We start from the raw sequence: 55,626 nt of genomic DNA on the forward strand, positions 1-55,626 counted from the left end.
CCGGACTGAAGCGCGCCCTGAACCCGATGCCGGACGACATCCGCATCGCCCTGACCGAAAAAGGACTGACAGCGGCCTACGAGGCGCGGCCGGACTACCAGAAGAACGATTATCTCGGCTGGGTCGCCCGCGCCAAACGCAGCGACACCAGGCAGAAGCGGCTCGACCAGATGCTGGACGAATTGCGGCGCGGTGGGCTCTACATGAAGATGGTCTGGCACGGCTGAAAGTAAGCCGACGCTGTTCGCTTCGACCGCCTGGTCGCGCCAGGCCGTTCGGAAGCTTCCCTGGCTGAATGATGATCCGGCTTGGCCCTTGTCCGGGCGCGCTGGTTTGCTAAGCGCTGACCGTCAACGGAGGCAGAGTTTCATGGGCAGTCCAAAAACAGCCGGCGTCCCGGTTCTCGAAACGGAACGGACCATCATGCGGGCGCACCGGATCGAAGATTTCGACGACTATGCCGTCATGTGGGCCGACCCCGTCACCACCCGTTTCATCGGCGGCAAGCCGCGGACGCGGGAGGAAAGCTGGATGCGGTTCCTGCGGCATGCCGGCCTGTGGTCGCTGCTCGGCTACGGCTTCTGGGCGGTCGAGGACAAGGCCAGCGGTCGCTTCATCGGCGAGGCCGGATTCCACGATCTGAAGCGGGACATCGAGCCGTCGCTCGAGGGCATTCCGGAAGCCGGCTGGGCGCTGGCGCCGCAAGCGCATGGCAAGGGTCTTGCCAGCGAAGTCGTCAGAAGGGCCCTGGCCTGGGGCGACGACACCTTTGCCGGCGCGAGAACCGTCTGCATCATCGATCCGGAAAACACCGGTTCGTTGAACGTTGCGGCAAAGTGCGGCTACACCAAGGTCCTGGAAACCACCTATCACGACGGGCTGACGATCCTGCTCGAACGGCGGGTGTGAAGCGCTTCATCGACGCAATTTCCACGTTCTGCCAGGGTTGGCTATTCTAATCTAGCTACGCAATTCCTGTGGGAAAACCGCTCACACTTTTCCTGGAATTGCTCTTTGGGGGAGCCGACCATGCGTGCGATCAATGCGATATTTCTGAAGCTTTTCTGGGCGGGGCTGCTGCTGCTGGCGGCCGTGCAACTGGCGGGCGCCGATGCGACGGTGCCGACCGCCGACATCGAGGGCGGTGCCGACAATCATCTGGCCAAGCGCTACGAGGGGTCGTTCATCGTCTCCTACGAAAAATTCGCCTATACCGATTTTACAGTGCCGCTGTCGCCGCTGAAGCCGAGCGCCGATCCGGAGGCCCGTGACACGATGAACAACCGTGTGTTCGCGCCGGACAAGAAGGCTGAGGTCGAAGGCGCGCTGACCCGCATCGCCTATGTGCTGCCGGCCGAGCGCTCCCCGCTCGAAGTGCTGCGCAACTACCAGGATGTGATCGCGGCCGCCGGCGGCGAAGTCCTGTTCGAATGCAAGAAGGAAGAGTGCGGCGGCGCCGCCGACCGGTCGTCGAGCGGTGGCGGCGGCGACATGAGCCTGATGATGTATTTCTTCCATGAAAGCGACGTCAAGGACGCGGCCTTTTCCAATGGCGCCTGTGCGGTAACCACCGGTGTCAACGACCAGCGCTTCTTCGCTGCCAAGGTGCCGCAGGATGGCGGCGACGCCTATGTCACTGTTCAGGCCTATTCGCTGACCGACGACCTCTACTGCAAGGAACTCAACGGCCGCACCATCGCCGTCGTTCAGGTGCTGGACCCCAAGGCGCGCGACAAGAAGATGGTGGTGGTCGAAGCGGCCAAGATGGCGGATTCGCTGTCGGCCACCGGCTCCATCTCGCTCTACGGCATCTTCTTCGACACCGACAAGGCCGACATCAACCCGGAATCGGAACCGACGCTGAAGGAGATCTCGACGCTTCTGACCAACGAGCCCGGCATGGCGGTGATCGTCGTCGGTCATACCGACAACCAGGGCGCGTTCGACTACAATATCGATCTGTCGTCGCGGCGGGCGCAATCGGTGAAGGCGGCGCTGGTCTCGAAATACGGCATCGATGCCGGCCGGCTGACCGCCGCCGGCGCCGGCATGATGGCGCCCGTCGCCAGCAATGACGGCGAAACCGGCCGCACCAAGAACCGCCGTGTGGTGCTGGTCAAGGCGAACTGAGGCCGATCACGGTTTCAGCGCCGGCTAGGCGCGCTGCCTGCTCCAGCATCGAGGCATCCTCGCCGAAGGCGCGGGTGGCGCGAGCGGCGGCCTCCAGCAGGTCCGGTGTCATGCGGCGCAGGAACGCCGTATCGACGCGTGTCGACGGGCCGGCCAGCGTCAAGGCGCCGAGCAGAACGCGGCCCGGTCCGAACACCGGCACCGAGACGCCCGCCGTCTCAGGGTCGCGGTCGCCGATCGACAGATAGTGGCAGGCCTTGCGGATGGTCTCGTATGGTTCGCCCGGCTGGCCCGAAAACGCTGCCAGCACGCGGCCGCCAGAGCCGGCGAGCAACGGCAGCAGGTCGCCTTCCCGGATCGTGTAGCGGATAGGATGCTTGGATTCGACGCGGTAGAGACAGGTGCGGGCGTCGCCCGAGCGGACATAGAACGCCACGCTTTCCCAACTGCGTTCGGCAAGATTACGCATGATCGGCAGCAGGATGTCGACCGCCACGACCGAGCGCTGGTAAAGCGCGCCAAGCCGAAAGGTGGCGGGTCCGATGCGGTAGCGGCCATCGTCGAGCCGCTCCAGCAACTGCCCGCGCAGCAATGAGTTCGCCAGCCTCAAAATGGTGCTTTTGTAGAGCCCGGTGCGCGCCGCGATCTCGGCCAGGCTGAGCGAGCGGTCGGCGGTCGCGAACGCGTCGAGAATGGCGATCGCGCGGTCGAGCGCGGCAACACCATCGGCCGGCAACGGCTGGGATCGCGCTTCGGTCATCTCACGAACAGTTTCATTCCAGTTTACCTGCTCGGACAAAGGCCGGCCGAAGCGATTGTGCCGCACATCCATGGTTCTGTCTAGTAGAACAGCGTTCCTGTTGACAGAACGTACCGAAATCGGCATGAATTTTTGCCGAGCGGGTCTGTTTTCAGGCTACGTTTCTGGCAGGCACCGGAGGAGGTGTCGTGATTTGGAGGAATCCCATGCTGAACAGACGCAGATTTTTGATGAGCACCGCGGCCGCAGGCGCTGCCGGATTCGTTGCAACGCATTTGACGCCCGCCCTCGGTCAGGATGCACCGCAGATCCAGATCTTCGTGCCGGCCGCGCCCGGCGGCGGCTGGGACCAGACGGGGCGCACCATCGACCAGGTGCTGCGCAGTGAAAAACTGATCTCCGGCTCGCAGATCACCAATGTCGGCGGCGCCGGCGGTACTGTCGGCCTGCCGCAGTTCATCAGCCAGTGGAAGGGCAAGGGCAATTCGCTGATGGTGGCCGGCATGGTCATGGTCGGCGCCATCATCGCCAACAAATCGGCCAACAACCTCTCCGAAGTGACGCCCATCGCTCGCCTCACCGGCGAGTTCGAGGCGCTGGTGGTGCCGGCGGATTCGCCGTTCAAGACGGCCGGCGATTTCGTCGCCGCGCTCAAAGCGGATCCGACCAAGGTTCCGGTGGCCGGCGGCTCGGCCGGTGGCTCCGACCACATCCTGTTCGGGCTGATCGCCAAGACGGTCGGCGTTCCGGCAACCAACCTCTCCTATGTGCCTTTCGCCGGCGGCGGCGAGGCGCTGTCGGCGCTGCTCGGCAACCAGGTGGCGGCCGGCATTTCCGGCTTCGGCGAGTTCTCCGAGCAGGTCAAGGCGGGCGCGCTTCGGCTGTTGGCGATCTCCGCCGACAAGCGCCAGGACGGCATCGACGCACCGACGATGAAGGAAGCCGGCATCGACGTCGAACTGTTCAACTGGCGCGGCGTATTCGCACCGCCAGGCGTCTCCGACGCCGACAAGGCGGCGATGGTCACGATGATCGAGACCATGGCCAAGAGCGATGCCTGGGCAGCCGAATGCAAGAACCGCAACTGGACCCCCATCCTTCTGACCGGCGACGATTATGCGAAATTCCTCGTCGACGACACCGCCCGCATCACCGCGATCCTCAAGGATCTCGGCCTCGCCTGATGTCTTCAGGGGCGGCCACGGCCGCCCCTTCCGACATTAGCCTGCGGCATGGACATATCATGCGCTGGGAGTGAAACTGCGGATGCGGCCGGCGGGAGGATGCCGGCCATCTCGGGAGGACATCGATGAGCACCAGCGACCAGCAGCCGGCGCCCCCGCGCCTTGCCATGCCCGAATTGTTGATCGGCATCGGGCTTCTCGCCTGTGCCGCGGCCGTGGCGTGGCAGACCCTGGCGATCCCGGTTTCGCCGCTCTATTCCAAGGTCGGGCCGACCATCTTCCCCTACATCACCATGACAGGCATGATCGTGCTTTCGCTGCTGCTCATCGTCGCCGCGCTGCGCGGCGGCTGGCAGCCGCAGGAGGAAAAGGAAACGCCGACCGACTGGAAGGCCATGGGCATCGTCGTTGCCGGCCTGGTCGCCAATCTGGTGCTGATCCAGCCGCTCGGCTTCACCGCCGCCTCGGTCATCATGTTCGTGCTCGTCTGTTATGGCTTCGGCAGCAAGCACACGCTGCGCGATGCGCTGACCGGCCTGATCCTGGCGCTTGCCGCCTATTTCGGCTTTGCCAGGGCGCTCGGCGTCAACATTGGCGCCGGCTTCATCGAAAACCAGCTGAACACGGTGATCGACGCGATCATCGCCACTGCGAGGGGCTGACGCCATGGAGACGCTCGGCCATCTCGCCCACGGATTTTCCGTCGCTTTCTCGCCGATGAACCTGCTGTGGTGCCTGGTCGGCACCACGCTCGGCACGGCCATCGGCGTGCTGCCCGGCCTCGGGCCGGCGCTGACCATCGCGCTGCTGCTGCCGATCACCTACCAGGTGGCGCCGGAGGCGTCCTTCATCCTGTTTGCTGGCATCTATTACGGCGCCATGTATGGCGGCTCGACGACCTCGATCCTGCTCAACACGCCGGGCGAAAGCGCCACCATCGTCACCGCGCTGGAAGGCAACAGGATGGCCCGCTCGGGTCGCGGCGGCGCGGCACTGGCGACCTCGGCGATCGGCTCCTTCGTCGCCGGCACCATCGGCACGATGGGCGTCGCCTTCCTGGCCCCGGTGGTGGTGAAGTTCGCGCTCGCCTTCGGGCCGGCCGAATATTTCTCGCTGATGGTGCTTGCCTTCATCACGGTGTCGGCGGTGCTCGGCTCGTCCTCCGTGCGCGGCCTCACCAGCCTGTTCATCGGTTTCGTCATCGGCATGATTGGCGTCGACCTGCAGACGGGACAGCCGCGCTTCACCTTCGGCATGAACGAACTGCTCGATGGCGTCGATGTCATCATTGCCGCGGTCGGCCTGTTTGCCGTCGGCGAGACGCTCTACATGGCCTCGCGCCGCTATGCCGGCAAGGACGAGATCGTGCCGCTCAAGGGCTCGCTCTACATGACCGCGGCCGAATGGGGGCGCTCGTGGAAGCCATGGCTGCGCGGCGCTTTCATCGGCTTCCCGATCGGCGCCATGCCTGCCGGAGGCGCCGAGATCCCGACCTTCCTGTCCTACGCCATCGAAAAGAAGCTGTCGAAGCACAAGGAGGAGTTCGGCACGGTCGGCGCCATCGAGGGCGTTGCCGGACCGGAAGCCGCCAACAATGCGTCTGCCGCCGGCGTGCTGGTGCCGATGCTCACCCTTGGCCTGCCGACCTCGGCGACCGCCGCAATCATGCTGTCGGCCTTCCAGAGCTACGGCATCAATCCGGGACCGCTGCTGTTGACGACGCAGGCCGATCTGGTCTGGGGCCTGATCGCCAGCCTGTTCATCGCCAACGTCATCCTGGTCGTTCTCAACCTGCCGCTGATCGGGCTGTGGGTACGGCTGTTGAAAATCCCGGCGCCGCAGCTCTATGCTGGCATCCTGGTGTTCGCCACCGTCGGCACCTACGGCATCTCGCAATCGCCGATCGACCTCGTCATCCTCTATCTCCTGGGGGCCGCCGGCTTCCTGATGCGGCGCTTCGATTTCCCGACCGCGCCGGTCATCATCGGCATGATCCTGGGGCCGCTCGCCGAAACGCAGTTCCGCCGGGCGATGACGATCTCGAACGGCGACTGGTCGGTGTTCTACACCCACAAGCTGTCGCTGGTGCTGCTGATCCTCGCCTTCATCGGTCTAGCCGGGCCGCATATCTGGGCCTTCATCGAGCATCGGCGCCGGCGCGGGCCGGAGCATGTGCCGGGCGATGCCTGAGCAACCTGGAGCATCATGACCGATCTGCTTGCCGGCATCCGCATCCTCGACCTGACCAATGTGCTGGCGGGCCCTTATTGTGCCTACCAGCTGGCGCTGCTCGGCGCCGATGTCATCAAGGTCGAGACGCCGCAAGGCGGCGATCTGGCGCGCCAGCTCGGCGCCTCGCCGGCGCTCAACAATGCGGGCATGGGCGCGTCGTTCCTGGCGCAGAATGCCGGCAAGCGATCGGTGGTGCTGGATCTCAAGAGCGAAGCCGACCGCGAACGCTTCCTCGATCTCGTCGCCTCGGCCGACGCGCTGGTCGAGAATTTTCGACCGGGCGTGATGGGGCGGCTGGGTCTCGGCTATGAGGTGCTGAAAGCGGTCCGCCCCGGTCTCGTCTATTGCGCCATATCCGGTTTCGGCCAGAGCGGGCCGATGCGCGACAATCCGGCCTACGACCAGATCATCCAGGGGCTGTCCGGTATCATGAGCATCACCGGCACGCCGGAGACAGCACCCTTGCGGGTCGGCTATCCCGTCGCCGACACGCTGGGCGGGCTGGTCGGGGCCTTCGCCATCGCCGCGGCACTGGTCAAGCAGAAGACCTCGGGCGAGGGCGCGTTTCTCGATGTCTCGATGCTGGAATGCACGCTGTCGGCGCTGGGCTGGCCGGTGTCCAACTATCTGACCGCCGGTGTCGAGCCGCAGCCGATGGGCAATGAGAACATGACGGCTGCGCCCTCCGGCGCGTTTCGCACCGGCGACGGCCTGCTCAACATCGCCGCCAACAAGCAGGAGCAGTTCGTCACGCTTTGCCGGCTGATCGGCCAGCCGGAACTGGCCGACGACCCGCGCTTTGCCGAGCGCGAGACGCGCAAGCAGAACCGCGCTGTGCTGAAGGTGCTGATCGAGACGGCCTTGGCGAGCGCCTCGGCCGCAGCCTGGGAGGAAAAATTCAACCGCGCCGGCGTGCCGGCGGGCCGGGTGCTGACGATCCCCCAAGTGCTTGGCGAGCGCCAGGTCGTCGAGCGCGACATGACTACGCGTTTCCAGGGTCTGCCCGGCATGGCGCAGCCGCTGACCGTGGTGCGCGGCGGCTTCATGGTCGATGGCGCGGCACCCTTGCCGGTCCTGCCGCCACCGGTGCTGGGTGAGCATATGGACGAGGTTTTTTCCACCCTGCCGCCGCGCGCCAGGAGAAGCGCGTGAGCGAGAGAAAAACCGGCCGCGAGCGCGGCGAGGAGTGGTGGCAGACCGGCATCATCGAGATGAGCCCCGGCATCATCCGGCTGCGCGGCTATGAAATCCAGGAGCTGATCGGCCGCGTCAGCTTCCCGGCAACGATCTGGCTGATGCTGCGCGGCGAATTGCCGAGCAAGGAGCAGGCGGCGCTGCTCGGCATTGCGCTGGGGGCGGCCGTCGACCACGGGCCGCAGGCGCCGTCGATCGCCATTGCACGCATGGCCATCACCTGCGGCGTCGGCATCAACAGCGCCATGGCGTCCGCCGTCAACGTGCTGGGTGACGTGCATGGCGGCGCCGGCGAACAGGCGCTGTCCTTCTATGGCGACATTGCCGTGGCACTTGACCAGGGTGTTGCGCTGGACCAAGCCGTAGCCGCACGGCTCGACCGTTTCTTCGCCGAGGAGAAAGGCTATGTGCCGGGATTTGGCCATCGCTTCCACCCGGTCGATCCGCGCGCGCCGCGCCTGATCGCAGTGACGCGCGAGTTTGCCGCGCGCGGCGTCGTCAGCGGACGCTTTGCCGACATCGCCGAGGCCGTCGAATCAGAGGTGGCACGGCGCAAGGGGAAGAAAATACCGCTCAACATCGACGGCGCCACCGCCGTCATCTATGGCGAGCTCGGCTTTCCGCCGCCGTTGACGCGCGGCCTGTTCGTGCTCTCGCGCTCGGTCGGCATCCTGGCGCATGCATGGGAACAGTCGCAGCAAAGCGAGCGCAACAAAGGGCCGCTGCCGCGCGAATGGCTGTGGGCCTATACGGGCACGCCGCTGCGGCCATTTCCCGCTGAGGGGGATGAGGGTCCCGCTGAAGGGGACGAGGGCAAGTGAGGTTGGTCAGGCCGGGTCCGGCACTGCCGGCTGAGGCGGCGCCAGGTTGGCCATCAGCGTCGAGAGATCCGGCTCATCGATGAGCAACGCCGCGTCCTGCGGCTTGAGCCATGCCCGCTGGCGGCTCTTGGCCTCCTGCCAGTTGGCCAGTTCCTCGGACACCTCCAACAGATAGACGACGACGTCGACGCGCACGAAATTGTGCTCCAGCCGTTTCCAATAGGAATAGCTGCCGGCCGGCGCCTTGCGGGTCTTGCCGAGCACGCCGGCTTCTTCGCGCGCCTCGATGGTGGCGGCCTTGCGCCCGCTCTTGCCTTTCATGGGCCAGCCCTTGGGCACGATGAACCGCTTCGTCGCTCGCGACGTCACCAGCATCACTTCGAAATTGCCTGAAACGTCCAGGCGAAAGGGAATGGCGGCGACCTGGCGAATGCGTTCGCCTCGCCTTGCCTTGCGTACCGCCTTTTTCTTGGTCGTCGCCATGTGCTGAAAATCCGGTCGGCGGGCGCACCGCCGCACGCCGCCTGCAAACCCCTGATATGCCCGCGAGGCAATGAGGCATTTTTAGTAAATAAGTCGACTAAGTAAATCGCAAGCGACCGATATCAACGGCAAACACGCACAATCTGGTTGTTGACGATCTGAATCGGACAAGCTTGCCGGACGACGGGCACTTCGGGGCGCGGCTGCGGCACGATCCGACGGTCCTGGTCGCGATATTGCTGCTGCTGTTGCTGGAACTGCTGCCGCTGCAGGCTGTTGCGCAATTGCTGCAGCTGGTTCTGCTGGATCAGCCGGTTGGCGCTGGGATTGACGGACTGAGCCGCAGCAGATTGCATGATGCCGGCGAGCGTTGCCGCCGCCAGCATTGCCGACATGAGAACTGTCGATAGGCGAAGCGTCGACATCAGTTCATTCCCGTACAGATATAACCTCCTCTCTATATAGGGCGTTCGTCTCGATCTGCCATGGGCCGGTCTGCCATGGGCCGATCTGCCACGGGTTGGCGAAATCCCTGAGGAAGCGGCCCGGCCGCACTTGACAGAAAAGATCGATTGACCGCTCTATCGGGCGCGGATCTCGGCCTCAATCGCGGCTGACTCGAGGCACAATCGGGAGCATATTGATGAAAAGCAGGCAAGTATATTTCGCGGCGCTACTGGGCAGCATCTGTATTCTTGGCCCGGTGGCAGTCGCGGCGCAAACCAAGACCGACAAGGCGGCGCCTGCCGCCGCAGCGCCCGCCCCTGCTGCCGGCCCGATATTGCCTGGCGGCGCCTCGGCGCTGTCCGAGACACATGGCGACTGGACGGTCAATTGCCAGGTAACCGGCACGGCCAAGGTTTGCAGCCTGTCGCATCAGCAGTTCAACAAGCAGTCCAACCAGCGCCTGCTGGCGATCGAGCTGTCGAGCAAGAGCGGCGAGGATGCCGCCGGAACGCTGGCGCTGCCGTTCGGCCTGGCGCTCGCCAAAGGCGTCAGCCTGACCATCGACGACCAGAAGCTGGAAGGCAGCCTGCCGTTCAACACCTGCCAGGCCGTCGGCTGCCTGGTGCCGGTGGCGTTCGATGCCAGCGTCACGCCGCTGCTCAAGGCAGCCACCACGCTGAAGATCGACGCCTTCGCGGCCGACACCGGTCAAGCGGTGAGTTTCACCATCCCGCTCAACGGTTTTGGCGGCGCGTTGGCGCGAACGGCGGAACTCTCGGCGGACTGAGCAGCGAGCGCGCGGTTACTCAACCTCGCGCAGCCGGTATCCCACCCCGGTTTCGGTGGTGATGTAGCGCGGCTGGTCGGGCGACTTTTCGATCTTCTGCCGGAGCTGGCGGACATAGACCCTCAGATACTGCACGTCGGTCGAATCGCCCCACACCTGCTTCAGAATGAAATGGTGGGTCAGCACCTTGCCGGCATGCTGCACCATAATGCGCAATATGTCGTACTCCTTGGGGGAGAGCTTTATCTCCTTGCCTTCGACCTTGACGATGCGCTTGACCAGGTCGACGCTGAGATCGCCGGTGTGGAACACCGGCTTTTCGCCCTGCTGCTGGAATTTGTGGCGCAGCGCGACGCGGATGCGGGCGACCAGCTCGTTCATGCCGAACGGCTTGGTGATGTAGTCGTCAGCGCCGAGTTCGAGCGCCGCGACGATGCCGGCTTCGTCGGTGCGGCTGGACAGGATGACCACGGGCACGTCGAGGCCGTCGCCGCGCCATTTGCGCAGGAGGTCGAGGCCGCCCATGCCGGGCAGGCCGAGATCGAGCAGGATCAGATCCGGCTTTTGCGCGTCGACGAGTTCGATCGCAGCGTTGGCGTTGGGCGCTTCGCTGACCGCATAACCCTGGCTGCCGAGGCCGACGCGCAGCAGTTTGCGGATAGGCGGCTCGTCATCGACGACCAGTATGCTGACGTTGGAATTTGTCATGCCGGATCACCAGATGCTTGCTCGTCCACACCTGATACGTCCGTATCGGACGATTGTACCAACCTCGGCATGCGGATTGTGAAGACTGCGCCCGGGCGATCGCTGCGGTTCGCCGCCATGATCGTGCCGCCCATCGACTCGATGAAGCCCCGGCAGATCGACAGGCCGAGCCCGGTGCCGGCCTGGACCTGATCGCGCTTGCGCACCCGGTAGAAGCTGTCGAAGACGCGCTCCAGGTCGGCGGACGGAATGCCCGGTCCCTCATCCATGATCTGCAGCGCGACGGAGCCATTGTCGGCCCAGCCCTGCAGCCGGATTGTCGATCCCTGTGGCGCGTATTTCGCGGCATTGTCGAGCAGATTGAACAGCATTTGTTCGAACAGCACGGGATCAAGCTTCAGCATCGGCAGGTCGGCCGGAATATCAACCTCGGTCTTGTGCCCGGCAGTGATCTTGCGCGCCCGTTGCAAGGCCGAGCCGACGACATCGCCGACATAGTGGAGAGCAAAATTCGGCTCCATGGCGCCGGATTCAATCTTGGTCATGTCGAGCAGATTGGCAATGAAGCGGTTCAGCCGTTCGGACTCGTCGAGCACGGTGGTCAGCAGCTCGGCCCGATCGTTCTCGGGCAGTGCCGGCGCAAATTCCCTGAGCGTGCCGGCCGCGCCCATGATGGCCGCCAGCGGCGTCTTCAGATCATGCGAGATCGACGTCAGCAGTGCCGAGCGCAAGCGGTCGGCCTCGGCCGCCAGCCTGGCGCGATCGACATCGGCGACCAGCTGGATGCGCTCGATGGCAACCGCCGCCTGGTCGGCCAGCGCGTCGAGCAGGCGCTGTTGCTCGGGCGTCAAGAGCGGCCCCTGCTTGTCATTGTCGAGGCCGACGACGCCGATGGCGGTACGGCCGGTCCGCAAGGGCAGGTAGAGCCGTTTTGCCCCGGGCAGGGTATCGGCGCCACGGCCGGCAGCCCGGTTGTGTTCCCAAGCCCAGCGTGCAGCCGCGATGTCGGCCTCGGCCAGCGTGTCGTCGGGGGGATAACCGGCCTTGACGGTGATCGTGCCTTCTTCCGGCAAAAGCAGCACCACGCGCAGCTTCAGCATCGAGGCGATCTGGAACGCGGTGGCCCACAAAACGTCGTCGAGCGTGCCCGCGCCGGCGAGTTTCTTGGAAAAGAGGTAGATGTCCTCGGTCGCCCGGGCGCGTGAACGGGCGGCGGCTGCCTGACGCTGCACACGCGCCGTCAGATTGCTGGCGATGACGGCAACGACGAGGAAGACGGCGAAGGCAACGATGCTCTCCGGATCGCGGATCGTCATCGTGTAGCGCGGCTCGAGAAAGAAGAAGTTGAAGGCAATGGCGCTGAGGAAACAGGCGTACAGCGCCGGCCACAGGCCAAAGGTCACTGCCGATGTCAGCACCGCCAGCAGCAGCACGCTGGCAAGGTTGCGAACGTCGAGGAACTGATCGAGGACGGCGCTGACGGCAAGCGCGCCGGCGACATAGACGGTCGAGAAAAGATAAGGCCAGATTTGAAATGGCGTCTGCTCGGCCGCCGCCTTGACCCTCGACGTGGCCTCGTTGTCGCGCTCCGTTCCTGAAATGACATGGACGCTGATATCGCCGGCATTGCGGATCAGATCGTAGGTGAGCGAACCCTCGATCAGTTCGCGCCAGCGCGAGCGGGTCGGCCTGCCGACGACGATATGGGTGAAGTTGTTGGCCGTGGCGTGGCGGACGATGTCCTGGGCGACGTTCTGGCCCGGAATGGTCGTCACCTCGGCGCCGAGCTGCTCGGCCAGGCGCAAGAGCGTGGCCAGCTGGTCCTTGTCTTCCTCCGACATGGCGGCCGAACGCGGCGTGTCGACATGCAGCGCCGTCCACGGTGCGCGCAGCCGGTCGGCCAGCCGGCGCGCATAGCGGACACGAGACGCTCCGCCCGGACGCGCATCGACGCAGACGAGCACCCTTTCGCCCGCCGCCCAGGGGCCGGGAATCGCGTGCGACTGCATGTGGTTGAGCAACTGCTCGTCGACGCGCTGGGCGGTGCGGCGCAGCGCCAATTCCCGAAGCGCGGTCAGATTGCCCGGCGAGAAATAGTTTTCGACTGCGCGCTGGGCAGTGTTGGGGAAATAGACCTTTCCCTCTTTCAGCCGCTTGATCAGGTCGTCGGGCGTGAGGTCGATGATCTCGATGTCGTCGGCCTGGTCGATGATGGAGTCCGGGACCGTTTCGCGCACCCTGACGCGGGTGATCTGCGCCACGACGTCATTCAGGCTCTCGACATGCTGGATATTGAGCGTGGTGTAGACGTCGATGCCGCGCGCAAGGATTTCCTGGACGTCGAGATAGCGCTTGGGGTGGCGGCTGCCGGGTGCGTTGGTGTGGGCGAGCTCATCGACGAGCACCAGCGCGGGGCGGCGGGCGAGAATGGCATCGATGTCCATCTCATTCAGCACGCGGTCCTTGTAGTCGACCTTCTGGCGCGGGATGACCTCGTAGCCTTCGACCAGCGCCAGGGTTTCCTTGCGGCCGTGGGTTTCGACGATGCCGATGACCACGTCGATGCCGTCGGCAAGCATGGCGCGGCCGGCCATCAGCATTTCGTAGGTCTTGCCGACACCGGGTGCAGCACCCAGAAATATCCGCAGGCGGCCGCGCTCTTCCCGTTCCGCATGCTCGAGCAGCGCGTCCGGAGAGGGTCTGGTATCGTTGCTTCTGGCGTCCGGCATCAGGCTCGATCATGAACGGCGCCGAGGATCGTGTCGATCCCCGGCCCTGGCTTCAGAGATTGTCTCTCACTGCTTGGTATCGTCCAGTGCCAGGTTGAGCGCCAGCACATTGACGACCGGCTCGCCGAGGAAGCCGAGTTCGCGGCCTTCGACATGGCTGTCGACAACCGCCTTGACCTTGGCTTCGTCGAAGCCCCTGGCCTTGGCCACCCGAGCGACCTGGAAATAGGCGGCGTCCGGGCTGATAGCGGGGTCGAGGCCGCTGCCGGACGTCGTCACCAGATCCATCGGCACCCGCTGGTTCGGGTTCTCCGCCTTCAGCTTTGCAACATCGCCCTTGATGCGGTCGATCAGCTTGGGGTTGGTTGGACCGAGATTGGAGCCGCTGGACGCTGCGGCGTTGTATCCGTCGCCGGCAGCCGAGGGGCGGCCATGGAAATACTTGTCGTCGGCAAAGCCCTGGCCGATCAGTTCGGAGCCGATGACCGTGCCGTTTTTCTCGATCAAGCTGCCATTGGCCTGGTGCGGAAACAGCGCCTGGGCGATGCCGGTCATGCCCAGGGGATAGATCAGGCCGGTCAAAACGGTGAAAAAGACGATCATGATAACAGCGGGTCTTATCTGAGTGAGCATGGACGTATTTCCTTAAGCGAGGCCGAGGCCGGTGACGATCATGTCGATCGCCTTGATGCCGGCGAACGGAACGATGATGCCGCCGAGGCCGTAGACCAGGAGGTTGCGGCTGAGCAGCGCGCCGGCGCCGATGGCGCGGTATTTGACGCCTTTCAGCGACAGCGGGATCAGAGCGATGATGATCAGCGCGTTGAAGATGATGGCCGACAGGATGGCGCTCTGCGGCGTCGCCAGATGCATGATGTTGAGCGCTTGCAGGGGGCCGATTGTATGTCCCGGCGCAACGTAGAAGACGGCAAACATGGCCGGGATGATGGCGAAGTATTTGGCGACGTCGTTGGCGATCGAGAAGGTCGTTAGCGAGCCGCGCGTCATCAGCAGCGCCTTGCCGATCTCGACGATCTCGATCAGCTTGGTCGGGTCACTATCGAGGTCGATCATGTTGCCGGCCTCGCGGGCGGCAACCGTGCCGGTGTTCATGGCGACGCCGACATCGGCCTGCGCCAAGGCCGGCGCGTCGTTGGTGCCGTCACCGCACATGGCGACCAGCTTGCCCTTGGCCTGTTCGTCGCGGATCAGCTTCAGCTTATCCTCGGGCGTGGCCTGGGCGAGGAAATCGTCGACGCCGGCTTCGGCTGCGATCGCCGCCGCAGTCATCGGATTGTCGCCGGTGATCATCACGGTGCGGATGCCCATTTTGCGCAGTTCGGCAAAGCGCTCGCGGATACCACCCTTGACGATGTCCTTGAGGTGGACGACGCCGAGCAGGCGGCCGTCACGCTCGACGGCCAGCGGCGTGCCGCCCGACTTGGCGATCTCGTCGGCGATCGCCTGGAGATCCTTGACGGTGTCGCTGCCAGGGCGCGTGCCGTGAGTGGCCGATGTCGACTGGCTGACATAGGCGAGAACCGAATCGACGGCGCCCTTGCGCACCGACGAGCCATCGATGTCGACGCCGCTCATCCGGGTCTGCGCGGTGAAGGGCACGAAGCTGGCATGCAAGGTTGCCATGTCACGGGCGCGGATGGCGTATTTCTCCTTGGCCAGCACGACGATCGAGCGTCCCTCAGGCGTCTCGTCGGCGAGCGAGGCGAGCTGCGCGGCATCGGCCAGTTCCTGTTCGGTGACGCCCTTGACCGGGCGGAATTCGGTGGCCTGGCGGTTGCCGAGCGTGATGGTGCCGGTCTTGTCGAGCAAAAGCGTATCGACGTCGCCCGCCGCTTCGACGGCACGGCCGGACATGGCCAGCACGTTGAAGCGCACCAGGCGGTCCATGCCGGCAATGCCGATGGCCGACAGCAGGGCGCCGATGGTGGTCGGGATCAAGGTGACGAACAGCGCGACCAGCACCGTCACCGGGATATAGCCGCCGGAATAGGAGGCAAAGCTCGGGATCGTGGCGGTGGCCAGCACGAAGATCAGCGTCATGCCGACGAGCAGGATGTTGAGCGCGATCTCGTTGGGCGTCTTCTGGCGCGAGGCACCCTCGACCAGCGAGATCATGCGGTCGAGGAAGGTGTGGCCGGAGGCGGCTGATATGCGCACGCGAATCCAGTCGGACAGAACCTGCGTGCCGCCGGTGACCGCGGAACGGTCGCCGCCGGATTCGCGAATGACGGGTGCGGACTCGCCGGTGATTGCCGCCTCGTTGACCGAGGCCACGCCTTCGACCACTTCACCGTCGGACGGGATAATGTCGCCGGCTTCGACCAGCACGATGTCGCCAACCTTCAGGCTGGTGCCGGGCACCAGCTTGAACCTGGAGCGGTCTTCGCCGGCAAGCAGCTTGGCCTGGGTTTCGGTGCGCGCCTTGCGCAGCGAATCGGCCTGCGCCTTGCCGCGGCCTTCGGCGACGGCCTCGGCGAAGTTGGCGAACAGCACGGTGAACCACAGCCAGATGATGATCTGCAGCGTAAAGCCGAAATCGCCGCCGCCGGTGGCGAGATCCTTGACGAACAGGACCGTGGTAAGAAGCGAGACGATGGCGACGACGAACATCACCGGGTTCCTGACCAGCGTGCGGGGGTCGAGTTTCCTGAAGGCGCCGCCGATGGCCGGCCACAGGATGCGGGCATCCATGATGCTCGCGGATTTGGACTGGCTCATTTGGTGGCTCCAGTATCTGAACTGTTGGCCGGCACCGACCGATCGGATGCCGAAAAGAGGGGCGGCGGACCATAGGCCAGCAGCCAGATCACGATCATGACTGCCGCGAGGCCGAGGAAGGTAGATACGCTGGGGAAGGGAGGGGGCGTTTCCTCCCCCTCGTTGCCGGCTCGTGGGCCGGCTCGCGGCCGGGCCTTCATGCGTTTTGGGTAGAACCAGGACATGACAAGCCTCAGAATGTCTGGCCGTTGATGGCAGCCAGGTGCTCGACGATCGGTCCGATCGCCAGTGCCGGGAAGAAGGTCAGGCCGACGACGATCAGGATGACGCCGACGAGCAGGCCGACGAACAGCGGGCCGTCGGTCGGGAAGGTGCCGGCGGAAGCCGGAACCGTCTTCTTCGTCGCTAGCGAGCCGGCAATGGCAAGCGCTGGAATGATGACGAAGAAGCGACCCACCCACATGGAGATGCCGAGCGTGATGTTGTACCAGGGCGTGTTGCCGGAAAGGCCGCCAAAGGCCGAGCCGTTGTTGGCCGCCGCCGAAGTGTAGGCATAAAGAACCTCGGAGAAGCCATGCGGACCGCCATTGGCCATCGAGGCGACGGCGCTTGGCAGCACGACCGCTATTGCCGTGAAGACCAGCATGACCAACGGCAGAGCGAGGATGGCGAGCATTGCCATCTTGACCTCCTTGGCCTCGATCTTCTTGCCGAGATATTCGGGCGTGCGGCCAACCATCAGGCCGGCGACGAACACGGTGATGACGATGAACATGACGATGCCGTAGAAGCCGGCGCCGACGCCGCCGACGATGACTTCGCCGAGCTGCATGTTGAGCATCGGGACCAGGCCGCCAAGTGCTGTGAACGAGTCATGCATGGCGTTCACCGCACCGCAGCTCGCAGCCGTGGTGATGACGGCGAATAGTGCCGAAGCGGCAATGCCGAAGCGGCTCTCCTTGCCTTCCATGTTGGCGCCGTCGACGCCCAACGCATGGACCAGCGGATTGCCCGCGGCTTCCGCCCAGTAGCAGATAACGACGCCAGCGATGAACAGCACACCCATCGTGGCCAGGATCGCCCAGCCCTGGCGCTGGTTGCCGACCATGCGGCCGAAGACGTTGGTGAGTGCAGCACCCAGCGCGAAGATCGTCACCATCTGGATCATGTTGGAGATGGCGTCGGGGTTTTCGAAAGGATGCGCGGCATTGGCGTTGAAGAAGCCGCCGCCATTGGTGCCGAGCATCTTGATGGCGACCTGCGAGGCGACCGGCCCAAGGGCGAGCGTCTGCTTGGCGCCCTCCAGCGTGGTGGCGTCGACATAAGGCCCGAGCGTCTGCGGCATGCCGAGCCAGACATAGACAAGGGTGAGCACGATGCTGAGCGGCAGCAGGATGTAGAGCGTGCAGCGGGTCATATCGACCCAGAAATTGCCGATCGATTTGGCCGAGGCGCGGGCGAAGCCGCGGATCAGCGCCACCGCAATGGCAATGCCGACGGCGGCGGACATGAAGTTCTGAACAGTCAGGCCGGCCATCTGCACGAGGTAGGACAACGTGCTTTCGCCGCCGTAATTCTGCCAGTTGGTGTTGGTGACGAAGCTGACGGCAGTGTTGAAGGCGAGATTGGGTTCGACCGATGCCATCCCGGCCGGATTGTAAGGCAGGACGCCCTGCAGGCGTTGCAGAAAGTACAGCACCAGGAAGCTGGCAAGGCTGAAGAAGATGATTCCTGCCGCGTAGGTCGTCCAGTGCTGCTCCTCGCGCTCGCTGGTTCCCGAAATGCGGTAGAGGCCGCGCTCAACGGGCCCGAGTATGGGCGAGAGAAAGGTGCGATCGCCATTGAAGACGCGGTACATGTAGCCGCCGAGCGGCTTCACCAGCAAAACGACGATCCCGCAATAAACCAGGATCTGTATCCATCCGTTGAGTGTCATGGGTTTCCGTGCCTTGCTTCAGAAGCGTTCTGGGCGAACGAGGGCGTATGTCAGGTAGACGAGCAGGAACAAGGTCACGCCGCCACCGAGGATGTAATCGACAAGCATGGTGCGATCCTTCCGCTTAAAGAGCGTCGCAAGCTTTGATGTAGGCGAGGGAAAGACCGAAGAACAAAACCTCGATCCCGATGACGACGATGTCCATTTGTGTTGGTCCTTGCTTCTGCTTGTATTTGGCGCCAGCGACTGGCGAGCCAGAAATTCCATGAGAACGGCCCGCCGTAACTCTGGGGTCACGGCGTCCGCAGCGTTTTGCTCGAGATGGAATATGGACCCGATCGCCATAAAGGTTCGAGACGGGGCCGGGAGGAAAGATATAAAATTCCTATAAAGATTTCCGGGAGATGGCTCCGTTCCGGGCCGCTAGAAACCGACGCCATGATATCGCGACCCCTCTTGCGGCGGCTCCGTCTTTCGAAACAATGGGAACGCAAAACGAGGGAAAAACAGATGCTCGACATGGCACCATCGAAACAGGCGGCGACATGGCTTTGCGCGCTTGCACGGGCGCTGGAAGCTGATGACGCCGAGGCGGCCGCCAACCTGTTCGTCGAGGATTGCTACTGGCGCGATCTGCTGGCTTTCACCTGGAACATCACCACGATGGAAGGCCGCGATGAGATCCGCGACATGCTGCAAGCGACGCTGGCGGAAACGAAGCCCTCACACTGGACGCTGTCCGGCGAGGCGACCTCGGATGAGGGCACCGTCGAGGCCTGGTTCACGTTCGAAACGGCGGTCGCGCGGGGCGAAGGGATTGTGCGCCTTACGGACGGCCGCTGCCGGACCTTGTTCACGGCGGTGCGTGAGCTCAAGGGGTTCGAGGAACAAAAGGGACCGGCGCGGCCGCTTGGTATCCGTCACAAGGCCGATCCGAAGCGCGAAACCTGGGCGGAGGCGCGGGCGCGCGAGACGCGCGACCTCGGCGCCACCGAGCAGCCCTATTGCCTGGTGATCGGCGGCGGGCAGGGCGGCATCATGCTCGGCGCGCGGCTGAGGCAGCTCGGTGTGCCCACCATCATCATCGAGAAAAATGCGCGCCCCGGCGATTCCTGGCGCAACCGTTATCGCTCGCTCGTGCTCCACGATCCGGTCTGGTACGACCATCTGCCCTACATTCCGTTCCCGGAGAACTGGCCGGTGTTCACGCCCAAGGACAAGATGGGCGACTGGCTGGAGATGTACACCAGGGTGATGGAGCTCAACTACTGGGTCGCCACCAAATGCCTCAGCGCCAGCTATGACGAGGCCGAGAAGGTGTGGACTGTGGTGGTCGACCGCGTCGGCCGGCAGATCACGCTGAAGCCGAAGCACATTGTCTTTGCCACCGGCGCCTATGGCCCGCCACGCCAGATCGCGCTGCCCGGCGCCGAGACCTTCAAGGGCGAACTCCTGCATTCCAGCCAGTATGCAAGCGGCGAGAAATTCCGCGGCAGACGTGTCGCTGTCATCGGCGCGGCAAGCTCGGGGCACGATGTCAGCGTCGACCTCTGGGAGAGCGGCGCAGACGTCACCATGATCCAGCGGTCGCCGACGACAGTGGTGAAATCCGACACTCTGATGGAAGTCGGCTTCGAGATCTTCTCGGAAAAGGCTTTGGCGCGCGGCATCAGCACCGACAAGGCCGACCTGATCGTCGCGTCCACGCCGTTCGCGCTTGTACCCAAGGGCCAGCGGGATCTTTACGAGGTGATCAAGGCACGCGACGCAGACTTCTACGACCAGCTACGCGCCGCCGGCTTCGCCATCGATTTCGGCGAGGACGAGACCGGGCTGTTGATGAAGGCCTACCGCACCGGCTCCGGCTACTACATCGATGTCGGCGCCTGCGAACTGATCATCAATGGCGAGATCAAAGTGAAGAGCGGCGTCGGCATCAGTTCATTGACGCCGACCGGCATCCTGTTCGACGACCGCAGCGAGCTGGCCGTCGATGCGATCGTCGCCTGTACCGGCTACCAGTCGATGAACGAGACCGTGGCGGCCATCGTCTCGCGCGAGGTCGCCGACAAGGTAGGGCCATGCTGGGGCCTCGGCTCCGGCGTCAAGGGCGATCCCGGTCCTTGGCAAGGCGAGCTGCGCAACATGTGGAAGCCGACGGCGCAGGACGCGCTGTGGTTCCACGGCGGCAATCTGGCGCTGTCGCGGTTTTACTCGAAATATGTGGCGCTGCAGATCAAGGCGCGGATGGAAGGGATTGCGACGCCGGTGTTTGGGGCGGTGAGTAACGCAGGGCGCTAGCGATCTCCTCCCCCCTCGAGGGGGAGATGTCGCCGAAGGCGACAGAGGGGGTCGCCGCGCGTGGAGCGCTGACCTCCAGCTGCCGCGAGGAGCTTGCGTCCGGTCGAACCGACCCCCTCTGGCCTGCCGGCCATCTCCCCCTCAAGGAGGGAGATTATCCACGCCCGAAATGCCGTGCCGCGACCTCGACATGCGTATGTGCCGCATGCGGCTCGAAGCGCTCGGTCTCGTTGTGGTCGGGCGCCTCGTTCGGCCACCAGACACCGCCGATAACAATGCCTTCTGAGACCAGCCGCTGATCCGCGATCAGCGCCGCACCGACCGCATCGACGAAGGTAAAGCGCCCGGGGCGCAGTCTCAGCACCGCGACATCGCCGACACCGCCAACTTTCAGCGTCCCAAGCTCCGGCCTGGCGATCGCCTCGGCTGGCCTTTGCGTGGCGGCGCGCAGCACCTCGACCAGCGGCATGCCCAGCGCCATCAGCTTCGACATGCAGACCAGTATGTCGAAGGCCGGACCGTCGACGCAGTAGAGATGCACGTCGCTGGAGATGACGTCGGGCGCGAGGCCCTCGGCCAGCATCGCTTTCGCCACGGCGAAGTCGAACGATCCCATGCCGTGGCCGATGTCGAAGATGACACCGCGTTCGCGGGCCAGCCGCATGTCCGGCCGCACCGCGCCGGAAGCGAACACCGGCGCGTTGGGGAATGGCCGAAAACAATGGGTGAGGATGTCGCCGCGGCGCAGCCGTGGCAGCACCTCGGAACGGCCGGGCGGCGGCTCGTCTATATGCGCCATCAGCGGCAGACCGACCTGGTCGGCGGCTTCCAGCGCAAGATCGACCGGGGCGATGCCGCTGGCGCCGCCGGCATGCTTGCCGGAGCGCACTTTTACCCCAACGACGACATCGGCGTGCTCGCGCACCGCGGCCACCGTCTCGCGTGGCTCGCAGAGCCTGAGATCGCTGCATTCGCCGACCGAGACGCTTTGCGAGAAGCCGAATATGCCGGCAAAGGAGATGTTGACGTAGGCGAGAATACGCACCTTCGAGCGCTCGATGACATGGCGGCGAAAGCCCAGAAAATTGCCGGCGCCGGCGCTGCCGGCATCGATGAAGGTCGTGGTGCCGCTCTTGGCCGCCAGCCGGTCGGCGTCGACGCCCAGCGAGGTGCCGCCCCAATAGACATGGCTATGCAAATCGATGAGGCCGGGCGTGACGATGCAATCACGAGCGTCGACTATATTGGTGGCGTGCTCGGCATCGATCGCCGCCTCGATGGCCACGATGCGTCCGCCCGCAACGGCGACATCGCGCGGCGCGTCCAGGCCCGAGGCCGGATCGATCAGGCGGCCGCCCTTGATCAGGAGATCGAACTGCATCGGCGCCTGCCTCTCTCTTTGTTTCGGGGCATGATCTTTGGACAAAACGGTTTCCGTTTGTCCGAGAAAACCGGTTTCCACTTTTCGGGATCATGCCCCGACTGGTCAAACCGGCCGGTAAGCGACGGCTTCGACCTCGATCTTGATGTCGATCATCAGCCGCGATTCGACCGTGGTGCGGGCCGGCGGATTTTTCGGGAAGTGCTTGGCGTAGACGGCATTGAAGGCGCCGAAGTCGCGCGCGTCCTCGAGCCAGACCGTGGTCTTGACGACATCGTCCATGGTGCAGCCGGCCAGCGCGAGTGCCGCCTTCACATTCTGCAGCACCTGCTCGGTCTGCTCGGTGATGCCGCCCTTGACCACGATGCGGTCGCTGTCGACCGGCACCTGACCTGAGATGTAGACGAAATCCCCGGCGCGCACGGCCGGCGACAGCGGCACGTGGGATGTTCCAAAACACTCTTTAGGCAAAGGAAACTCCTGTTCAGAATGGCGGGCCGCGTCCCGTTTTCGCCGACCGCTCTACGCCTGTCCCGGTGATCCTCATAGGGGGCTTTTTGGAAAGCAGCATTTTTCCAAACGCGTGTTGCCTTATCGCAGGCTCGCCAGCATCTTGCGCGTCGCATTTTCCCGACAGGAGATTTCAATGACCTTCGACAAGAACCCGTTTCCAGAGGGCGATGCCGATCGCCACGCGCTCTGGGAAATGTTGGTGCGGCGCGACATCGACGCCTTTATCGGTCAGGACTGGTCGATGGTCGAGGATGATTTCCTCGCCGACAGCTTCTTCGGCATGCATGCGCATTTCCTCAGCGATGCCGACGCCTGGCGTCTGCAATTCCCGAGCCTTGCCGTCTATCGCGACGAATGGCTGGCCAGGCCAAGGAGACGGCGGCGGCCAGATTCGCCGAGCCGCTGCGCGAGGCGCTGTTTCGCGTCACCAACATGCGCGACATCGACGTCGATGGCGACCGCGCCGTGCTGCACAAGAAGTTCAACGGCTCGGTGGCCAAGGCCGATGGCAGCGTCGACAAGCTGAAATGGCAGACGCTGTATTTTTGCAGGAAGGTGGCGGGCCACTGGAAGATCGGCGGCTTCGTCGGCTACATGCCGCATCCCTTGGGGATCTGAGTCTTGCCCGCTTATGCTATTGCCGGCCTTCGCGCACGAAGACGTGCGCCTCCCGGGCTGCAGTTGTAAAAGCTCGCCAACCGAATCTACTCGAGCTCAAGCGAGTTGAACGGCACAGGTTCGTCCCACAGGGCTAGCGGGAGCGGTGGTCGAACACGACCGCCATGGTCTTACCAATTGCCGCCATGACGACGAGCTCGACGAGATCGTCGTCGCTGTCGACACAGGTTGGATCCATGCGGCGGATAGCGTCGAGCGCCGCCCTGGTCGAGACGGTATCGCCGGCGCGGAATCTGGAAAGCGCAGAGGAAACAAGGTTCTGGGTTGTCACGTCGATGACAGGTACGCTCTGCACTACGTTCATGGCTTCGTCCTGCCAAGAACCCTCTCCCGAAGGAAATAATACGCCGAACGACGGCGTGTGCCAGCGGAATCGTGGTCCGACCAGATTGCCGAGATGGCACGTTTGCGTGTTTGATAGGATCGAGCCCACAGCATCCAGGACCGGACATGAAACTGCACTTCAGCCGCAATCCCAATCCGCGCCTCGCGGTTGCAACGGCACGTCATCTGCAGGCCAAGGTCGAGTTTGAGTTTGCGGCACCCATGGCGCCCGGGCAGGCTGAGCGGTTTCGTCAGCTCAATCCCAATCTTACCCTGCCGATATTGGCATGGACGGGCGGCAGCCTGTGGGAAGCCGACGCCATAGCCTGCCTTCTGTCGCGCGAAGCGGGTTCGGATTTCTGGCGCGGCGGCGGCGACCAACCCGACATGATCCGCTGGCTGAGCTGGGGCAAGGAAAATTTCGTGCGGGCCTGCGACATCGTGCATTTCGAGCGCGGAACCAAGCAGCGCTACGGGATTGGGCCCGTCGACCAGGGCAAGGTCGAGGAGGGGCTGGCGGAGTTCCGCATCGCGGCAGCGATTCTCGAGGCGGAGCTCGCCAAGCGGCCATGGCTTGTGGGCAAGTCGCTCTCCTATGCCGATTTCCGCATGGCGACGTTTTTGCCGTTCAACGATGCAGCCGGCCTGCCGCTGGCGGACTATCCCTCTGTTCTGGGTTGGTATCGCCGGCTCGAAGCCATCGATGCCTGGCGCGATCCCTTCAACGGGCTGGAAGCGCCGCTTCTGCCGCCGGTCAACTCCGCTTGATGTGCCTTCCCTTTGGGCAGATGGGCTGATGTGTGGCGCTTTGGCAGCATAGGTGTGGAACAGCGGGCGAGTTGCCATGGCGCGCTCGACGGCTCGCGGCCGGGTTGATAAGCCCTGTCCGCAAGGAGAGTCGTGACATGACCGTAGCCATCGAGATGGGACAGACGACGGCGGGTGCGTCGGCGGCGCTCGACCTTGAGGAGCTGCTGGCCACCCGGCTTCTGGTGCAGGGCAATTCCGGCTCCGGCAAATCGCACCTTTTGCGCCGGCTCCTGGAGCAGAGCGCGCCCTGGGTGCAGCAGACCATCATCGACCCGGAAGGCGATTTCGTCTCGCTGGGCGACCATTACGGCCATCTGGTCATCGATGCCGAGGAGCATACGGAGCGTGGCCTGCAAGCAGCCGGCGAGCGGGCGCGCATCCACCGCGTCTCCACGGTGCTCAATCTCGAAGGGCTCGATGCCGAGAACCAGATGCGGCGCGCCGCTGCCTTTCTCGGCGGGTTGTTCGAGGTTGCCCGCGAGCATTGGTATCCGATGCTGGTGGTGGTCGACGAAGCGCAGCTGTTCGCGCCCGCCGTGGCCGGCGAAGTGTCCGACGAGGCGCGAAAGCTCTCGCTCGGCGCCATGACCAATTTGATGTGCCGCGGCCGCAAGCGCGGCCTTGCCGGCATCATCGCCACGCAGCGGCTGGCAAAGCTCGCCAAGAATGTAGCGGCGGAGGCGTCCAATTTCCTCATGGGCCGTACCTTCCTCGATATCGACATGGCGCGCGCCGCCGACCTTCTGGGCATGGAACGGCGTCAGGCCGAGGCGTTTCGAGACCTGGAGCGCGGGCACTTCATGGCGTTGGGCCCAGCGCTGTCGCGCCGTCCGCTGGGCGTGCGCATCGGCCAGACCGAGACCAGCCCGCGCAACGGTACGCCGCGGCTGATGGCAATGCCGGAAACAGCGCTTGAAGACGCGCGCGCCATCATTCTGGCGGCGCCGCCGCCCGAGACGATGCGCGCGCCGCGCCGGATGGCGTCGCCGGAGCTGCTCGACCAGCTGATGGCGGCCAAATCGGCGGCGATGGAGATCCGCCCGGAACCTGCGGAACCGGCGGTAAGCGCCGAGGATATGGCCGAGCGGCGAGAGCGGGTGGACCGTGTCCTGCGCGCCATCCTGGCGCAGCCCGATGCGGGTTTCCGCGTCATCGGCGTGCTTTATCAGGAGTTCGTCGTCCGCTGCCGCATCGAAGGCCTCGCTTCGGTGGTGCCGGACCTCTCAGAATTCCGTCGCATGCTGACGCGTGCCCGCGCCGGGCTCGGCGCCGACATGGCAGGCGATGACGCCTGGCAGGACGTTTCCGTGCGCGCCTCGCTGCTGCCCGAGGACATGCAGGGCGTGTTCATGATGATCGCCCGCGCCGCCAAGGAGGGCTGGCCGTGCCCGAGCGACGCGGCGATCGCGCGCGCCTACGGCTCGCATTCGCTGCGGCGCGCCCGGCGGCTGCTCACCTATATCGAGGAGCAGGGCCTCATCGTCTGCCAGCTCGACGGCACCGGCCGCCGCACGGTGACGCTGGTCGAGCTCGCCTGGGCGACGGCGCCGGGCGACCCCAATGCCGCGGAGGCGGAACAGGGCAGCCTGGCGCTCTGAAAGGCGAACAGGCAGCTACCTGACTTGCTTGCGCGGTTCTGAACAAGATGTGTTTCGCCGATCGGCGCGCGACGATTTATGATGGGTTTCCGAGAATCGCAGAACGGTTCGGGCGGGAGGGTTGTCCGGTGCGGTTGAAATCTCTGGCTGTCTTTGTCTTTGGCCTCCTCGCCATCGCCGGCATCGCCTTGACGATGTCTGCCCGGTCTTTTGCCGCGTCCTCCGATATACCGGCCTGGCTGCAGGCCCATGTCGGCAATGACGACGGCGAGATTTCGCAAGTGGTGCTGGAGCGGGCGCGCGCGCTTTACCTGAAAAAGGTCGCGCAAGGCGCGGTCCACAATGGCTGCTATTTCGCCATGGATGCGACGCGCCCCGGCGATCTCGGCAATGGCGTGCTAGGGCGGCGCTACTACGTCATTTGCGAGGCCAAGCAGTCGTTCAGGGCGATCTCGTCGGGCCATGGCGGCGGCCGCAATTTGAAAGGCGTGGTCGATTTCTCCAACGGCAAACGCTGCGCGAAAAACTTCGGCAATGCCCTGGACTCGTCCTTGACGACCGGTGGCGCCTATATGACCGGCGAGGCAAAGACCTCATTCAAGGGTTTTTACCGCATCGGCGCAAAAAAGGACCAGGCGCTGCTGCGCACCTTCATCCAGTTCGACGGTGAGGGGGAGACGGCGAATGCCAGGCAGCGGGTGATCGGTGGCCACGCGGCGCGGCTGTTGCGCGGCATGTGCCTGCGCAAGAACCCGAACAGCTCCTATGCCGACCATGACGGCTTCGTGCCATACGGCAAGCTGGTGGATTATGCCGGCGGCCGCAGCAATGGCTGCACCAGCTGGTCGCCGTCCGACGCCGACCAGATCATTTCGATGGTGAGGGGCAATCCGACGACGCTCTATATCTACCCGGAATCGCGCGACATCACCGCCGTTGGTAAATCGGGCGCCTATTGGAATGCGTCCTGCCTGAAGGAGATCGGCAAGCCGAAATTCTGGCTGCGAAAGAGCCTTGAGCCGATCATCGCGCAATACGCCAAGGACAACCCGCCACCGCCGCCGCAACCGTTGCCGATCTGCACCGGGCCGTGAGGGATGAGTCCTCGGCATTGTCGGCGGCGCGGACTGGCTGGGCGGCGCCGCCGATCCGATGGGCTCTACTGATTGATCTCGGGTTCGACGAGCTTTGCCAGATTGCGCAGCGACTCCTGCCAGCCGAGATAGCAGGCTTCGGCCGGAATGACGTCCGGAATGCCGGCCTGCGTGATGTCGAGTTCCGTGCCGACCGACACTTTCTTCAGGAGCACGGTCACTTCGATCTGGCCGGGCAAATTGGGGTCGTCGAACCTGTCGGTGTAGCGCAGGCGCTCGCCGGGAACGAGTTCGAGATATTCGCCGCCGAAGGAATGGCTGCCGCCCGTCGTGAAGTTTCGGAACGACATCTTGAAGGCGCCACCGACTTTCGCGTCGAAGCTGTGTACCGTGCAAGTGAAGCCGTTCGGCGGAAGCCATTTCGCCAGCGCGTCGGCTTCTGTGAATGCGCGGTAGACCTTCTCCGGGCTGGTCGTCAGAACGCGGTGCAAACGTACGGTGCTTGGCATCTCTTCGGTATCCTTTGTGGTTTCGTTGTTCGATGCCCCAAGGACGGGTGAACCTCACCCGGTCCGACATAGCCTGTCAAATTTTCTTGAGCCCTTTGCCGGCGGCCATCCGCCCGCGACTTCGACCGCCGCCTCAGGCAGGCGGTCGTGTCGCGTCAAATTGCATGCATCATTGACAGGTTGCCTAACTTTCGGCGCGGATCTCACAATTTATTAAAATTGTAAGTCTCTCCTACAAAGTTGTATTAGGGTCAGCTTAACGCCTTCGGCATTATCTATTAAATGATGGGCGACGATCTCCTCGGTGTACTATAGAATGATTCCCTGGAACGACGGATCAATTTAAGAGTTGATCCGAAATGGTCGCTCGAAGGTTGTCGAACGACCAAGGCAGCACGCGCAAGGAGTGTCGGAATGACCACAGTCCTCAACGCCAAAGGCATTCCACTTCCCTATACCGGCGCTTCCACCCATTGGTTCTCGGCGACTGGAGGCGCGCCTTACCGCTACGGCACCTCGGGCAACGATTCCTTCTGGGGCGACACCAACGTCAAGGTCACCATGTATGGCGGCGCGGGCGACGACTATTACCATCTCTATTCGACGATCAACAAAGCGGTCGAGAACTACGGCGCGGGCGTCGACACGATCGATACCTGGATGAGCTACAAGCTACCCGCCAATTTCGAGAACCTCGTCGTCACCGGCGACGGCCACTATGCCTTCGGCAATGCTCAGGACAACATCATAACGGGCGGCGCTGGCAGCCAGACGCTGGACGGCGGCAAGGGCAATGACGTGCTGATCGGCGGCGCCGGCGCCGACACCTTCATCATCACCAAGGGCAATGGCAGCGACCTTATCTCCGATTTCGGCGCGACCGACACGGTGCGCCTCAACGGCTATGCCTTCACCTCGTTCGAGGCCGTCCACGCCAATATGGTCCAGGTGGGATCCAACGTGCAGCTGAACCTCGGCTCGAGCGAGGTGCTGGTGTTCCACAACACCACGATCGACAAGTTTCAGCCCGGCCAGTTCGAGCTGCCGATCGACAAGACCGGCATGATGCTGTCCTTCAACGACGATTTCAACACGCTGAGCCTGTGGAACGGCCAGAGCGGCATCTGGGATTCCAATTTCTGGTGGGGGGCGCAGAACGGCAGCTCGCAGCCCCAGAACGGCGAGCTGCAATGGTATATCGACGCCAATTATGCGCCGACCAGCTCGGTCCATCCGTTCAGCGTCGCAAGCGGCGTGCTCACCATAACCGCGGCGCATGCGCCCGACGACATCAAGCCGCTGATCAACAATTACGAATACACTTCCGGCATACTGACGACGCACGACACCTTCTCGCAGACCTATGGCTATTTCGAAATGCGGGCCGATCTCCCGGAAAACGCCGGCGCGTGGCCGGCCTTCTGGCTTCTGCCCGAAGACGGTTCATGGCCCCCGGAACTCGACGTGATCGAAATGTATGGGCAGAACCCAAATGCGCTTCTCATGACCGCGCACACAAATGAGACGGGAACCCACACCACGGTCGGGTCGACGGTGAATGTCTCGAACACCGACGGCTATCACACCTATGGCCTGTTGTGGACGCCGGACAAGCTGGTCTGGACCTATGATGGCGTCCAGGTCGCGGAAGCGGCGACGCCGTCCGATATGAACAAGCCCATGTATATGCTGGTCGACCTTGCGGTCGGCGGTCAAGCCGGCGCGCCGCCCGACCATCTGGCGACGCCCGCGCAAATGAAGATCGACTATATCCACGCCTATACGCTGAACGATTTGCAGCAGAGCCATCTGAGCACGACAGCCGAGCACGCGGTCTAGATGTCGCGAGACCGCGCGCCAATCAGCGATGCGGCCATCGGCCTGCGCCCGGTCTTCCTGCGTGGCATCGCCGACATCGGCATCTTTTCGTTGCTGATCAACATCCTGCTCCTGGTGATCCCGCTCTATCTGCTGCAGGTCTATGACCGGGTGTTGCCGTCCTCCAGCGTCGAGACGCTGCTTTATCTCTCGGCCATGGCGGTCCTCGCGCTCGCCTTCCTCGGCCTGCTGGACGCGGTCCGCGCCATCTACGCGCAACGTGTTGCGGCCACCGTCGACCAGAAACTGGGCGCGCGGACATTCGCCGCCTCGCTTGGCGCCAGACATGCCGGCAGCGGGCTGTCGCCTCTGAACGACCTTGCCACGACTTGCGCCTTCATCAGGTCGCGCGGCGTGGCGGTGTTGTTCGACCTGCCGTTTGCGCCCGTCTTCCTGGCCTTGCTCTATTTCATCCATCCCGTCCTGTTCTGGCTGACGCTCGCCGGCGCCGTGCTGCTGTTTCTCTTGGTCGTGGCCAACCAGCTTGCCATCGGCAGGAACGATGCCATGTCGGCGGAACGCTCGGCGGTGGCCAGCCAGGCGGAGCAGGCCTTCGCCCGCAACACCGACACGCTGCGCGCCATGGGCATGGTGCAAAATGCCGCCGCGGTCTGGGGACAGCAGGTTGCTGAGGCGCTGACCCTGCATGACCGTTCCGGAAGCGCCAATGCGATCTTCAGCGCGACGTCGCGGGCGCTGCGCATGATGCTGCAACTGGCGATCCTCGGCGCCGGCGCGTGGCTGGTGCTACAAGGGCAGATGACCGCCGGCATGATCTTCGCTTCGTCGCTGGTGTCGTCGCGCGCGCTGCAGCCGCTCGACCAGCTGATCGGATCCTGGCGGCAGATCGTCGACGCCAAGCGATGCTGGAAGCGGCTGGACACCGCCCTTGCGGCGCAACCAGCGCAGGGGCGCAAGCTCGCACTGCCCGATCCATTGGGCGCGATTTCGGTGCAGGATCTGTTCTTCATCGCGCCGACTGCGGCTTTCGGCACGGAGCCCATCCTCAAGCGGTTGAATTTTGCCATCGGCGCCGGCGAAGCGGTGGCGATCGTCGGCCCGAGCGGGGCCGGCAAATCGACGCTGGCGAAATTGCTTGTGAGCGCGCTGCAGCCGACCGGCGGCGCGGTCAGGGTCGACGGCGCCGACCTGAGGAGCTGGGACGAAACCCAGCTTGGCAGGCATATCGGCTATCTCGCGCAGGAGGTGGAGCTTTTCCCGGGATCGATCGCGCAAAATGTCGCCCGCTTCGCACCCGACGCCGATGACGCCGCGATCGTCGAAGCGGCCAGGCGCGCCGAGGCGCATGAGCTGATTCTCACGCTGCGCGACGGCTATCAGACCATGATAGGCCCGTCGCATACCGTGCTGTCGGGCGGCGAGCGCCAGCGGATAGGGCTGGCGCGCGCCTTCTACGGCAAGCCACGCATGCTGGTGCTGGACGAGCCCAACGCCCATCTCGACGGCAGTGGGGAGGCGGCGCTCGAAGGGATGCTTTCGGCCGCGCGAAGTGTAAGCGTCACGACAGTCGTCATCACGCATCGCCCTTCGATCGCCGCGGCCTGCGACCGCGTCATGGTCCTGCGCAACGGCATGGTCGAAGCTTTCGGCCCTGCGAGCGAGGTGCTGAGGCAACCGGCGGCCGGCAAGGCCGGGAGCGCGGTGGTGACAGGCTCGTTCGTGCCGACCGTGCGCCCGCACAGCGTCCGCTTCGGGTCATAGACGATGATGCAGCAGAGCCTCGCCTTCGAAGGTCGACCGCGCACCGACTTCCGCCGCATGGCCGTCGTCGGCTACGTGGCCATAGCGCTCTTCGTCGGCTGCTTCGGCTATTGGGCGGCGAACGCGCCGCTCTCCGGCGCGGTGATCACCTCCGGCACGATCTCGGCGACGGGCGGCAACATCCTCATCCAGCACCCCGAGGGCGGCATCATCGAGCAGTTGCTGGTGTATGAAGGCGACCGCGTGCAACAAGGCGAGCCGCTGGTCCTCCTCGACCGCACGGCGGCCGAGGCCGACCTCAACCGGCTGACCAGACAGTCGATCGCGCTCAGGGCAAGTGCCGCGCGGCTGGAGGCCGAGCGCGACGGATCGGACAGGCTGGCGCCGATCGCCGAGGCAGCGCCCGCGCCGTTCCAGAGCGATTTCGACAATCTGGTGCACGAACAACAGAAGGAGTTCGAGGCCCGGCTCGCCCGGTTCCGGTCCGAGCAGTCGATCCTGGCGCAGCGCGTCGCCATGCATCGTGAGTCGGCGCTGGGACTAGACGCGCAGAAACTGGCCATTCAGCAACAGGCCGAGATCGTAAAGAAGGAACTCGGCATCAAGACCGGCCTGCTCGACAAGGGTCTCACCAACCGCAGCGAATATTCGCAGCTTCTGCGCAGCGAGGCCGATCTGGTCGGCCAGGCCGGCGCGCTGGAGGCGGATATCGCAGCGACCAAGACGCAGATCGTCGAAGCCCAGGCGCAGGTCGAGCGCGCGACCACGCAGCGCGTCGAGGACGCGCTGACCAAGCTCGACGAGGTTCGCACCAGCCTGGCCGACATCGGCGAACAGATCACCGCAGCCGAGGCGGTGCTGGGGCGCACGACGATCAAGGCGCCGGCAGCCGGCATCGTGGTATCCTCGATCTACAACTCCAAAGGCAGCGTGATTGCGCCGGGGCAGAAGATCATGGAGATCCTGCCGACCGCGTCGGGCCTCATCGTCGACGCGAAGCTGCGGCCGAAAGACGTGGACCTGGTTCGCGTCGGCCAGCCGGCGAAGCTCAGGCTGTCCGCCCTGAACGCGCGCCTCACCCCTGAGGTCCCGGCTACGGTGACGCAAATTTCCGCCGACCGGCTGATCGATGAAACCACGCATGAGGCGTATTTCCGCGCCAGGCTGAAGATCACCGACACGCTGCCGCAGGGCGTGAAAGCCGAGCAGCTTTACCCGGGAACGCCGGTCGAGGCGTTTATCAGCACCGGCGACCGAACCTTCCTCGAATATCTGGCGCGGCCGATGCTGGACTCGTTCGCGCGGGCGTTCACGGAGCGATAGGCGCCAACTCGTCCTCCCAGTTGACGCCGCCGTAGAACACCCTGAGAATCACCACCTGGTCGCCTTCTACGGTGAAGGCCACAGTCAGGCGGCGCTCGAAGCCAACGATGCGAAGCCCCAGCCGCACATCATCCCTTTGGGTTCCGCGTTCCGAGGCATAGTCGAGACCCAGGCAAAATCGCTCGATCCGCTCGATGTAGCGAAGGGCGGTGAGGTTGCCGGATGCGTGAGCGACCGTATCGTATATCCATAACAGGTCCGTCTGGGCTTCCGGCAAAAGGACAACATGCCGGCGCTTCACACGTTCCCCTTGAGGCGAGCTGCGTGATGTGCGCGGATGCTGTCAAAAGACTTGTCGGCCGGGATGGCCTGGGAGGGGTCTGCCTTCCACCTATCATAGGTCGGCGCGACCTCCTCACGCAGCCAGCGCTCCACGGCGGCGTCGCGTTCCTGCAATGCGCGAAGACCGGCGCGGATCACTTCACTGCTGGTCGCGTATGTGCCGGACCGAACGAGCTGGTCGATGAAAGCAGCCTGCTCGGCCGGCAGGCTGAAGGTGCGTTTTTCGGTGGCGGACATGGATCCCTCCTATCAGGTTGGTATGATATTATCATACCAACGGCGAGATCGCACGCCCCAATATAGGCTTAGGGACCGCTCCCCTTGCCGTCGGCAAAGACACCGGACATTCGGTTCGGATGCCTGAGATGGGTCGGCGTGATGCCGGTCTGCTGGCGGAAGACACGGCTGAAATGGCCGGCATTGGGAAAACCGCAGCGGTAGGCGATGTCGCCGATTGCCAAGTCGCTCCCCTCCAGCAGCGACTTGGCCTGATGTACGCGCAGCGCAAGATAGGCGGCCATCGGGCCGATGCCGAGTTCGGCGCCGAACAGCCGCTCAAGCTGGCGCCGGGATAAATGCAACCGGCCCGCGATCTCGGCGACCGACAGCGTCTCCTGGAGATTGCTTTCCATCAGAAGCAGCGCCCGTTTCACCGCTCGGCTCGACGCGGCCGGAAAGAGATCGCCGACGGGCTGCACATCCAGGCTCGAGCGGATGCGGTCGAGCACGAGGATCTTGGCGGCTTTTTCCGCAGCCTTGCGGCCGATGAACTGCGACACGAAATGGCCGGCAAGGTCGGCCGCACCCGTGCCTCCGGCGCAGGTCGAGCGGCCCCTATCGACGGAAAACAGGCTGTCGGCATGGGCGTTCACATCAGGGAATTGGCTGCGGAAATCCTTGATGTGAAACCAGCTGACGGCAGCACTGTAGCCATCGAGCAGACCGTAGCGCGCGAGCACGAAGCTGCCGGTGCAGAGTGCCGTCAGCGGCACGCCCTTTTCGGCCGCCCGCAACAGGAAGGCCTCCTTTTCGGAGCTGAGGCTGCGGTTGGTGTCGAGCAGGCCACCGACCACGACGACATTGTCGAACTCCTGCGGATTGCCGATCGCCTTGGTCGGCAGCAACTCGACACCGCAACTCGCCCGGATCGGCAGGCCACGCTCGCCGACGATCTCCCAGTCGAACTCGATCCGGCGGCTGCGGTCGCCTTCATCGCCGGCCAGCCGCAGCGTGTCGATGAACAGCGACAGCGGCGACAGCGTGAAGTCGCGAACCAAGAGAAACGCAAACCGCCTGGCCATTGTTGCTCCGAAACGTTCCTTCGGGTGGATGGAAGCAAAGATGTCGCACAGGCGAGCACGCGGCGCTTTTCAGGAGAAGCCACCGGATGTCGGAGATGAGATCGACGGCCTCAGTGCGGAGCTGGAAATTCTCTGGGTTGTGTGGTGGTCATGGGATGTCGTCATCTACGCTCACACAAGACAGGCAGATGGACCAGTGGAATTGATCAGCATGGCACGGCGTGAGAAAAACCCTATCGTGTTTGTGTAACCTGCAGCACCAAAGCGGAGCCCAAGCCATGACCCTCACCAATCGCGATATCATCGAGCTGACGGCATGGCGCCGCAAGCTGCACCAAAACCCGGAAATCTCCAACGAGGAAGAACAGACCGCCAAGGAAGTCGTCAGCTTTCTCGCCGATACCGGGCCGGACAAGGTGCTGACCGGCCTCGGCGGTCATGGCGTGGCGGCGGTCTATGACAGCGGCCAGGCGGGACCGACGGTGCTGTTCCGCTCGGAGATCGATGCGCTGCCGATCGAGGAGCTTTCGGGCGTCGAGCATGCCTCACAGGTGCCGGGAAAATCGCATATGTGCGGCCATGACGGCCACACCGCGATCCTCGCCGCACTCGGCCGCCAGCTCGGACGAGAACGGCCGGCGCGCGGCCGCGTCGTCTTGATGTTCCAGCCGGCGGAGGAGACCGGCAATGGTGCCGCCGGCGTCGTCGCCGATCCACGCTTTGGCGAGATCGCGCCGGACTTCGCCTTCTCGCTGCACAATCTGCCGGGCGTGCCGTTCGGCGAGGTGCGGCTCAAGCCCGGCGTCGTCAACTGCGCCTCGCGCGGCATCCGCATCGTGCTGGAGGGCAAGACCGCGCATTCCTCCATGCCCGAAACCGGCGTGTCGCCGATGCCGGCGATCAGCCAGCTGATGCCGGCGCTTCCGGCACTGGGGCGCGGCACTTTCGCCGATGACGATTTCAGCATGGTGACCGTCACCCATGCGACCATGGGCGAGGCCGTGTTCGGCATCGCGCCCGGACATGCGGAGGTGTGGGCGACGCTGCGCACAAGGCGCGACGAGCGCATGGCGGAGCTGGTCGCAGCTGCGGAAGCCCTGGCTGCCAGGATCGCGGGCGAGCACCACCTTTCCGTGCGCTGCGACTATCACGAGATCTTCGTCGCCAGCGTCAATGCGCCGGATGCGGTGGAGCATCTCAACCGCGCACTCGACGAGGAAGGTGTCGCGCGCAGCGAAGAGGCCCTGCCGATGCGCGCCTCGGAAGACTTCGGCATCTTCGGCCACAAGGCGAAGTCGGCGATGTTCTTCCTCGGCGCGGGCGAGCGCACCCCGTCATTGCACAATCCCGATTATGATTTTCCCGACGATCTGATCCCGATCGGTTCGAAAATCTTCATGCGCACGGCGCGCAACCTGCTGGGGTGAGCGGCCCTGCAAAATCCGCATCCTGAAGCTGCCTTTTTCCCGCTGGAATCGTCTTGTAGTCGCGTCCTACATTAGGAGGGGCTTGCGGATGAGAATTGCAATGGTCGTCGCGTTGACCGCGACGGTGGCAGGGTGCGTATCGTCTCCAGTCCAGTATGGAGCCTCGCTCTCGACCCAAGACCCGAAATGGGCGACGCCGGAATGCCAGCAGGCCCGCACGGATGCCTTGAACTACGACCGGCGCGAGAAGGAGCATCCGGGATGGGCCGCCGGCGTCGTGCTGGGGCCCTACAGCATGGGTCTCGTGGCGGCGATCAAGGAGCATGAGCAGCAGCAGCGAAGGCTGTTGGCGCGCCAGATGCATCTGCAGTGCTCGAGCCTGCCGCTGCCGAAGGATTTGGACTTCGATCCGCAAATCTACGCACCAAAGCCGGGGAAATATCCGTAGGGCTGGGATTGGTTTGCACAGGGACCATAGCGGAGGCTTGCGCCCTACGAATACCCCCACCCTCAATCCCTCCCAACAAGGGGGAGGGAGACTAGGTTGGCGCTGATTTCCGCAAAACCGTCTAAGTCGACTTAAAAAAGGGCTGGGCGTGCGGCAGCGTTCCCTCCGCCTTGTGAGGGTCCGAAGGACGGGCGAAACCCTGGCTCGCCCCGGCAAGTTAGAGTGGGGGTCCTCTTCGTAAAAGCTCATATGCGATAGCCCTTGCCCCGAGGCATTGGCATTGCCAGCTCTGTATGAAGCGCTCCTCCGCTCTCCCCACCAGCTTTGCGCCTTGACCCACCGAGGGCTCTCCCTGGAACCAAATCCAAGCCTAAACTGTTCAAGTTGGCTACGACGCCGACGAGCCCTGCCGGTTGGGTGAGCGGCGCACTTGAGGAGCTCCCATCATGACCATCTCGTCCAGCTTTCGTTCGCTCGCGGTTGCGGCCATCGCCACTGTTGCCGTTAGCAGCGCCGCGCATGCCGATAGCGGCACGATCCGCTTTGCCGTTTACAAGGCGGCCTTCTTCGTCGGCGGTTCCGGTGGCGAGGGCACGCTGACCTTCCATGGCCGCAGTTACCCCATCACGATCGGCGGCGTCTCGGGCGGCTTCGCTTTCGGCGTTTCCAAGACCTACTTCAAGGGCACCGTGCGCCATATCCGCAGGGTGCGGGATGCGACCGGGGTTTATGGCGCGGCGGGTGGTGGCGGGGCGCTCGGCAAGGGGGCGCAGGTGATCGTCATGACCAATGACAAGGGCGCCACGCTCGAGCTTACGGGCCGGCAGGTGGGGCTGCAGGTGAATGCGGATTTGAGCGGGTTGGCGATTTCGTTGAAGTAAGGGGCGCTCCCTCGCGTTCTCGGTGGGGTAAGCTCGTCTGGGGCGATGATAATCGCCTATGGCTGCGCCAGCCCCCTCATCCGGCCGCTTCGCGGCCACCTTCTCCCCGCTGGGGAGAAGAGGCTGGCGTTGACGCTGGCGCCCTCCTCTCCCCTCGGGGAGAGGTCGGATTGCCCCGAATTGCCCTTCGCAATTCGGTTGGCAATCCGGGTGAGGGGGAACTTGCTCCCGTGCGCTTGGCCTGAACCTTGGATGGGGAAGCTTCGCCCAATGCAGCGTCGGGCGCCAGCCCCTACCGCTCCTCCACAATCCGCAAATACGCCGCCGTCACGAAAAGCACGATCAGCCCGAACAATATCCGCCTCGCCCCCTCCGGCATCTGCAGGATTGTCAGCAGTGTCGTCAGCACGGTCAGGATCAGGGCGCCGATGATGGTGCCGGTGTAGCCGCCGCGGCCGCCGAAGATGGAGGTGCCGCCGATGACGGCGGCGGCGACCGAGGGCAGCACCAGCGGTTCGGCGAGCGACAGCGAAGGCGCCTTGATCAGGCCGATATAGAGCAGGCCGGTGATGCCGGCGAGCACGCTGGAGGTGACGTAAAGCGCGGTGATGACCTGCCAGTATTGCACGCCCGACAGGCGGGTCGCGCGCTCATTGTCGCCGACGGCGTAGAGCAGGCGGCCGAAGCCGGTGCGGGCGAGCGTGAAGACGATGAGGGCGGCGAGCGGCACGAACAAAAGCAGCGCGTTGGGGAAGCCCCATGTCACGCCGGTGCCGAGCCAAGCCAGGAAGTCGGGGATTTTTGCGCCCGACGCGATCACCGTGCGCTGGTAGACCTGCAGGCAGCCGGTGCCGATCAGGCTGGTGCCCAGCGTCATGATCAGCGGGTGGACGCGGAAGACGCCGACGCCGATGCCGTTAACGAGGCCGATCAGCACCGCCGGCATCATCGCCAGGAGGAACGCCACCGCCGGGTCCTGGTTGACCACTTGCGTCGCCATGATGAAGGCGCTCATCGTTGCCACCGTGCCGACCGACAGGTCGATGCCGCCGGTCAGCATGGTCATGGTCTGGCATCCCGCCAGGATCGCCAGCGGTATGGCGAATTTGACGGTGTTGGCGATCCAGCGCTCGTTGACGATGCCGGGGCGCAGGATCTGCAGGATTATAACCAGGATGGCGAGCAGGACGATCAGCGGGATGAGCGGGCGATCGGCCATGAAGCGCTTTATGCGGCGGCCGAAGGGGACCGGGGTGATGGCGGTGGTGCTCATGGGGCGGCTCTTGCTCGCGATGAGGTTTGCAAGGTGCGGCAAGTTGGCGAGGACAGTGCTCTACGGCGCCCCCCTCTGGCCTGCCGGCCATCTCCCCCACTTGTGGGGAGATTGGCAGCTTTAGCGCCTCGCTCATTCTTGCAAGGTTGGAGATTGGCGAAGGTCGTCGCGACATCCGATCTCCCCCCTCGTGGGGGAGATGTCCGGCAGGACAGAGGGGGGCGCGAAGGAACGCCGACGTCTCTCTGCGACAGCACACCCATCATTGCCGCCCCCGCATCGTGATAAACGCCCCGAACATCACCACCGCCACCATGATCAGCCCCTCGATAATAGCCGTGACATTCGGGTCGATAGCGAGCAGCGTCAAATCCGTGCGCACCAGGCGCAACACGAAGACGGCGACGATCGGGCCGAGCAGGCCGCCCTTGCCGCCGCCGAGCGCGACGCCGCCCAGCACCACGGCGGCGACGCTGGCGAGCAGATAGGGGCCGGGGATGGGGGCGCCGATGCCGGTGCTCATGGTCAGCGCCAGGCCGCCAAAGGCGGCGAACAGGCCGGACAGCGCATAGGCGATGATGCGAGTGCGCTTGACCGGCACGCCGGAGCGGAACGCCGCCAGTTCGCTGGAGCCGATGGCGTAGATGGAGAGGCCGAGGCGCGAGCGCCGCAGCGGTATCCAGATGACGCAGAGGCACACGATCAGCACCAGCAGCGCCTTGGGCAGCCAGGCGTCTATGGTGTCGGGCAGGCCGGGGATCGGCACGGTGCCGGAGATCAGCGCCTTCAGCCATTCGGCGATGCCGCCGCCCGGCGCATCGAGCACCAATAGCGCTGCCCCCTGCAGCACGAACAGCATGGCCAGTGTGACGACAATGTCGGGCACGCGGGTGACGACGATGAGCAGGCCGTTGAGCGCGCCGAGCACGAAACCCATGGCGAGCACGAAGGGCACCACGAACAGCGCGTATTCCTCGCTCGCGCCATTCATCATCGACGCCGCGGTGACGCTGGTCAGCGCCATCATGGCGGCGACCGACAGATCGATGCCGCCGGCGATGACGACCACCGTCTGCGCGGCGACTGCGAAGGCATAGGGCAGAACGGCGCGGGCGAGCGAGCCGAAATCATTGCTGCCATAGGCCGGCTGGATGATCCTGGTGGCGATGAACAGGACGATGAGCAGGGCGAACAGGCCGACGACCCAGCCTTGGCGGCGCAGGAAATGGCTCATGGCGCGGCCTCCGGCGAAGCCGAAGTGTTCGCGGTCGGATCAGCCAATATGCCGATATCGGCCTTGGCGCCGCGCGGCAGGCCGTAGGCGGCGCGCATCAGCGCAGGCTCGTCGGCCTCCTCGACCGGAAAAATGTCGACGAGGCGGCCGCCGAAGATGACGATGACGCGGTCGCAGACGCGCTGCACCTCTTCGAGTTCCGAGGTGTAGAACAGCACCGACTTGCCGTTGCCGGCGAGTTCGCGCAGCAGCTTGTAGATCTCCTGCTTGGTGCCGACATCGATGCCGCGCGTCGGGTCGAAGCACAGGATGGTGCGGGCATCCGCCGCGATCCAGCGGGCGATGGTCACCTTCTGCTGGTTGCCGCCGGACAGGCGCTGCACCTCGCCTTGCGCGCGGGTGTCGATCTGCAGCCGCTCGATGGCGCTGAGCACCGTGGCGCGCTCACGTCGCATGTTGATCGGGCCCCAGTTGCGCAAGGCAGCGCTGAAGGGCAGGGCGATGTTTTCACGCACCGAGCGCTGCATGGCGAGCGCTTCCGAGCGGTCGCCCGGCACATAGGCAATGCCGGCGCGGATGGCGCCGATCGGATGCGAGAATTTCACCGGCTGGCCATCGACTTCGATCGCGCCGCCGGAGGGCCGGATCGAGCCGGCAAGGGCGGCGAACAACTCGTCCTGGCCCTGGCCTTCGAGCGCGACGACGCCGGCGACTTCGCCGTCGGCGAGATCGAAGGAGACATCGCTGAGCTTGGCTCCGACGCGGAGATTGCGCACCGAAATGCGCGGCCGGGCAGCTGCGGGCGCGGCCTTCTCGGCGGCACTGCGGGCGGCGACATGGGTTTTGACGATGCGGGTGCCGAGCATCAGCTCGACGATCTTTTCTTCCACGCCCGGCACGATGTCGACGACGCCGACGGTCTCGCCGTCCCGCAGCACGGTGGCGCGGTCGCACAGCGCCGAGATTTCGACGAAGCGGTGCGAGATGAAGATCACGGCGCGGCCGGCATCGCCCTGGCGGCGCACCACTTCCAGCACCCTTTCGGCAAGGTTGGCGGGCAGGGCCGCCGTCATCTCGTCAAGCAGCAGCACGTCGGGCTCGACGGCGAGCGCCCGCGCAAGGTCGAGCACGCGCAGCACGGCGAGCGGGATGTCGCGCGCGGTGTCGCGCAGATCGAGGTCGGTGATGCCGAGCTCGCGCACCCAGGCGCGGAACGGCTCGACCGGCGTGCCGGTGAGCCTGAGGTTGGAGAGAACGTCGAGATCGGGGATCAGCGACGGCTCCTGGTAGACAGGCAGCAGCCCGGCGCGGCGCGCGGCGGCCGGCGAGCGAATGTCGCGCGCTTCGCCGCGGATCAGGATGTGGCCGGCGTTCGCCGGAATGGCGCCGGTCAGGATCTTCACCAGCGTCGACTTGCCGGCGCCGTTGGCGCCCATCAGCGCGTGGACCTCGCCCGGCAGCACGGAGAGCGACGCGTTGCGAAGCGCTGCAACCGCGCCGTAGTTCTTGGCGACGCCGGTGGCGTCGAGGAGGGGGCTGGTGGTCAAATGGTTTGTTGTCAAAATTGACGGTTCCAGAAACTAATGTCGGCGCTCTACGGCGCCCCCCTCTGTCCTGCCGGACATCTCCCCCACTTGGGGGGAGATTGGCAGTTCCGGCGCCGCCCCTCGTCTTGCGACGTAGAAAATTAGCGAAAGCCGAGATGACAGCCAATCTCCCCACCTGTGGGGGAGATGTCCGGCAGGACAGAGGGGGCGCCGTAGAGCGCTAGTCTGTGTGACGAGGACGGCCGTTCGCCGTCCTCGCCAGTTCATTCAAACCAGGCTTACTCCCCCGGCCCCTTGCAGGCCACGATCTGGTCCTTCGTGTAGGTCGTCCACTCCGGGATCGAGATCGAGACCGGCCATTCCGGGCTCAGCGACGGGTCGGCGGCTGCCTTCAGCTTGGCCTTGCCTTCGTCGGTGGCGTTGTCCCACAGCTGCGGGTCGACCAGCACTGTCTGCTGCGCCGGCTTCTTGCCATCGAGGATCTGCAGCGCCAGCGTCACGCCCGCGCCGCCGATCGAGCCGGGGTTGGTGACGGCTGCACCGACGAGACCTTTCACCGAGCTCAGCTGGCCGACGAAGCCGGCATTGTCGGCGCCGACCACCGGCACCAGCGGCGCCTGCGATTCGACCAGCGCGTCGACGATGACGTTGTCGATGCCCGACGTCCACACGCCGTTGAACGGCGTGCCGGTGGCCAGGAACGACAGCATCTGCTGCTTGGCCTGATCCTGCTGCCAGCCGGTGAAGACTTCCTGCGCCACCTTCACGCCGGGGTTTTCGGCCAGCGCCTTCTTGAAGCCTTTGTCGCGATCGCTATCGGCCGAGGCGCCGGCGGCGCCGCGCATGTAGAACACTTCGCCCTTGCCGCCCATCTGCTGGAACAGCCATTTGGCGCCGAGATAGGCATACTGTTCCTGGTTGTTGGAGATGATGTAGGCCGACGGTTCGGTCACCGCCTGGTCGACGGCAACGACGACGATGCCGGCCTTGGTGGCTTCTTCCAGGCCCGCCTTGATGCCGGCGGGATCAGCGGGGTTGACGACGATGGCGTCGACCTTGGCGCTGATCAGATTGCGGATGTCTTCGAGCTGGCCGGCGGCATCGGTGTTGCGGTGGGCGATGTTGAGCTTCGTCACTTCGCCCGAAGCCAGCGCCTGCGCCTTCATGGCGCAGACCATTTCCTCGCGCCAGCCATTGCCCTGCACGGTGTTGGAAATGCCGATCGTATATTTGGCTTCGGCCGACGACACGCCCATCGATGCCAGCAAGGCAGCGCCCGCAAGCAACGGGACCATGGTCAGTATTTTCTTCATCTCAGTACTCCTCCACATTGTTGTTTTTCGTCTCAGGGCCAGACCCTTCGGCAGGATCAGACCAAGTCATTCACCTCGTCATTTGACGAAGGGGCGCAGCACGTCGCGGGCGAGCAGAAAGCCCCGCTTCACCGCATCGTCGCTGCCTTCGAACCGCCTGTCCTCATGTTCGATGATGACCGAGCCGTCATAGCCGGCGCGGTAAAGGCCGGAGAAGAAGCCGCTCCAGTCGACATCGCCCAATCCCGGCATGCGCGGCACCTGCCAGCCTATCCCGGCGGAAAGGATTCCGCGCTCATACAAACCATCATGATCGATCATCAAATCCTTGGCGTGGACATGCAGCATGTAGGGGCCGAACTCCCGGATGAAACGGCCCTGGTCGATCATTTGCCAGACCAGGTGCGAGGGGTCGAAATTCATGCCGACCTCGCCGCCCCAGGCCTCGAGGATGCGCCGCCAGATGCAGGGCGAATAGGCGATGTTGTGCCCGCCCGGCCACTCGTCATAACTGAAGATCATCGGGCAGTTCTCGAAGGCGAGTTTTACCCCGTGATCGCGCGCATAGGCGACGGTCTCGGGCCAGACTTTCAGCGCGTCCTGCCAGTTGACGTCGACGGTCTTCGAGGCATCGCCACCGCAGAAGGTGTTGACCACCGGCACGCCCATATTGGCGGCCAGCACGATGACCTTCTTCAGATGGCCGATGACGGCCTCGCGATGGGCGGGGTCCGGATGCAACGGGTTGGGATAGTAGCCGAGGCCGGAGACCGTCAGCTTCTTCTCCGTCAGCGAAGCGACGATCTCCTTGGCCTGCGCCGCCGAGGTGGAAGCGGCATCGATATGGCTGGTGCCGGCATAGCGCCGCGTCGCGCCGGAGGTCTTCGGCCAGCAGGCGATTTCCAGCGCCTCGAAGCCGGCCGAGTGCGCCCAGCCGGCGACCTCGCCAAGCGGCGTCTCCGCAAACGGTGCTGTAAGCACTCCAAGTTTCATTCTGCCTCCCTAGACCCGACGACTATAATGCCGATTGTTTGGATCGCTTCAACCTCGCGACCTCATCTTGTTCAAGACTGTGCCGGACAGCCGCCATCGGATCGTCCGACAGCAGGTCGCCCAGCGCCGATGTGACGGCCGCGCGGAACGTATCGTCGGCGGCAAGGCCGGGGTCGAATATCCCGTCGATGGCAAGGATGGCGGACACCAGCGCGCTGGCATCGTGACCGGTCGCATCGGCGATCGCGGCGACCTTGCCGGCATAGGGGTCCGACACCGGCCAGCGTCTTTCAAAGCGATCCGAGGCCCGGATCAGATAGGCCATCCAGCCGGCGACCGGCACCGATAGCAGGCCTATGCTCTGGCCCATTGCGAGCCGGTCGCGGATCGGGTTGAGCAGGCGCTGGACGATCTTCTGCGAACCGTCGGTTGCGACCTGGTGGTTGCGGTGGCGGATCGCGGTGTTCTTCAGCCGGGCAAGACTCTGCTCGACATAGGCAAGCGGCAGGATGCCCGGCACCGGCATCAGCGTCGGCACAGTCTCTTCGACCAGCATGCGCCGGATGAAGTCCGACAGCAGCGGGTCGGCCATGGCATCCGATGTGTGCTCGAGACCAGCCAGAACGCCGAGCGTGGCGAGTGCCGTCTGGGCGCCATTCAGCACCCGCATCTTGAGATGCTCAAACGGCGTGACGTCGTCGACGAAGGTGGCGCCGACCAGATCCCAGCGCGGCATGCGGCCGGCGAATTTTTCCTCGATCACCCACTGCCGGAACGGCTCACCGACAGCGACGGCGGCATCGTGGTAGCCGAACCATTGCTCGACACTGTCGAGGTCATCTTGCGTTACCGCCGGCGCGATGCGGTCGACCATTGACGAAGGGAAGGCGGAATTGGCTGCGATCCATGCGGCCAAGCCATTGCCGCGCTGCCTGGCGAAGGTCTGCACGACATTGGCTAGGATAACGCCATTGGCCGGAATGTTGTCGCAGGACAGCAGTGTCAGCGGCCGCCCATTTGTGGCCCTGCGCTGCTCCAGCGCCCGCACCAGCAGGCCGGGGACGCTGCGAGGCGTCTCGGGGTTGGCGAGGTCGTGGACGATATCGGGATGGCCAAGGTCGAGTTCGCCGCTGGACGGGACGTGGCAATAGCCTTTTTCGGTCACCGTCATCGTCACCAGCTCGATATCGGGTGAGATCAGCACACCCAGCGCCGGTGCGGCACTCTCCTGGCTGTCGACCACCCGGACGATGCTGCCGATCACACGTGCCTCGATATGGCTGTTCTCGCGGATCAGCCTTGTGTACAGCCCGCCCTGCCGTCCCAGCGTGTCGGCAAGGCTGGGCGGACGGATGTTGATGCCGACGATGCCCCAGCGGTCGAAGCGCAGCGAGATGAGATCGTCGGTGTATTCGGCCTGGTGGCAGCGGTGGAAGGCGCCGACGCCGAGATGCGCCATCCCTGCGGCAAGCACGGTGCGATCGTAGGACGGTGTCTGCACCGATGCCGGCAAGCGATCGAGCAGCGCCGGCCCAAGCGTTTCGGTGGAAGCGCTCACCGGTTCGCCCCGATCACCGCCTGCTCCTGGTCGATGACCGCGCCGGTCATCGGGCCGGCCGCGTCGGACAGCAGGAAGACGGCGAGGCTGGCGATGTCGTCCGGCGTCAGCAGCCGGCCGAAAGGCTGCGCGGCATTGGCCTTGTCGAGCCAGCCGGGGCCGTTGCCCAATGTCTCCGCCTGCATGATGCGTTCGGCCGGCGTGTCGGTCCAGCCGACATTGATGCCGTTGACGCGGATGCGATCGAAACGGTGGGCGTTGGCGGCGTTCCTGGTCAGCGTCGCCAGCGCGCCCTTGGTGGCGGAATAGACGGCGAGTTCCGGCGAACCGCAATGGGCGTTGATCGACAGGATGTTGAGAATGGCGCCGCCCTGTCCGCGCTGCTTCATGTCGGCAATCGCCGCCTGCATCAGGAAGAACGGCGCGCGCGTGTTGACGGCAAACAGCGCCGCCCAATCGTCGAGGCTGGCGTCGAGGAAAGAGGCGCGATCGGTCAGGCCGGCGGCGTTGACCAGCGCATCGATGCGGCCGAAGCGCTCGATGCAGGCCTGCGCCAGAAGGGTGGGGGCGTCAGCATCGGCAAGGTCGGCGGTGACGAAGATGGTCGGCGTGCCCAATTGCGAAAGCTCGGCCGCCACGGCCTCGCCACGCGCCCTCTCGCGCCCGGTGACCAACAGCCCGGCGGCACCGGAACGCGCCAGCGTCTCGGCAATGGCGCGGCCAATGCCTTGCGTCGACCCGGTGACCAGAGCCACCTTGCCGTCAAGCCGGATCTCCATTCCTCCTCCCGGGAATAAAGTTTCTATTTTGAGAAATATGGAACGACAATTCCCGATAGTCAATTGGACCAGTGATGCCTCATTCGCCGCGCCGCGCCGCCACGCCATGGACCAGCGCCATCCCAACGGCGAGCGAGGCCGCCAGTGAGCGGAAGCCGGCAAAGTCGGATTCCACCACTTCCAGCCAGCTGTCCGAGAGCGGGATCAGCGGGCTGAAGGTGCTGTCGGTGACGGTGACGATACGCGCCTTGCGCTCATGCGCCACCGCGACGAGATCGGGCGTGATCGAATTGTAGGGGCTAAACGAGACAGCGAGCACGGCATCCCGGCCGCTGATGCAGCCGATCTGGTCGAGTGCGGAGGAGCCGACATTGTCGACCAGCACATTGCGCACGCCCTGCTGCGACAGTGTCAGGGAGAGATAGGCGGTGACGGGAAAGGCGCGCTTGGAGCCGATGACATAGATCAGCTCGGCGGCCGCCAGCAGCGCCACCATCTTGTCGAAACTCGCGACATCGAAGCCCGCCTCGATGCGGCCAAGCGAGGCCTGCGACGCGCCGACCATGCCGTGCAGGAAATGCAGATTGGGCTCGGTCTCGGTGCGCGGTTCGCCGCGCCCTTCCGGCCATGAGCCCTTGATGTGCTCCTTGAACAGGCCCTGGAAATCGGAAAAGCCAGAATAGCCGAAGATCTGGGCAAAGCGCACCAGCGTCGAGGGCTGCACGCCGGCCTGTGCCGCAACCTGCGCGATGGTGCCGAGCGCGACGTCGCTCGGATGCTGCCACAGGAAGATTGCCACCTGGCGCAGCCGCTTGGGGAAATGCACCGTGCCCGACGACAGCACCGCGCGCAGCTCCTCATAGGTCTGCGGCTGGATGTAGCCAAGCGCGGCCAGCGAGCGCCCGCGCTTGCGCGTCGCCGCCTCGTCGGTGCTGGACCGTCCGGATGCCTTGCTTGCCCCACTCATGATTTCAGGCTAGCGCGACACGATCGTTTTACAATATGAAAATTGGAAATCATGTTCGAAAGCGGTCTGCCGGGAGGAGCTTGAAAATGGTCTACGCAACATCGGACGGGTCGGCCGGCAAGCGGCTGCGGGTCGGCATGGTCGGCGGCGGCCGCAACGCTTTCATCGGCGCGGTGCATCGGCTCGCCATGCGCCTCGACGACCAGATCGTGCTGGTCGCCGGCGCGCTGTCGTCGGACCCGGAAAACGCCGCCGCATCGGCCGCCGAGATCGGCATCGCGCCGGATCGCAGCTATGCCGACTATCGCGAGATGGCGCGAACCGAAGCAGCGCGGCCGGACGGCATCGAGGCGGTGGTCATCGTCACGCCCAACCATCTGCACGCGCCGATCGCCACGGCCTTTCTCGAGGCCGGCATCGACGTGATCTGCGACAAGCCGCTGTCGACGACGCTGGCCGATGCAGAGGCACTGGTGGCGCTGGCGCGGGAGAAAAAGCGTCGCTTCGTCGTCACGCTCAACAACACCGGCTACGCCATGGTCCGCCAGGCGCGCGAGATGGTGGCGGCGGGCGCGCTTGGCCGCATGGTGTCCGTGCATGGCGCCTACATCCAGGACTGGCTGACCAAGCCGATCGACGCCGAGGGCCAGAAGCAGGCGGAGTGGCGCACCGATCCGGCGCGCGCCGGGCAGTCGGCGGTGCTGGCCGACATCGGCGTGCATGCCTTCAACCTGGCAAGCTATATCTCCGGCTGTGAGGCCGAGGCGGTGTCGGCGGATCTGTTCACTGCCGTGCCGGGACGCCGGCTCGACGACAATGCGCATGTGCTGGTGCGCTGGACCGGCGGGGCGCGCGGCACGATCCTCGCCAGCCAGACCTCGCCCGGCCACTACAATGATCTCTCGGTGCGCATCTATGGCGACAAAGCCGGGCTCGAATGGTCGGGTGGCCGGCCGGAGGAATTGCGCTTCTCCATCTACGGCGAGGAGACCCGCACGCTGGTGCGCGGCGGCCATGGCTCGACGACGGAAAGCCAACGCGTGTCGCGCATGCCGGCGGCGCATCCGGAAGGCTATATCGAGGCCTTCGCCAATTTCTACCGCGACGCCGCCGATATCATTCGCGCCCATCGCTCTGGTGGGGTGGTGGATGCGGCGCGCGCAGCGCAGGTGCCCGATGTGGTGGAGGGCGCGCGCGGGGTGAAGTTTGTTGCGGCGGCGGTGGAGTCGAATGCAGCGGGTGGGGCTTGGACGGCGGCAAGGTTTGGGTGAGGACGGGAGCTGCCGTGGTTCAGCGGTAGAAGCAATCACCTGGGGGACTGGCGCTGCCCTAAGGGATTGACCTGCCGAAGGCGCTACCGCCGCCGCAGCAGACCTGGCAGCGGCGGGGCGCCAAGTACTCTTCGGTCGCTTTACTGGGCAAAACGCTGCTATGCATGTGTTAATCTTGTCAGAGCATCGGCCCAGCCGTATTCGGTAACAATGCGCAACTTGTCTCTCTTCCTTGCTGCCAGCCTCGGCTGCCTCGTTCTCTCGGCGGTTTCCTTCGGCGCTCCGCAAGGCCTGCTCGTTACCCTGTTCCCGGACAGCAATGCAGCGAAGGTGGCGCAGTGCAGAAGCCTACTCAAAATCCGTTTCGACACGGGCGAATGGCCGGACAAGGGCGCGGCTGACTACATGCGCTATGACGAGTGCTACTATCTGATCTGTGGCGGAACCAAACCGAGCGCTTGAGGGTTTGGCGAGCTATCCCTTGATCGCCGAGCCGACGATGGAATCGACGAAGAAGCGCTGCAGGAAGACGAACAGGATGAGCGGCGGCAGCACGGCGAGCGTGGCGCCGGCCATCACCAGGCCGGTGTTGACCGCACCCCTGTTGTAGCTGAGCAAGCGGCTCAAGCTGATGACGATCGGATAGGCGTCGGTATTGCCCTGCAGCACGGTCAGCGGCCAGAGATAGCTGTTCCAGTGGTAGACGAAGGCGAAGAGGGCCAGAGCCGCGATTGCGGGAGCGACGCTCGGCGCCACGATCTTGTAGAGGATCAAGAACTCCGAGGCGCCGTCCATGCGCGCGGCGTCGATCAGGTCGTCGGGCACGCCGGAGATGAACTGGCGCATCAGGAAGATGCCGAAGGCGTTGGCGAGATTGGGCACGATGATGCCGGCGAGGCTGGCGTTGAGGCCGATCGAGCCGACCAGGCGATAGAGCGGGATCAACGTCACGATCGGCGGCAGGAACATGGTGGCGATCAGCACAGAAAACAGCAGCGACTTGGCGGGGAAGTGGTATTTGGCGAATGCGTAGCCGGCCATCATGCTGGTCAGCAGGATGCCGGCGGTGGTGATCGAGGCGATGACCAGAGAATTCCACATCGAGCGGCCGACATTGACGACGCCCGACACCTTCTCATAGGCGTCGAGGCTCGGCGTAAGGGGGATCCATACCGGCGGCACCTGCATGCTCTCGGCCGGCGTCTTGAGACTCGATAGCGCCATCCAGACCAGCGGGAAGGCCGAGGCAACGGCGACCAGCAGCATCAGCGTCGCCAGCAGCGCCTTGCGGCCCGACGGGCGCCGGCGCGACAGCCGGCTCGACGATCCCGCGCTCATTCGTCGTTCTTCCGGTTGGCGAAGGCAAACAGCGCGCAGACGACGACAATCAGCGAAAGCATCAACATCACCGCCATGGCCGAACCCAACCCGCCCTGCGCGCGTTCGATGCCGACGCGGCGGATGTGGTAGGTCAGGACGTTGGTCGAGCCGGCCGGCCCGCCCTGTGTGATCAGCGCCACCGGCTCGAACACCTGCACGGCGTTAATGATGGCGATGACGGCGCTGAACAGAAGCGTGCGCCGCATCAGCGGCAGCGTGATGAAGCGGAACTGCTCGAAGCGGTTGGCGCCGTCGAGCTTCGCCGCCTCGTAGAGGCTGCCTTGGATTTGCGTCAGCCCGGCGATGGCCAGCACGGTGAAATAACCGACCTGCTGCCAGACATTGAGGAAGACGATCGAGACCAGCGCCGAGCGCGGCGACGACAGGAAGGGCTGTGGTCCCATGCCGATCAGGTCGAGCATCTGGTTGAGCGGCCCTTCGCTCGGCGAATAAAGCTTCGACCAGACCAGCGCCACCGCGATCATCGGCACCATGTAGGTGGCAAACAGCACCGTGCGCAGCGCCGTGCCGCCGGGCACATCCTGCTGGTAGACCATCAGGCCGAAGGCCACCGACAGAGGCAGGATGAGGACGACGGAGAGCGCGGTGTAGACGGCTGTGTTCGTGAGCGCGGCCTTGAAGTCGCGGCCGATCGAGGTGGCCCCGAAAATCTCGCGGAAATTGTCGAGGCCGACGAAGCTGGCGCTGGAAAACGGCGTCTGCGTCGACCAGTCCTGGAACGACAGCCAGACGGTGAGCAGCATCGGCAACAGGATGAAGATGCCGATCAGCGTCACGGCGGGCGCCAGCATGATGCCCGCCGAGGCACGGTACCTCTGAATCATTATTTGGCGGCGCGCTCCAGGATCGAAATGGCGTCGGCCTGCGCCGTCGCCTGCGCATCCTTGGCTGAGACCTGGCCATACTGCAACGCCTCGAGCGTCTGCTGCAGCGATTCCGAGAATTCCTGGCCGCCGGGCACGACAGGGAACGGCTTGGCATCGGTGAGCACGCTGACATAGCCGGAGAGGAATTCCGAGCCGAGCTTGTCTTTGTGCGCCTCGATGTCGGAGAGGCGTGAGGGCAGGATGCCCATCGACATGAGGATATCCGACATCGCGGAAGCACCGTTCTTGCCGGACTTTGGATTGTTCAGCCAGGCGAGGAAGTCCCACGCCGCCTTCTGCTCGGCGGCACCTGCATTGGCGTTGACCACGGTCATCCAGGAGTAGGATATCGAATGCGGCTTGTCGCCGCTCGGACCGACGGGAATCGGCGCCGTCGCAATGTCGGCGAACTTGTCGCCCATGCCGGCCTTCAGCGCGCTCTCCCACCAATTGGCCATGATGATCATGCCGGTCTTGCCGGAGACGAAATTGTCGAGGAAGGGGCCGGTGGTGTTGGCGTCGGCTGTCGCCATCGAAGGCACGCTGGCGCCCGACTTGATCAGGTCTTCATAGAGCTGGAAAGTCTCGGTGGCCTGCGGGCTGTCCAGCACCGGCTTGCCGTCCTTGACCAGGTCGCCGCCATTGGAGACCAGCAGCGAGGCGAAGGGATGAACGACACCGGCGGCCCATGAATTGATCATGCCGAAGCCTTGCTGTCCCGCATCCTTGTTGGTCAGCTTCTTGGCCGCATCCTTGAACTCGTCCCAGGTCTTGGGTGGCGCCGCGATGCCGGCCTGCTTGAACAGCGCCTTGTTATAGTTCAGCGCATAGACGTCGATTTCGTTGGGGATGCCGTAGAGCGTGCCGCCGACCGAGGCGGCGCTGGTGACGCCCGCCGGCCAGGCGGCCTTGACCTCGCTGGCCACCGCATCGGGAGCGGGCGCGACCAGCTTGTCGCGCGCCAGTTCCGGCAACCAGAGATCGTAAATGCCGCCGATCGTCGGACCGTCCGCGCCGCCGCCTTGCGAGCGCAGCGTGGTCAGGAGGTCGCCGAAGGGGACGGCACGCACGGTGACGCTGACATCCGGATTGGTCTTGGCATAATCCTTGGCCGCCGCTTCCAGCAGCGCCACCGTCTCCGGCGACCAGTGGGTGAGATAGGAGATGTTGACCGACTGCGCCCAGGCCGTGGCGGGCAGGATGGCGAGGCCTGCGGCCAGTGCCAGTTTCGACGTCCAGGCAAACGACATTCCTCATCCTCCCTATTGGTTCGCATGAGGTTATGACAAGTCAGCGCGGCGACGCAAGGGCTTGCTGGCGAAAAAGTCTCACATGGTACGGTCACAGATTTCTTTGCGGCGCTGGAATGTGGGTATTTGTCGTTACGTAACAAACAGTTGCGGGTACTGCAATGTCGTGAGCGGGCCAACGCCGCCATTCCTGAGGCGCAGCAGACCTCTTGCGAATACCGCTATGTCGTTATAATGACTTTTGCCGAACCAATGACTTCTCACGGCACGGAAACGCCGCGGGACGCCAAGGACAGAGAACAATGGGAGACTGGCAATGAGCATGCTTTCACTTCACCGGCGCGCAGCACTTGGGCTGATCGGCGGCCTTGCCGCCGCCTGCGCCGGCGTCTTCGCCTCATTGCCGGCGCGAGCCGCCGACAGCACGGTGACGCTGTGGAGCTGGCGCACCGAGGACGAGGCCGCGATGCGCCGCATCTTCGATGCCTTCGAGGTGAAGAATCCCGGCATCAAGGTCGCCATCCAGTTCACGCCCGATGCCGACTACCAGAACCGGCTGAGCACGGCGCTGCGCGGCGGGCGCGGGCCTGACATCGCCCAGCTCAAGGCCTATGGCGAATTGCAGCCCTTCGTCGAGGCGGGCTATCTCGACGCGCTGGACGACAGCGTGCCGGAGCTGAAGAACATGGAGGACGCAGCGCTTGGCGGCGCGCGCGGCCGCAGCGACGGCAAGCTCTACGGCGTGCCCTACTCGGTGCCGATGATGGGCGTCTTCTACAACCAGGATATCTTCGCCGCCCAGGGCATCGAGATCCCCAAGACCTACAAGGATTTCACCGCCGAATGCGAGAAGCTGAAGGCGGCCGGCATCACCCCGATCGCCACCGGTGGCGCCAACGGCTCGGCCTGGGAACTGGAGATCGCCGTCGGCGTGGTCGGCCCGACCATCTATGGTCCTGATTTCTACGACGAGATGATGAGCGGCAAGGCGACCTTCCAGGATCCGCGCTATGTGGCGGCGCTGAAGCGCTTCGCCGAGCTGAAGCCGTATTTCCCCGACGGCTTCGCCGGCATCGACTACACCACCGCCACGCAGCAGTTCATCGGCGGCAAGGCGGCGATGTTCCTCGGCGGTTCGTTCGAGAACGGCAGCTTCAAGGCGCAGAACCCGAAGCTGAAGTTCTCGATCTTCCCGTTCCCCGCGGACGATGCCGGGGCAAAACTCTACACCTCGGCCTTCTCCGACGGCTCCTATGGCCTGGTCTCCGAGAGCCAGAACAAGGAAGCCGCGACCAAGGTGCTGGGCTTCATGGCTTCGGCAGAGTTCGCGCAGATGTTCGCCGACGAGCTCGGCTGGCCGCCGGCCCGCACGGATGTGAGGGTGAAGGATCCAGTGCTGGCCTCGATGATGGAGATGGCGAAGAATTCGACGCCGTATCTGACGCTGGTCGGCTTCCGCTGGCAGTCGCCGACGGCGTCTTCGATGCTGCAGTCGGAGATCATCGACATGGTCGAAGGCAACATCGCGCCGGAGAAGCTGGCGGCCGACATGCAGGCCGCGGTCGCCACCTGGTTCAAGCCGAAGCAGTAGGCGCGGCCGGTCGCAAAAGCGGCCGGCCTCTCACGGACCAGAAAAGCGCATGAGCACCCTTCGCCGCACCAGCAGCCTTCGCCGCACGCAGCAGCGCATGGCCGTGCTGTTCATCCTGCCGGCGCTGGCAGTCTATGCGCTGTTCGTCCTCTATCCCCTGGGGATGTCGCTGTGGGGCAGCTTCTTCGTCTGGAAGGGGCTGCGCATGGTCGAGTTCGCCGGCCTGTCGAATTTCTCAAGGCTGTTCGCTTTCCCGAGCGGCGCGCGGATCTACGGCGCGCTGTGGCACAACACCGCCTGGTTCTTCGGCATCATGGTCTTCCAAAATGGCCTCGGCCTGTTGTTTGCCTGGCTGCTGTTCCTGCGCGACAAGGGTGCGGCCTTCTTCCAGTCGGTGTTCTTCTTTCCGGCGGTGCTGAGCCCGGTCATCGTCGGCGCGCTGTGGCGGTTGCTTTTGGCACCGGGCGGCGTCGTCGAATGGGCGCTGAACGGGCTTGGCCTGCACCAGGGCAGCCTGACCGTGCTCGGCAACAGCCACACCGCGCTCGCCATGCTGATCGCCGTCGATGCCTGGAACTGGATGGGCCTGCCGGTGCTGATCTACACGGCAGGTCTGCGGCAGATTTCCGGCCAGATTTTCGAGGCGGCAAAACTTGACGGCGCCGGCAATGCGCGCATGCTGTTCTCGATCGCGCTGCCGCTGCTGATGCCGGCGCTGGGCACGCTGACGACGCTGTCGTTCATCAACACCTTCAACCAGTTCGACATCGTCTATGTCACGCAGGGCGTGCAGGGCAATCCGAGCTATTCGACCGACACGCTGGTGACCTACTTCTACCGGCTGGCCTTCGGCGCGGAAGGCGCTGTCGGCATCACCGATATCGGTCTGGCGCTGGCGCTCGGCACCGTGCTGTTTTTGATCCTCAGCATCGGCACGCTCATGATGCTGCGCTTCTTCGACCGCCGCACGGTGCAGCTATGAGCGCGCTGGCGATTGCGCAGAGGCCAGACATCTCTCGGCAGCTGGCGCGGCTGCCCGGCTGGACGGTGCTGGTCGTTTGGACGGCGGCTGTGCTGTTGCCGCTCTACATCCTTGTCGTCTCCTGTTTCAAGACCACGGCCGAGATCTACGACAACAGGCTCGGCCTGCCGCAAAGCTTTGCCTTCGACAATTTCATCAACGCCTGGACGCGCGCCGATCTCGGCCAGAATTTCATCAACAGCCTGATCGTCACGGGCGGCGCCGTCATCCTCACCATCGTCGTCTCGGCGATGGCCGCCTATCCGCTCAGCCGCTACAAGCTTGGCTGGAATGCCATCATGCTCGGCCTGTTCCTGTCCGGCATCATGCTGCCCATCCGGTTGGCCTCGGTCGAACTGTTCACGCTGATGCGCAATCTCGGCCTGCTGGATTCGCTGACCGGGCTGATCCTGGTCTATTCGGCGATCCGCATTCCCTTCGCCGTCTTCATCTTCGCCAATTTCATGCGCGTCTTGCCCTCCGAGTTGGACGAGGCCGCGCGCATGGACGGCGCCGGCGAGGTCCGCATCCTGTTCCAGATCATCCTGCCGATGGTCAAGCCGGCGGTGTCGATCGTGGCCATCTTCACCGCGATCGCGGTGTGGAACGATTTCTTCTTCCCGCTGATCTTCATCTTCGACGACCGCTACAAGACGGTGCCGCTGGCGATCAGCATCTTCGTCGGCCAGTTCCGCACCGACTGGGGCCTGGTGTTCGCCTCGCTGGCGATATCCATGGCGCCCATCCTGATCATGTATTGTCTGCTGGCGCGCCAGATTCGCGAAGGCGTGGGCACCGGAGGAGGCATGAAATGATCGAAGACAGAATTTATGCGGCGAAATCCATCCTGGTGGTCGGCGCGCACGCCTTCGATGCCGAGGTGATGGCCGGGCCGCTGGCGGCCGCTGCCGTCAAGCGCGGCGCCACGGTGACCTTCCTGCATCTGACCATGGGTGAGCAGGGCCATCCGTACCTGGTTCCCGCGCATTATTGCGTGCAGAAGGAAGAGGAAGCGGGCAGCGCGGCGGAGCGGCTCGGCGTCACCATGCGTGGCTTTGGCCTGCGCGACGGCTTCCTGCCCACAGACGATCAGACGGCGCTCGAAGTGGGCGACATCATTCGCGAGCTGAAACCCGAGATCGTCATCACCCATTGGCATGGCAGTTGGCACAAGGACCATCGCGCCGCCGCCCATTTGACGAAGACCGGTATCTTCTTCGCCGGACTGCCGACCGTTGCCAGCGACCATCCGGCGCACACGCCGCAACTGCTGCTGTTCGGCGAGAACTGGGAGGACGATGACGGCTTCCGGCCCGAGCATCTCGTCGATGTCAGCGACGGGTTCGAGGCCTGGCGCGACGCGGTCATGGAGTATGAGCTGGCGCGCGGCCTGAGCAGCTTCCCCTATGTCGACTATTACAGTTCGCTCTACCGGCTGCGCGGCTGCCTGCGCGGCACGCGCCATGCGCAGGCCTTCGCGGCGGCGTCGCATTCGTGGAATGCCGGCAGCGGTCTGTTCTCGCTCCCCTTCGGCAAAGGGTCGGGTCGATGACGCGGGTACTCGCCATCGATCTCGGCGCCACCAATTTGCGCGCTGCCGTATCTACGGGCGATGTCGGTGCGTTGGAGGCGCTGGGCAGCGAGCCGGCGCCGGCAACCCTTGATGCCTTCATTGCGCGCATCGACGCGCTGTGCACTGAGGCCGGGTCGGTCTCAGCGCTTGGCATCGCGGTGCCGGGTCTGGTCGAGGGCTCAATCTGCCGCTGGATCCCCAACTTGCCGTTCCTCGACGGCGTCGATATCCAGCCGCTGTTTCCCAAAGTGCGCGTAGCGCTCGGCAATGACGCACAGATCGCGCTGCTGGGAGAGGCTGTCGAAGGCA

Annotated in this window: 54 protein-coding genes and 1 pseudogene (2 of these 55 cut by a window edge); 27 read left to right on the plus strand and 28 right to left on the minus strand. The window is 64.5% G+C overall.

The genetic code is table 11. The annotated features are described in order from the left end of the window. The 3 genes from NKJ75_RS00610 to NKJ75_RS00620 form a co-directional block, all read left to right on the plus strand. Positions 1 to 227 carry the 3' portion of a YdeI/OmpD-associated family protein gene (locus NKJ75_RS00610; protein WP_023683083.1) on the plus strand. 4 nt of this gene lie to the left of the window's left edge, so 227 of the gene's 231 nt are visible here — the last part of the coding sequence; the start codon falls outside the window, past its left edge; the stop codon is at positions 225 to 227. 142 nt (positions 228 to 369) lie between these two features. Then, entirely contained in the window at positions 370 to 909 is a 540-nt protein-coding gene (locus NKJ75_RS00615) for a GNAT family N-acetyltransferase (protein WP_023683084.1), read from the plus strand. 120 nt (positions 910 to 1,029) lie between these two features. Then, positions 1,030 to 2,130, plus strand: coding sequence for an OmpA family protein (locus tag NKJ75_RS00620; protein ID WP_352499027.1), 1,101 nt, complete (start codon positions 1,030 to 1,032; stop codon positions 2,128 to 2,130). Here the strand turns inward: NKJ75_RS00620 and NKJ75_RS00625 are convergent. Beyond that, positions 2,117 to 2,890 (minus strand): IclR family transcriptional regulator, encoded by a 774-nt coding sequence (locus tag NKJ75_RS00625; RefSeq protein ID WP_023833664.1) that lies wholly within the window; start codon positions 2,888 to 2,890, stop codon positions 2,117 to 2,119. The genes NKJ75_RS00620 and NKJ75_RS00625 overlap by 14 nt on opposite strands. A gap of 206 nt (positions 2,891 to 3,096) precedes the next feature. Between NKJ75_RS00625 and NKJ75_RS00630 the strand changes: the two genes are divergently transcribed. The 5 genes from NKJ75_RS00630 (at position 3,097) to NKJ75_RS00650 (ending at position 8,321) form a co-directional block, all read left to right on the plus strand. Further along, the gene (locus NKJ75_RS00630; protein ID WP_023726470.1) at positions 3,097 to 4,074 is read left to right on the plus strand and encodes a Bug family tripartite tricarboxylate transporter substrate binding protein; all 978 of its coding nucleotides are present in this window, start codon (positions 3,097 to 3,099) and stop codon (positions 4,072 to 4,074) included. 125 nt (positions 4,075 to 4,199) lie between these two features. After that, positions 4,200 to 4,736, plus strand: a complete 537-nt coding sequence (locus tag NKJ75_RS00635; protein ID WP_023726471.1) for a tripartite tricarboxylate transporter TctB family protein — start codon at positions 4,200 to 4,202, stop codon at positions 4,734 to 4,736. Between the two features lie 4 nt (positions 4,737 to 4,740). Continuing rightward, positions 4,741 to 6,264, plus strand: a complete 1,524-nt coding sequence (locus NKJ75_RS00640) for a tripartite tricarboxylate transporter permease (RefSeq protein WP_023686551.1) — start codon at positions 4,741 to 4,743, stop codon at positions 6,262 to 6,264. Between the two features lie 15 nt (positions 6,265 to 6,279). After that, positions 6,280 to 7,458: a CaiB/BaiF CoA transferase family protein gene (locus NKJ75_RS00645; RefSeq protein ID WP_031199647.1), complete on the plus strand. Its 1,179-nt coding sequence runs from the start codon at positions 6,280 to 6,282 to the stop codon at positions 7,456 to 7,458. Then, positions 7,455 to 8,321, plus strand: coding sequence for a citryl-CoA lyase (locus NKJ75_RS00650; RefSeq protein WP_031199646.1), 867 nt, complete (start codon positions 7,455 to 7,457; stop codon positions 8,319 to 8,321). The genes NKJ75_RS00645 and NKJ75_RS00650 overlap by 4 nt, the downstream gene beginning before the upstream one ends. 6 nt (positions 8,322 to 8,327) lie before the next feature. Here NKJ75_RS00650 and NKJ75_RS00655 read toward each other — a convergent pair whose 3' ends face one another. Further along, positions 8,328 to 8,804, minus strand: coding sequence for an NUDIX hydrolase (locus NKJ75_RS00655; RefSeq protein ID WP_023669717.1), 477 nt, complete (start codon positions 8,802 to 8,804; stop codon positions 8,328 to 8,330). A gap of 122 nt (positions 8,805 to 8,926) precedes the next feature. Next, complete coding sequence (locus NKJ75_RS00660; protein WP_352499028.1) at positions 8,927 to 9,199, minus strand: hypothetical protein; 273 nt, start codon at positions 9,197 to 9,199, stop codon at positions 8,927 to 8,929. 248 nt (positions 9,200 to 9,447) lie between these two features. Between NKJ75_RS00660 and NKJ75_RS00665 the strand changes: the two genes are divergently transcribed. Then, entirely contained in the window at positions 9,448 to 10,038 is a 591-nt protein-coding gene (locus NKJ75_RS00665) for an invasion associated locus B family protein (protein ID WP_352499029.1), read from the plus strand. A gap of 15 nt (positions 10,039 to 10,053) precedes the next feature. On the opposite strand, the gene NKJ75_RS00670 is transcribed toward NKJ75_RS00665, so the two are convergent. From NKJ75_RS00670 to NKJ75_RS00700, 7 genes are all read right to left on the minus strand, one after another. Next, positions 10,054 to 10,746: a response regulator transcription factor gene (locus NKJ75_RS00670; RefSeq protein ID WP_023704189.1), complete on the minus strand. Its 693-nt coding sequence runs from the start codon at positions 10,744 to 10,746 to the stop codon at positions 10,054 to 10,056. Further along, a complete protein-coding gene (locus NKJ75_RS00675) occupies positions 10,743 to 13,475 on the minus strand; it encodes a DUF4118 domain-containing protein (protein ID WP_352499030.1) in 2,733 nt (910 codons plus the stop codon). Before NKJ75_RS00675 ends, NKJ75_RS00670 begins: the two co-directional genes overlap by 4 nt. A gap of 66 nt (positions 13,476 to 13,541) precedes the next feature. Then, on the minus strand, positions 13,542 to 14,108 hold the full coding sequence (gene kdpC / locus NKJ75_RS00680) for a potassium-transporting ATPase subunit KdpC (RefSeq protein WP_023824614.1): 567 nt from the start codon (positions 14,106 to 14,108) through the stop codon (positions 13,542 to 13,544). A gap of 12 nt (positions 14,109 to 14,120) precedes the next feature. After that, entirely contained in the window at positions 14,121 to 16,214 is a 2,094-nt protein-coding gene (gene kdpB / locus NKJ75_RS00685) for a potassium-transporting ATPase subunit KdpB (protein ID WP_023824613.1), read from the minus strand. Next, positions 16,211 to 16,438, minus strand: coding sequence for a hypothetical protein (locus tag NKJ75_RS00690; protein WP_023686545.1), 228 nt, complete (start codon positions 16,436 to 16,438; stop codon positions 16,211 to 16,213). The genes kdpB and NKJ75_RS00690 overlap by 4 nt, the downstream gene beginning before the upstream one ends. An 8-nt stretch (positions 16,439 to 16,446) precedes the next feature. Then, positions 16,447 to 18,150 carry a potassium-transporting ATPase subunit KdpA gene (gene kdpA / locus NKJ75_RS00695; protein ID WP_023699137.1) on the minus strand — a complete coding sequence of 568 codons (1,704 nt, stop codon included), beginning with the start codon at positions 18,148 to 18,150 and terminating at the stop codon, positions 16,447 to 16,449. 18 nt (positions 18,151 to 18,168) lie between these two features. Continuing rightward, positions 18,169 to 18,258 carry a K(+)-transporting ATPase subunit F gene (locus tag NKJ75_RS00700; protein WP_023669708.1) on the minus strand — a complete coding sequence of 30 codons (90 nt, stop codon included), beginning with the start codon at positions 18,256 to 18,258 and terminating at the stop codon, positions 18,169 to 18,171. A gap of 402 nt (positions 18,259 to 18,660) precedes the next feature. On the opposite strand from NKJ75_RS00700, the gene NKJ75_RS00705 reads away from it, so the two are divergent. Then, positions 18,661 to 20,451, plus strand: coding sequence for a flavin-containing monooxygenase (locus NKJ75_RS00705; RefSeq protein WP_023704186.1), 1,791 nt, complete (start codon positions 18,661 to 18,663; stop codon positions 20,449 to 20,451). Positions 20,452 to 20,605: 154 nt separating this feature from the next. Here NKJ75_RS00705 and NKJ75_RS00710 read toward each other — a convergent pair whose 3' ends face one another. Together NKJ75_RS00710 and NKJ75_RS00715 are read right to left on the minus strand one after the other, a co-directional pair. Further along, positions 20,606 to 21,832, minus strand: coding sequence for an amidohydrolase/deacetylase family metallohydrolase (locus tag NKJ75_RS00710; protein ID WP_352499031.1), 1,227 nt, complete (start codon positions 21,830 to 21,832; stop codon positions 20,606 to 20,608). 105 nt (positions 21,833 to 21,937) lie between these two features. Next, entirely contained in the window at positions 21,938 to 22,303 is a 366-nt protein-coding gene (locus tag NKJ75_RS00715) for a RidA family protein (RefSeq protein WP_023707576.1), read from the minus strand. A 175-nt stretch (positions 22,304 to 22,478) separates the two neighbouring features. Between NKJ75_RS00715 and NKJ75_RS00720 the strand changes: the two are divergent. Continuing rightward, positions 22,479 to 22,963: pseudogene (locus tag NKJ75_RS00720) on the plus strand (hypothetical protein). A 133-nt stretch (positions 22,964 to 23,096) separates the two neighbouring features. Here the strand turns inward: NKJ75_RS00720 and NKJ75_RS00725 are convergent. Beyond that, positions 23,097 to 23,327 carry a hypothetical protein gene (locus tag NKJ75_RS00725; protein ID WP_023726475.1) on the minus strand — a complete coding sequence of 77 codons (231 nt, stop codon included), beginning with the start codon at positions 23,325 to 23,327 and terminating at the stop codon, positions 23,097 to 23,099. Positions 23,328 to 23,473: 146 nt separating this feature from the next. On the opposite strand from NKJ75_RS00725, the gene NKJ75_RS00730 reads away from it, so the two are divergent. From NKJ75_RS00730 to NKJ75_RS00740, 3 genes are all read left to right on the plus strand, one after another. Beyond that, positions 23,474 to 24,115 (plus strand): glutathione S-transferase family protein, encoded by a 642-nt coding sequence (locus NKJ75_RS00730; protein WP_352499032.1) that lies wholly within the window; start codon positions 23,474 to 23,476, stop codon positions 24,113 to 24,115. Positions 24,116 to 24,252: 137 nt separating this feature from the next. After that, positions 24,253 to 25,755 (plus strand): helicase HerA domain-containing protein, encoded by a 1,503-nt coding sequence (locus NKJ75_RS00735; protein WP_023737555.1) that lies wholly within the window; start codon positions 24,253 to 24,255, stop codon positions 25,753 to 25,755. A gap of 128 nt (positions 25,756 to 25,883) precedes the next feature. Further along, positions 25,884 to 26,849, plus strand: a complete 966-nt coding sequence (locus NKJ75_RS00740; RefSeq protein ID WP_352499033.1) for a hypothetical protein — start codon at positions 25,884 to 25,886, stop codon at positions 26,847 to 26,849. Between the two features lie 65 nt (positions 26,850 to 26,914). Here the strand turns inward: NKJ75_RS00740 and NKJ75_RS00745 are convergent, their stop codons facing one another. Beyond that, on the minus strand, positions 26,915 to 27,358 hold the full coding sequence (locus tag NKJ75_RS00745; protein WP_023683102.1) for an SRPBCC family protein: 444 nt from the start codon (positions 27,356 to 27,358) through the stop codon (positions 26,915 to 26,917). Between the two features lie 414 nt (positions 27,359 to 27,772). Here NKJ75_RS00745 and eglC point away from each other — a divergent pair, with 414 nt between their 5' ends. The 3 genes from eglC to NKJ75_RS00760 are packed head-to-tail and all read left to right on the plus strand — an operon-like array spanning position 27,773 to position 32,281. Continuing rightward, the gene (gene eglC / locus NKJ75_RS00750) at positions 27,773 to 29,197 is read left to right on the plus strand and encodes an endo-1,3-1,4-beta-glycanase EglC (protein WP_352499034.1); all 1,425 of its coding nucleotides are present in this window, start codon (positions 27,773 to 27,775) and stop codon (positions 29,195 to 29,197) included. Then, entirely contained in the window at positions 29,198 to 30,958 is a 1,761-nt protein-coding gene (locus NKJ75_RS00755; protein WP_352499035.1) for a type I secretion system permease/ATPase, read from the plus strand. Positions 30,959 to 30,961: 3 nt separating this feature from the next. After that, entirely contained in the window at positions 30,962 to 32,281 is a 1,320-nt protein-coding gene (locus NKJ75_RS00760) for an HlyD family type I secretion periplasmic adaptor subunit (protein WP_352499036.1), read from the plus strand. Here NKJ75_RS00760 and NKJ75_RS00765 read toward each other — a convergent pair. From NKJ75_RS00765 to NKJ75_RS00775, 3 genes are all read right to left on the minus strand, one after another. Next, positions 32,268 to 32,582, minus strand: coding sequence for a type II toxin-antitoxin system RelE/ParE family toxin (locus NKJ75_RS00765; protein ID WP_352499037.1), 315 nt, complete (start codon positions 32,580 to 32,582; stop codon positions 32,268 to 32,270). The two genes, NKJ75_RS00760 and NKJ75_RS00765, sit on opposite strands and share 14 nt — an antisense overlap. Next, positions 32,579 to 32,860 (minus strand): type II toxin-antitoxin system ParD family antitoxin, encoded by a 282-nt coding sequence (locus NKJ75_RS00770; protein ID WP_023669694.1) that lies wholly within the window; start codon positions 32,858 to 32,860, stop codon positions 32,579 to 32,581. Before NKJ75_RS00770 ends, NKJ75_RS00765 begins: the two co-directional genes overlap by 4 nt. Before the next feature lie 68 nt (positions 32,861 to 32,928). Then, on the minus strand, positions 32,929 to 33,924 hold the full coding sequence (locus tag NKJ75_RS00775) for a GlxA family transcriptional regulator (protein ID WP_352499038.1): 996 nt from the start codon (positions 33,922 to 33,924) through the stop codon (positions 32,929 to 32,931). A gap of 278 nt (positions 33,925 to 34,202) precedes the next feature. Between NKJ75_RS00775 and NKJ75_RS00780 the strand changes: the two genes are divergently transcribed. The 3 genes from NKJ75_RS00780 to NKJ75_RS00790 all read left to right on the plus strand — a co-directional run bounded on the left by NKJ75_RS00780 (position 34,203) and on the right by NKJ75_RS00790 (position 36,680). Continuing rightward, on the plus strand, positions 34,203 to 35,351 hold the full coding sequence (locus NKJ75_RS00780; protein ID WP_352499039.1) for an amidohydrolase: 1,149 nt from the start codon (positions 34,203 to 34,205) through the stop codon (positions 35,349 to 35,351). An 88-nt stretch (positions 35,352 to 35,439) separates the two neighbouring features. Beyond that, positions 35,440 to 35,799 carry a protein kinase family protein gene (locus NKJ75_RS00785; RefSeq protein ID WP_023826351.1) on the plus strand — a complete coding sequence of 120 codons (360 nt, stop codon included), beginning with the start codon at positions 35,440 to 35,442 and terminating at the stop codon, positions 35,797 to 35,799. 446 nt (positions 35,800 to 36,245) lie between these two features. Beyond that, the gene (locus NKJ75_RS00790) at positions 36,246 to 36,680 is read left to right on the plus strand and encodes a lipid-binding SYLF domain-containing protein (protein WP_023744110.1); all 435 of its coding nucleotides are present in this window, start codon (positions 36,246 to 36,248) and stop codon (positions 36,678 to 36,680) included. 292 nt (positions 36,681 to 36,972) lie between these two features. Here the strand turns inward: NKJ75_RS00790 and NKJ75_RS00795 are convergent, their stop codons facing one another. From NKJ75_RS00795 to NKJ75_RS00830, 8 genes are all read right to left on the minus strand, one after another. Continuing rightward, positions 36,973 to 37,953 carry an ABC transporter permease gene (locus tag NKJ75_RS00795; RefSeq protein ID WP_352499040.1) on the minus strand — a complete coding sequence of 327 codons (981 nt, stop codon included), beginning with the start codon at positions 37,951 to 37,953 and terminating at the stop codon, positions 36,973 to 36,975. A 262-nt stretch (positions 37,954 to 38,215) separates the two neighbouring features. Continuing rightward, positions 38,216 to 39,187: an ABC transporter permease gene (locus NKJ75_RS00800; protein WP_352499041.1), complete on the minus strand. Its 972-nt coding sequence runs from the start codon at positions 39,185 to 39,187 to the stop codon at positions 38,216 to 38,218. Beyond that, positions 39,184 to 40,734, minus strand: a complete 1,551-nt coding sequence (locus NKJ75_RS00805) for a sugar ABC transporter ATP-binding protein (RefSeq protein ID WP_352499042.1) — start codon at positions 40,732 to 40,734, stop codon at positions 39,184 to 39,186. Before NKJ75_RS00805 ends, NKJ75_RS00800 begins: the two co-directional genes overlap by 4 nt. A 278-nt stretch (positions 40,735 to 41,012) precedes the next feature. After that, entirely contained in the window at positions 41,013 to 42,047 is a 1,035-nt protein-coding gene (locus tag NKJ75_RS00810) for an ABC transporter substrate-binding protein (RefSeq protein WP_023683115.1), read from the minus strand. A 78-nt stretch (positions 42,048 to 42,125) separates the two neighbouring features. After that, positions 42,126 to 43,040: a sugar phosphate isomerase/epimerase family protein gene (locus tag NKJ75_RS00815; protein ID WP_023671055.1), complete on the minus strand. Its 915-nt coding sequence runs from the start codon at positions 43,038 to 43,040 to the stop codon at positions 42,126 to 42,128. Between the two features lie 22 nt (positions 43,041 to 43,062). Then, a complete protein-coding gene (locus NKJ75_RS00820) occupies positions 43,063 to 44,598 on the minus strand; it encodes a mannitol dehydrogenase family protein (protein WP_023817200.1) in 1,536 nt (511 codons plus the stop codon). Further along, positions 44,595 to 45,377 (minus strand): SDR family oxidoreductase, encoded by a 783-nt coding sequence (locus NKJ75_RS00825; RefSeq protein WP_023704171.1) that lies wholly within the window; start codon positions 45,375 to 45,377, stop codon positions 44,595 to 44,597. Before NKJ75_RS00825 ends, NKJ75_RS00820 begins: the two co-directional genes overlap by 4 nt. Before the next feature lie 79 nt (positions 45,378 to 45,456). Beyond that, positions 45,457 to 46,344, minus strand: a complete 888-nt coding sequence (locus tag NKJ75_RS00830; RefSeq protein ID WP_023704170.1) for a MurR/RpiR family transcriptional regulator — start codon at positions 46,342 to 46,344, stop codon at positions 45,457 to 45,459. Between the two features lie 86 nt (positions 46,345 to 46,430). Here NKJ75_RS00830 and NKJ75_RS00835 point away from each other — a divergent pair, with 86 nt between their 5' ends. Together NKJ75_RS00835 and NKJ75_RS00840 are read left to right on the plus strand one after the other, a co-directional pair. Then, positions 46,431 to 47,615, plus strand: coding sequence for a Gfo/Idh/MocA family protein (locus NKJ75_RS00835; protein WP_023704169.1), 1,185 nt, complete (start codon positions 46,431 to 46,433; stop codon positions 47,613 to 47,615). A gap of 210 nt (positions 47,616 to 47,825) precedes the next feature. Beyond that, positions 47,826 to 48,077, plus strand: a complete 252-nt coding sequence (locus NKJ75_RS00840) for a hypothetical protein (protein ID WP_023817201.1) — start codon at positions 47,826 to 47,828, stop codon at positions 48,075 to 48,077. A gap of 12 nt (positions 48,078 to 48,089) precedes the next feature. Here NKJ75_RS00840 and NKJ75_RS00845 read toward each other — a convergent pair whose 3' ends face one another. Genes NKJ75_RS00845 through NKJ75_RS00855 form a run of 3 tightly spaced genes read right to left on the minus strand, consistent with a single transcriptional unit; the run spans position 48,090 to position 51,132 of the window. Continuing rightward, positions 48,090 to 48,953, minus strand: a complete 864-nt coding sequence (locus NKJ75_RS00845) for a carbohydrate ABC transporter permease (RefSeq protein ID WP_023817202.1) — start codon at positions 48,951 to 48,953, stop codon at positions 48,090 to 48,092. Further along, positions 48,950 to 49,840, minus strand: coding sequence for a carbohydrate ABC transporter permease (locus NKJ75_RS00850; RefSeq protein ID WP_023817203.1), 891 nt, complete (start codon positions 49,838 to 49,840; stop codon positions 48,950 to 48,952). The genes NKJ75_RS00845 and NKJ75_RS00850 overlap by 4 nt, the downstream gene beginning before the upstream one ends. After that, entirely contained in the window at positions 49,840 to 51,132 is a 1,293-nt protein-coding gene (locus NKJ75_RS00855) for an ABC transporter substrate-binding protein (RefSeq protein WP_023817204.1), read from the minus strand. The genes NKJ75_RS00850 and NKJ75_RS00855 overlap by 1 nt, the downstream gene beginning before the upstream one ends. 316 nt (positions 51,133 to 51,448) lie before the next feature. On the opposite strand from NKJ75_RS00855, the gene NKJ75_RS00860 reads away from it, so the two are divergent. The 5 genes in view from NKJ75_RS00860 to NKJ75_RS00880 are tightly spaced (at most 49 nt apart) and all read left to right on the plus strand, a layout consistent with a single transcriptional unit that may run on beyond the window. After that, positions 51,449 to 52,723 (plus strand): extracellular solute-binding protein, encoded by a 1,275-nt coding sequence (locus NKJ75_RS00860; RefSeq protein ID WP_352499043.1) that lies wholly within the window; start codon positions 51,449 to 51,451, stop codon positions 52,721 to 52,723. 49 nt (positions 52,724 to 52,772) lie between these two features. Continuing rightward, positions 52,773 to 53,705, plus strand: coding sequence for a carbohydrate ABC transporter permease (locus tag NKJ75_RS00865; protein WP_031192920.1), 933 nt, complete (start codon positions 52,773 to 52,775; stop codon positions 53,703 to 53,705). Continuing rightward, positions 53,702 to 54,559: a carbohydrate ABC transporter permease gene (locus tag NKJ75_RS00870; RefSeq protein WP_023691908.1), complete on the plus strand. Its 858-nt coding sequence runs from the start codon at positions 53,702 to 53,704 to the stop codon at positions 54,557 to 54,559. The genes NKJ75_RS00865 and NKJ75_RS00870 overlap by 4 nt, the downstream gene beginning before the upstream one ends. Continuing rightward, complete coding sequence (locus NKJ75_RS00875) at positions 54,556 to 55,296, plus strand: PIG-L deacetylase family protein (protein ID WP_031195993.1); 741 nt, start codon at positions 54,556 to 54,558, stop codon at positions 55,294 to 55,296. Before NKJ75_RS00870 ends, NKJ75_RS00875 begins: the two co-directional genes overlap by 4 nt. Next, on the plus strand, positions 55,293 to 55,626 hold the 5' portion of the coding sequence (locus NKJ75_RS00880) for an ROK family protein (RefSeq protein WP_023691907.1). 542 nt of this gene lie beyond the right edge of the window; 334 of the gene's 876 nt are visible here — the first part of the coding sequence; it begins with the start codon at positions 55,293 to 55,295; its stop codon lies beyond the right edge, outside the window. The genes NKJ75_RS00875 and NKJ75_RS00880 overlap by 4 nt, the downstream gene beginning before the upstream one ends.

Origin of the sequence: Mesorhizobium sp. M0058, assembly GCF_040323095.1 — a bacterium.
GTDB lineage: Bacteria > Pseudomonadota > Alphaproteobacteria > Rhizobiales > Rhizobiaceae > Mesorhizobium.

Coding starts and splice junctions, on each gene's coding strand:
- NKJ75_RS00615 (WP_023683084.1), top strand. CDS start 370: ATGGGCAGTCCAAAAACAGCCGGCGTCCCGGTTCTCGAAACGGAACGG.
- NKJ75_RS00620 (WP_352499027.1), top strand. CDS start 1,030: ATGCGTGCGATCAATGCGATATTTCTGAAGCTTTTCTGGGCGGGGCTG.
- NKJ75_RS00625 (WP_023833664.1), bottom strand. CDS start 2,890: ATGACCGAAGCGCGATCCCAGCCGTTGCCGGCCGATGGTGTTGCCGCG.
- NKJ75_RS00630 (WP_023726470.1), top strand. CDS start 3,097: ATGCTGAACAGACGCAGATTTTTGATGAGCACCGCGGCCGCAGGCGCT.
- NKJ75_RS00635 (WP_023726471.1), top strand. CDS start 4,200: ATGAGCACCAGCGACCAGCAGCCGGCGCCCCCGCGCCTTGCCATGCCC.
- NKJ75_RS00640 (WP_023686551.1), top strand. CDS start 4,741: ATGGAGACGCTCGGCCATCTCGCCCACGGATTTTCCGTCGCTTTCTCG.
- NKJ75_RS00645 (WP_031199647.1), top strand. CDS start 6,280: ATGACCGATCTGCTTGCCGGCATCCGCATCCTCGACCTGACCAATGTG.
- NKJ75_RS00655 (WP_023669717.1), bottom strand. CDS start 8,804: ATGGCGACGACCAAGAAAAAGGCGGTACGCAAGGCAAGGCGAGGCGAA.
- NKJ75_RS00660 (WP_352499028.1), bottom strand. CDS start 9,199: ATGTCGGCAATGCTGGCGGCGGCAACGCTCGCCGGCATCATGCAATCT.
- NKJ75_RS00665 (WP_352499029.1), top strand. CDS start 9,448: ATGAAAAGCAGGCAAGTATATTTCGCGGCGCTACTGGGCAGCATCTGT.
- NKJ75_RS00670 (WP_023704189.1), bottom strand. CDS start 10,746: ATGACAAATTCCAACGTCAGCATACTGGTCGTCGATGACGAGCCGCCT.
- NKJ75_RS00675 (WP_352499030.1), bottom strand. CDS start 13,475: ATGCCGGACGCCAGAAGCAACGATACCAGACCCTCTCCGGACGCGCTG.
- kdpC (WP_023824614.1), bottom strand. CDS start 14,108: ATGCTCACTCAGATAAGACCCGCTGTTATCATGATCGTCTTTTTCACC.
- kdpB (WP_023824613.1), bottom strand. CDS start 16,214: ATGAGCCAGTCCAAATCCGCGAGCATCATGGATGCCCGCATCCTGTGG.
- NKJ75_RS00690 (WP_023686545.1), bottom strand. CDS start 16,438: ATGTCCTGGTTCTACCCAAAACGCATGAAGGCCCGGCCGCGAGCCGGC.
- kdpA (WP_023699137.1), bottom strand. CDS start 18,150: ATGACACTCAACGGATGGATACAGATCCTGGTTTATTGCGGGATCGTC.
- NKJ75_RS00700 (WP_023669708.1), bottom strand. CDS start 18,258: ATGCTTGTCGATTACATCCTCGGTGGCGGCGTGACCTTGTTCCTGCTC.
- NKJ75_RS00705 (WP_023704186.1), top strand. CDS start 18,661: ATGCTCGACATGGCACCATCGAAACAGGCGGCGACATGGCTTTGCGCG.
- NKJ75_RS00710 (WP_352499031.1), bottom strand. CDS start 21,832: ATGCAGTTCGATCTCCTGATCAAGGGCGGCCGCCTGATCGATCCGGCC.
- NKJ75_RS00725 (WP_023726475.1), bottom strand. CDS start 23,327: ATGAACGTAGTGCAGAGCGTACCTGTCATCGACGTGACAACCCAGAAC.
- NKJ75_RS00730 (WP_352499032.1), top strand. CDS start 23,474: ATGAAACTGCACTTCAGCCGCAATCCCAATCCGCGCCTCGCGGTTGCA.
- NKJ75_RS00735 (WP_023737555.1), top strand. CDS start 24,253: ATGACCGTAGCCATCGAGATGGGACAGACGACGGCGGGTGCGTCGGCG.
- NKJ75_RS00745 (WP_023683102.1), bottom strand. CDS start 27,358: ATGCCAAGCACCGTACGTTTGCACCGCGTTCTGACGACCAGCCCGGAG.
- eglC (WP_352499034.1), top strand. CDS start 27,773: ATGACCACAGTCCTCAACGCCAAAGGCATTCCACTTCCCTATACCGGC.
- NKJ75_RS00755 (WP_352499035.1), top strand. CDS start 29,198: ATGTCGCGAGACCGCGCGCCAATCAGCGATGCGGCCATCGGCCTGCGC.
- NKJ75_RS00760 (WP_352499036.1), top strand. CDS start 30,962: ATGATGCAGCAGAGCCTCGCCTTCGAAGGTCGACCGCGCACCGACTTC.
- NKJ75_RS00770 (WP_023669694.1), bottom strand. CDS start 32,860: ATGTCCGCCACCGAAAAACGCACCTTCAGCCTGCCGGCCGAGCAGGCT.
- NKJ75_RS00775 (WP_352499038.1), bottom strand. CDS start 33,924: ATGGCCAGGCGGTTTGCGTTTCTCTTGGTTCGCGACTTCACGCTGTCG.
- NKJ75_RS00780 (WP_352499039.1), top strand. CDS start 34,203: ATGACCCTCACCAATCGCGATATCATCGAGCTGACGGCATGGCGCCGC.
- NKJ75_RS00785 (WP_023826351.1), top strand. CDS start 35,440: ATGAGAATTGCAATGGTCGTCGCGTTGACCGCGACGGTGGCAGGGTGC.
- NKJ75_RS00790 (WP_023744110.1), top strand. CDS start 36,246: ATGACCATCTCGTCCAGCTTTCGTTCGCTCGCGGTTGCGGCCATCGCC.
- NKJ75_RS00795 (WP_352499040.1), bottom strand. CDS start 37,953: ATGAGCACCACCGCCATCACCCCGGTCCCCTTCGGCCGCCGCATAAAG.
- NKJ75_RS00800 (WP_352499041.1), bottom strand. CDS start 39,187: ATGAGCCATTTCCTGCGCCGCCAAGGCTGGGTCGTCGGCCTGTTCGCC.
- NKJ75_RS00810 (WP_023683115.1), bottom strand. CDS start 42,047: ATGAAGAAAATACTGACCATGGTCCCGTTGCTTGCGGGCGCTGCCTTG.
- NKJ75_RS00815 (WP_023671055.1), bottom strand. CDS start 43,040: ATGAAACTTGGAGTGCTTACAGCACCGTTTGCGGAGACGCCGCTTGGC.
- NKJ75_RS00825 (WP_023704171.1), bottom strand. CDS start 45,377: ATGGAGATCCGGCTTGACGGCAAGGTGGCTCTGGTCACCGGGTCGACG.
- NKJ75_RS00830 (WP_023704170.1), bottom strand. CDS start 46,344: ATGAGTGGGGCAAGCAAGGCATCCGGACGGTCCAGCACCGACGAGGCG.
- NKJ75_RS00835 (WP_023704169.1), top strand. CDS start 46,431: ATGGTCTACGCAACATCGGACGGGTCGGCCGGCAAGCGGCTGCGGGTC.
- NKJ75_RS00840 (WP_023817201.1), top strand. CDS start 47,826: ATGCGCAACTTGTCTCTCTTCCTTGCTGCCAGCCTCGGCTGCCTCGTT.
- NKJ75_RS00845 (WP_023817202.1), bottom strand. CDS start 48,953: ATGAGCGCGGGATCGTCGAGCCGGCTGTCGCGCCGGCGCCCGTCGGGC.
- NKJ75_RS00850 (WP_023817203.1), bottom strand. CDS start 49,840: ATGATTCAGAGGTACCGTGCCTCGGCGGGCATCATGCTGGCGCCCGCC.
- NKJ75_RS00855 (WP_023817204.1), bottom strand. CDS start 51,132: ATGTCGTTTGCCTGGACGTCGAAACTGGCACTGGCCGCAGGCCTCGCC.
- NKJ75_RS00860 (WP_352499043.1), top strand. CDS start 51,449: ATGAGCATGCTTTCACTTCACCGGCGCGCAGCACTTGGGCTGATCGGC.
- NKJ75_RS00865 (WP_031192920.1), top strand. CDS start 52,773: ATGAGCACCCTTCGCCGCACCAGCAGCCTTCGCCGCACGCAGCAGCGC.
- NKJ75_RS00870 (WP_023691908.1), top strand. CDS start 53,702: ATGAGCGCGCTGGCGATTGCGCAGAGGCCAGACATCTCTCGGCAGCTG.
- NKJ75_RS00875 (WP_031195993.1), top strand. CDS start 54,556: ATGATCGAAGACAGAATTTATGCGGCGAAATCCATCCTGGTGGTCGGC.